Below are 56,110 nucleotides of genomic sequence, written 5' to 3'. Positions count from 1 at the left end.
TTGTCCGGATTGGTCTGAGCCTCGGGGGGCTGGGGGGCTGATGCGTACCGAGGACCAGTCCTGTCCGAACCGAACGGGGATGATGAAAATATGGGAGGTCAATTTGGCCGGTGCAGGGCCCAAATAAGGCAAAAGCAAGATTTTTGAGCGGGTGGAACGGTTTGACGGCTAGGCTTGACGAGGGTTGCCAAGGTCTTGCCAAGGTCTTGCTGGGCAGGGCATCATGACAGGCACGTGACATGCGCCTTGTGGGATCGGGAACCTACCCGCAAGGTCGTGGAGATCCCGACGGGCGACTGCGCCCGGCAGCAGGAGGCGTCATGAACGAGTGCGATACCGAAGCATCCGAACGCAGTGGCGAGCGGACCAGTGCCATCCCGCTCGCCGTGTCCCCGGCGCCTCCCGCCCGCCCGATCGTTGCCTTCGATCGACGCGAACTTGACCAGATCCTGAGACTTTACGGGCGAATGGTGGCCGATGGCGAATGGCGCGATTACGCCATCGACCTCTTGAAGGACAAGGCCGTCTTTTCCGTCTTCCGCCGCTCCAGTGAAATGCCGCTGTACCGGATCGAGAAAGATCCGAAGCTTGCCCGGCGCCAGGGAGCCTACAGCGTCATTGCCTCCGGTGGCATGATCCTCAAGCGCGGCCACGAATTGGCCTCCGTGCTCAAGGTTCTGGACAAGAAGAAGCATCTGAGACTTGTCGACGCGTGAGTTTGCCTGCCGGGCGGTTCATGGCCGCGCCTGCGGTTGTGAGTCGTGTGCGGGATGACGAAAAGGGCTTGTCTAAAGCAAGAGGCCCGTGCGTTATCTGGGCCTAAGCTTCTTGACAAACCCCGACCTCATCGAAGTCATCCCGGCCAAGCGCAGCGCCGAGCCGGGACCGGAGGGTCGAGGCGTCAATGTATCGATCAGTGAACCCTAGAGAGACCATGGCTCTCCGGTCCCGGATCTCCGCTCCGCTTCGCCCGGGATGACAAAAAAGACTTTTCAAAAGCAAAAGGCCCGGGGCATTGCCCGGGCCTTTGTTTTTCCGTTTGATCCTGCCGCTTATTCGCGGTTGCCGAAGAGCTGCAGCAGCATGAGGAAGAGGTTGATGAAGTCGAGGTACAGACGCAGGGCGCCCATGATCGACTTCTTGGCAGCCACTTCGCTGTCATCGCCAGCGTAGTACATTTCCTTGATCTGCTGGGTGTCGTAAGCGGTGAGGCCAGCGAAGACCAGCACGCCGATGACCGAGATCGCGAACTGCATGGCCGACGAGGCCAGGAAGATGTTGACGATCGAAGCCAGCACGATGCCGATCAGGCCCATGAACAGGAACGAACCCCAGGCCGACAGGTCCTTCTTGGTGGTGTAGCCGAAGAGGCTGAGCGCACCGAAGGACACGGCGGTGATGAAGAACACGCGCGCGATGGAGCCGCCGGTGTAGACTAGGAAGATTGACGACAGCGACACACCCATCAGAGCGGCATAGACCCAGAAGGTGATCTGCGCGGTGGACGCGCTCATCGACTGGATGCGGAAGCTCAGGAACATCACCATGCCGAGCGGTGCCAGCATCACGACCCACTGCAGCGGGCTGCCATAGAGGAGCACGCCAAGCTGCGTCAGGAGTGTGTCACCCATCTGTCCCGCAGCCTGGGACGGATCCTGGGTAACGGCAAAATTCGCGATGCCAAGGGCGAACAGGCCGGTGATGGCCAGGCCGATGGTCATGTAGTTGTACACGCCCAGCATGTAGGAGCGCAGGCCCTGGTCAATGCCGGCATCGGCGTAGCGGCCGGCGACCGCGTAGGGCGTCTGGTTGTTCCGGTCGAACGACGACATGTAACTTATCCCCTTTTGGCAACGTGGAGGCGGAGGCCTCCAAACTCGTTTGCCATGGAATATGGGAAAAATACGTTACTTGAACAAGACGGTCCTTACGAAAAAACCATTACAGATTGTCCATGTGCGCCGATGCTCCGGGCTCAGAGGTTCCTGAGCACCGGGGCGGGCTTCTTACCAAGGACCCGCCATGTGCCGATCAGGCCAAAACCGACCGTCAGGACGAGGGCTCCGAACACGGCGCCTGCGGCTGTGGCCGGCAGCAAGGTGAAACTGCCGCCCATGATCCCGGTGATGACATACCAGGCCGCAGCGGCCCCTGCGGCCAGCGCGAAGAGGGCGGTTGCGAGGCCGAGAATGGCGTATTCCAGCGCATAGGCGAAGATCAGCCTGGCTCGCGTTGCGCCGAGCGTCTTCAGGATCACCGCGTCATAGATGCGGCTGCGATTGCCGGCTGCCAGTGCGCCGGCAAGGACGAGCACACTGGCGATCAGCGTGATTGAAGAGGCGGAGCGGATCGCCAGTGCAAGCTGCTCTACAATCGAGTTCACCTGCGACAGGGCGTCCTTCACCCGGATCGTCGTGACGGTCGGAAAGGCGGAGGACACTGACTTCAGCAGGGACAGCTCCCGCTCGGTGCTGACATCGGGATCCCAGGTGACGGTCATGAGATGCGCATGCGGCGCGCCGGCGAAAGTGTTGGGCGAGAACACCATGACGAAATTGATTGCAAGGCTCTGCCATTCGACGGTGCGCGTGTTGGCCAGCCGCGCCGTGATTTCACGCCCGAGGACGTTGACGCTGATGGGTTGTCCGATCTTGAGCCCCAGGCCCGCTGCCAGTTCGGCGTCGAAGGAAACGAGCGGTTCACCGCTGTAGTCCGCGCTCCACCACTGTCCCTCCACGAGCTTGGAATTGGCGGGGAGGGTGGCCTCATAGGTGATGCCCCGGTCGCCGCGCAGCACCCAGGCGGCGTCAGGCGTGGCAGCGACCTGATCAGAGGGGACCCCGTTCACTTTCGTCAGGCGTCCGCGCAGCATGGGGACGCTCTGGATCTTGCCGTCCGCCGCTTCCTGCCGAAGCAGGGCTTCGAAGGCGTCCCGTTCGCCGCTCTGGATGTCGATGAAGAAGAAACTCGGGGCTTTTTCGGCAAGGGTCGCGTTGAGTTCACGGCGCAGGTTGCCATCGATCAGGGCGAGGGCGACCAGCAAAGTCAGGCCGAGACCGAGCGACAGCACCACCGAGGGGGTCAGCGCACCGGGCCGATGGATGTTGGCAATCGCCAGCCGCAGGGCGGTGGAGCGGACCATCGGGGCCCGGCGGGCCAGCATCATGATGCCGCGCGCCACCGCGATCAGCAGAAGGAACGAGGCCGCTGACGCGCCGACGTAAACCAGGGCGATGCGCTTGTCATGGGCCAGGAGGATTGCGATCGCGGCAAGGCTGAGGGCTGCACCAGCGGTGGCCAGCAGATAGCGGCGGCGCGGCTGGCTGCGCCTTGCATCGACCTGATCCCGAAATAGCGCCGTCGGAGGAATGTCATGGGCGCGGCCCAGCGGCCAGAGGGCGAATGCGAGAGCCGTCAGGAAACCGTAGAGAAGGCCGAGGCCCAGTTCCACCGGGTAGACCGACATGGCCAGCTGGATCGGCAATACGCCGGCAAGCGCGGCGCCGGCGACAAAGGGCAGGATCGCGCCGATCACAAGCCCGATGCCGATGCCGATGGCGGCGATCAGCATCACCTGGATCAGGTAGATCGAGAACACCAGGTTGCCGGTTGCCCCGAGGCACTTGAAGCTGGCGATGACCTCGCGCTTGGTCTCCAGAAAGGCTCGCACCGCATTGGCAACACCAACACCGCCGACGACAAGAGCCGTCAGGCCGACGAGGGAGAGGAACTGCGAGAAACGTTCGATGTTTCGCTGCAGGCCCGGCGCTGAATTGGCGCGGGACTGGATGCGCCAGCCGGCGTCGGGGAACTTCGCCCGCGCCTCGCTCATTTGCGCGCGGGTGGCCTCATCGGACGTGCCGGGGGCAAGCCGGACACGGTAGGACCAGTTCACCAGGCTGCCGGGCTGCACCAGTCCGGTTGCGGGCAGGGCGCTGTCCGACAGCAGGAGGCGCGGACCGAACTCGAGCCCTTCGGACAGCTTGTCGGGCTCGCTGGCGATAATGCCGGTGACACGAACCATGCTGCGGCCAAGCGACATGCTGTCGCCGACTGTTATTCCGAGCCGGGCCAGCAGCGAGGCATCGGCGAGGGCACCGGGCACCCCATCAGGTCCAGCCGCCAGCTTGTCGTCCAGGGTCCCGCCGCCTTCTACCGAGAATGTTCCGTACAGCGGATAGCTGCCGTCGACGGCCTTCAGTTCAACAAGGGCCTGATCGCTGCCGTCCGGCTTGCGGGCCATGGCGCGCAGGGTGGCGACGCGGGAGGTCGGGCCGAGGCTTTCGATATAGGCGCGCTCACTGGCATCGGCCTCGCGGTGGATCAGCCGGAACGCGATGTCGCCGCCCAGGATGGTCTGGCCTTCGCCCTCGATCCCATCGGTCATGGCGCGGGACACCGAGGTGACGCCCGAGATGGCGGCGACGCCAAGGGCAATGCAGGCGATGAAGATGTAGAAGCCCTTAAGGCCGCCCCGCAGTTCCCTGAGGGCGAAACGCAAGGCCAGCCGCAGTCCGCCGGCCGTTGCCTGAGCAGGAACGAAGGCGCTCATGCCGGTTGCCTCGCGGGCTGGGGCGACCCGGCCTGCTCGCTCTCGATCTCGCCGGAGCGCAGACGCACCACCCGGTCGCAGCGTTCGGCCAGGGCAGGGTCATGGGTGACGAGCACCAGTGTCGTGTTGTGCCGGGTTCTTGCGGCGAACATCAGGTCGATGATCTGTTCGCCGGTCGCAGCGTCCAGGTTTCCGGTCGGTTCATCGGCAATGAGGATGGCCGGCTCGACGACCAGCGCCCGGGCGACGGCAACGCGCTGTTGCTCGCCGCCGGACATCTGTGCCGGATAGTGGCTGAGGCGATGGCCAAGGCCGACCGCTTCCAGTTCGGCGCGGGCCTTGTCGAAGGCCTGCCGGTCGCCCGCCAGTTCCAGCGGCACGGCCACATTCTCCAGCGCCGTCATGTTCGGCACGAGGTGAAACGACTGGAAGATGATGCCGACGTTGCGGCCACGGAAGCGCGCGAGCTGGTCCTCGCCCATCGGTGTCAGGTCAGTTCCGGCAACCTCGACGGTGCCCCGGTCCGCACGCTCCAGCCCGGCCATGACCATCAGCAATGTTGACTTGCCGGAGCCGGACGGCCCGACGAGACCGACGGAGGTTCCGGTCTGGATGTCGAGGCTGATGCCCTTGAGGATGTGGACCCGTCCGGCGCCCTCGCCAAGGGTCAGGTGAACGTCCTTGAGAGTGATGGCTGGTCCAGACGTCATGGTCATCCCTATATAGTACGTGTGCCAAGGGCATCGTGCGCCAGCATATGGGGCCAAATCAGGGAGCGATCCAGACCGCCATGCGTTTGTTCTTGTATCTGATTGTGACAGCGGCGACGGCTTTCCTGCCGTCCGCAGCCTTTGCCCAAAGCGGCGCGCCCGCCGCCGGCGGCGGCGAAGCCGTGGAAATCGTGGTTCTCGGCGACAGTCTTTCGGCCGGCTATCTGCTGCCGCCGAATGAAGCGTTTCCAAGCCAGCTGGAGCAGGCCCTGCGCGAAAAGGGCTATAACATTTCCGTGATGAATGCCGGAGTTTCAGGTGATACGTCCTCCGGCGGGCTGTCCCGTCTCGACTGGTCCGTGCCGCCGACGGCGGATGCGGTGATCGTCGAACTGGGGGCAAATGATGCCCTGCGGGGGATCGATCCGGTCGCCACGCGGGCCAACCTCGAGGCCATTGTCGCGCGGCTGACGTCGCGCGGTGTAAAGGTTCTGGTTGCCGGCATGCTGGCACCACGCAATCTGGGCGAGGAGTATGCCAGCGGTTTTGACCCGATCTTCCCCGAGATCGCCGCAGCTCATGGTGCGCTGCTGTATCCGTTTTTCCTCGATGGGGTCGCCATGGATCCGAAACTCAATCTTGCGGACGGCATGCATCCGACCGGTGAGGGGGTTTCGGTGATCGTTGCCCGTATGCTACCGCTTGTCGAGGAGTTGATCGCGCGGACCCGGTAAGCCGCCGGTCCGCTTCCCTTCCTTCTCCCGCGCGCATGTTCCGACCGACTGGATCTGCCCGCCCTCTTTCCAGACCTGATCAGGACACACCGATGGATCTTCGCCGTCTCGGTCGCACGGATGTTGCGGTCAGCAAAATCTGCCTTGGAACCATGACCTTCGGCGAGCAGAACACCGAAGCGGAGGGTCATGCCCAGCTTGACCGTGCCTTTGCTGCCGGCGTCAATTTCCTCGATGCTGCCGAGCTTTACCCGATTCCGCCGCGCCCCGAGACGCAAGGGCGCACCGAGCGCATCATTGGCACCTGGCTTAAGGCGCGGGGCCTGCGCGACCAGGTGATCGTTGCGACCAAGGTGGTGGGTCGTTCCGAGATGACGCATTTCCGCAAGGATGGCTCGGAAGGCCGGCTGACTGCACGCCAGATCAACGAGGCGGTCGATCGCAGCCTGATCAATCTGCAGACCGATTACATCGACCTCTACCAGGTCCACTGGCCGGATCGGAACGTGTCCGGGTTCGGCTCCAATCCGACCCGCTGGGCTGATCCGGAACCGGTTGCCGATGAGACGCCGATCGAGGAGACGCTGGAGGCGCTGACGGGGCTGGTCAAGGCGGGCAAGGTCCGCCATCTCGGGCTGTCAAACGAGAGCCCCTGGGGGACGATGTCCTATCTGCGGGCGGCGGAACTGCACGGTCTGTCCCGCGTCGTGTCGATTCAGAACGCCTATAACCTCGTCAACCGTACCTTTGAAAGTGGACTGGCGGAGGTTGCCTTGCGCGAGGATGTCGGGCTTCTGGCCTATTCCGCACTGGGGCAGGGCTATCTCACCGGCAAATACCGCGATGGTGCCTTGCCGGCAGGATCACGCAAGGCCCTGTTCAACCGGCTGCAGCGGTATGAGAAGCCGGGCGGTGAAGCCGCGATCAATGCCTATGTCGATCTTGCCCGGGACGCTGGCCTCGATCCCTCCCAGATGGCAATTGCCTTTGCTCTGTCGCGCAGCTTCATGACCAGCGTCATCATCGGCGCGACCAGCATGGCACAGCTGGACGTGGCGCTTGGAGCGGCGGATTTGTCGCTGCCCGAAGATGTCTTGGCCCGGATCGACGCGTTGCACCAGTTGCACGGCAATCCCTGTCCATAAGCCATTGCGCCAGTCGGCAGCCCTCGTCCCGTCAACCGGGCTGGGCTGCCTTCCTGCCGCTTCGGGATCTGCTGCCTCACGGCAAGAGCCGAATCAATTTGACGTCGGCCTTTCGTGATTTTGGGATCCTGCAGGGACTGGGCGAAGAAAGTCGGCGTGATTTCAAACCCTTGCGATTTCTCTTGCGCACTGCGGCAAGATGCGGACTGAATGATCGTGTCAGCGACAGCGGAGGATCCGCCCGATGCCGCGCTTGTTTACGGGTCTTGAACTGCCCGCCCAGACAGGCCTACACCTGTCCATGCTCCGTGGTGGCCTCAAAGGCAGCCGCTGGATCGATCCTGAAAACTATCACATTACCCTGCGTTTCATTGGCGACATCGACGACCGCACGGCGGACGAGGTGGCTGATGCGCTGTCACGCGTGCGCCGCGATCCGGTCGAGATCCGGCTCTGCGGGCTCGGGTCTTTCGGCAACGGCAAGCCGCACGCCGTCTGGGCCAGGGTGCAGCCAACGCCGCAGCTGGCCGAGCTGCAGGCCGAACAGGAGCGTATCCTGCAACGGCTTGGCCTGGCACCGGAGCGACGCAAATACATGCCGCATGTCACCATTGCCCGCTGCAAGACGGCGAGCAACGAGGACGTGGCGCGCTGGCTGATGGAGCGGGGTGACTTTCAGGCGCCGCCGTTCAAGGCGGGCCGGTTCGTCCTGTTCTCGTCACGCGCGAGCGTCGGCGGCGGGCCCTACCTGGTCGAGGAGGCCTTTCCGCTCGCGGCCTGACGGGCTATGCATCAGCCATCAATGCGGAAGCGAACAGGGTGTGATGCGATGGTAAGCGGTTCGGGTTTTGCCCTGCAGGCAGTGCGGATCGTACTTGGGTTCATTCTCGGCCTTCTCGGCGCGGGCGTGTTTCTCGCCTGGGGCTTCTTCCAGTCCTTGACCGCAGACAGCGAGCCGGGAATGGCTTTTGCCGTTATTGCGACAGGCTTTGTTTCCTCGGCGCTGATCGGGGCGCTGGCGTTTGTTCCGGCGTGTCTGGCCATCGTGCTGGCGGAAAGTTTTCGCTGGCGCAGCGCCGTCTATCACATCGCCATCGGCGGGCTGATTGCCTTCGCGATCTGGGGGCTTGGGGAAAGCGATGCCGCGTTGGCAAGCAGCACAGAGAGCCTGCGCCCCGGGACAACCATTGCTCTGGCCGCCGGGTTCGTTGCCGGTGCGGTTTACTGGCTCGTGGCAGGACGCCTGTCCGGGACTTGGCATAGCCCCGGACAGGGTGCCTGACAGGCTGGTCAGAGCGTCTGCTTGTCCTTCAGCGCCGCTTTTGCGGCTTCCCGGTGTTCGGGCCGCATATGCGTGCCGACCATGGCCAGGGCGCCGAGCAGGATCGTTGCGTCATCGCCGAAGCCGATGCCGACGATGAAATCGGGCACCATGTCAAAAGGCAGGACGAAATAGGCAAGTGCCGCCAGCACCGTTGCACGCACCTTGACCGGTGTTGCCGGGTCCATCGCGCAGTAATAGCCGGCGATGACATCCTCGACGAACGGCACCTGCCGCGCAGCCCGCCTGGCCGTCGCCAGCAGGCGCTGACGCAGGCTGCGGATCTTCTGCTCCTCGCTGCCTAGGTCCGGACCAAGGATTTCCGGGTCGAAGCCCATATCATTCACGCCTGCGGTCATGACGGTTCCTCCTGGTTTTGCCCGGTTCGGCGATCCTGCCGTCCGGCATCTTGATGCAGCATATGGGAGACCCGTACCGGCTTCGCAACGGACCTCAGATTTTCCCGCCGAGCCTGCGCGCCTTCTCCATCCAGCTTAGCCGCTTTTCAGGCGATGAACCGCGCAAGGGCGCGAATGTATGAAAGCGGACCGGTTTGAAGCCGCAGAACCCCAGAATCTGGCTTTTCATGGCCCGGTATCCACCCGCGCGCAGCACAAGATATAGCCACCAGACCGGCGTGTCAGCCGCCACCAGTACCTCGGCACTGCGGCCTTTCAGCAGTTGGGCCGGGAAAGGGCTGTTGTCCTGGTATTTGAACGCAAAGCCTGGCAGTAGCGTGCGGTCGAAGAGACCCTTGAGCTTGGCCGGCATCATGCCCCACCATAGCGGATGGGCGATGACAAAATGATTGCACCAGGTCAGCGCGTCCTGGAAGGCAACGAGATCCGGTTCGAGCGGCTGGATGCTGTTGTAGCCTTCAGCAAGGTTGGGATCGAATTGCATGGCGCCAAGGTTCAGGACGCGGATCTCATGCCCGCTTGCCCTTGCCCCATCGGCATAGGCATCGGCAAGAGCGGCAGTGAAACTGCTGTTTCCAGGATGACCACTCAATACGAGGATCCGTTTGCTCATAATTCATCTCCAGTTTGCTCGGACGGGTCAGGTCCGGAGTGGGGGCTGTCATTTATTGACCGTGGTCAAGATTGCTAGATGATATTGTGACCGCGGTCAATAAATAGAGGCGTGGGGCGGGCCCCCACGGAGAGCGAATGGCGGGAAAGCCGCAGCAACGGACACTGGCGACACGGCGCCGGATCCTCGAGGCCGCCAGCCGCCTGATCATCGGGCAAGGGTTTGATGCTACCAGCGTTGATGTGATTGCAAGCGAGGCCGGTGTCGCCAAGGCAACGGTCTTTGCGCATTTCGCCGACAAGGCCAGCCTGTTGATCGCGTTGCACCTGGAGCAGCTTGAAAACCTGAGTGCGGCGATGGAGGCGGAGGTAGTGGCGCTGGCACAGGACCCGGCCAGGAAATCAGCCAGCATCGAAATGGCACGATTGCTGGCGCCTTGGCTCGCGCTTTACCGGGAGAACCCGGAGTTTGCGCGGTTGTTTCTGGTCCAGTCGACGTTGAAAGACGGGCCCTATACCCGGCAATTCCTCGATGCCTGTTTCGGTATGGAGGCAAAGGTGATGCGGGGGCTTTCAATTCTCTCGGACCGGAATGCTCTCAGGCCGGAAGCAGATATCGCCGTACTGACTCAAGGTGTTCTTGCCTTTTATTATCATGTAAGTGTTGGATACAATTTGTATCACGTCTCTACTGCAGCTGAGCAGTCTGCCTTGATGCAAGGTTTGCTTGAAGCTTTGCTGGAACGGGCTGCATAAGATCTGTGATGGAAGGTGGAACGCTTTTCCGCTTTTCAGTGCGACAGTATCTCTGACCGAATGGCCGATCAGCGACACCTTGACGCGCGGCGCCTTTCCTGAAAGGTTACAGGCGCAACGAATTTGCGCCTGGGAGGGAATTCACATGCGACTGAAGGCGAACACCCTGCGTGCGGGATTGATTTCCGCTGTTCTGACGATGGCGTTCGGCATGGCCACCGCGCATGCGGAAACGGAACTCGTTCTGTCGTCCTGGCTGCCGCCAAAACATCCGCTGGTCGAAAATGCAATCAAGCCGTGGGCTGCCGAGGTCGAGCAGGCGACTGAAGGCCGGGTGAAGATCCGCGTCCTTGCAAAGCCGCTCGGCGCGCCGCCGGCGCATTTCGACATGGCCAAGGATGGCGTGGCCGATATTACCTACGGTCTGCATTCTTTCACCAATGACGATCGCTTCCTGCGCTCGCGTGTCGGCCAGTTCTCGTTCCTCGGCAATGATGCCGTGACCGTCTCGCGGGCCTATTGGGAAGTTTACACCGGGGATCTGGATGCGGCCGGCGAACACAAGGGCACCAAGCTGCTCTCGGTGTTCGCGCATGGTCCGGGCATGATCCACAACAACAAGATCAAGATCGAGAAGCCCGAGGACTTCAAGGGGCTGAAGCTGCGCACGCCGGGTGGATATATTGCCGACCTGATGCAGGACGTGGGCGTGACCACCCAGTTCATGGGACCGGGCGAAGTCTATGAAAAGCTGTCGCGCGGTGTCATCGACGGCGTGACCTTCCCGATGGAAGCGCTGCAGGCCTTCAAGCTCTCCGATCACCTTTCCTACACGATGGCGGTTCCCGGCGGGATCTATAACACCTCCTGGTTCCTCGTGATCAACGAAGCCAAGTGGAACAGCCTGAGTGACGCCGACCGCGCGGCCATCGAGATCATCTCCGGTCCGGCCTTTGCCGAACGGGCCGGCAAGGTCTGGGATGAAGCGGATGCCGGCGGGGCCGATCTGCTGGCTTCCAGCAAGATCGAACTGCATTCGGCCAATGCGGCGGTCATGGATGCCATCAAGGCAAGTGCCGCCAAGTATGAGGCCGCCTGGGCGGCTCAGGTCAGCCAACAGGGCCTTGACGGTAAGGCTGCGCTTGAGAAGATGCGTCAGATCTCTGGCGTTTCCTACTAAAACGGGCGTCCAATGGTTCACCAATCTGCTGCGGTCCGGCGTTCGCGCCGGACCTTTTCCGCCATGCTCGAACTCGTGCTGACCGGGACTGCCGGCGCAATGCTGCTTGCGCTGACGCTGGTCACCTGCATCGACGTGGTGGCGCGCTACTGGTTCAACCGGCCTCTGGCCGGTGCCTATGAGCTGACGGAAGTTCTTCTATCCGCTCTGATCTTTGTCGCGCTGCCGGTAACCACCGCCCGGCGGGAGCATGTCGATGTGGACCTTGTCGAGATGTTTGCGGGCAAGCCCTTGCGTGCCTTCATGCATCGTCTTGCGGATCTCCTCTGCGGTCTTGTCCTCGGGCTGTTTGCCTGGCGTGTGTTTGTGCATGCCGTGAGCCTGCAAAACGACGGGGCGGTCACGGACTCCTTGTCCCTGCCGCTGGCGCCGCTCGGGTATCTGGCGGCAGCCGCCTGCGCCGTGAGCAGCCTGATCTGCCTGTTGCGTCTGCGCCTGCCCTATCAATCCTGACGGAATTGCCATGACAGCCTCTCTCATCGGCTTTGCCGTTCTGCTTGCTCTCATCTTCCTGCGTGTCCCCGTCGCCTTTGCCATGGCCCTGGTGGGCATGGCGGGCTTTGCGCTGATGCGCGGCTTCGACGCCTCCATGTCGATGACCGGCACCCTGGTCTTCGATGCCGGGCTTGCCTATTCGCTGTCGGTGGTGCCGCTGTTCATCTTCATGGGCAATGTGCTGGCACGATCCGGGGTGAGCCATGGGCTGTTCGCGGCAGCAAACCTTGCCACCGGACGCATGCGGGGCGGCCTGGCGATGGCCTCGATCCTGGCTTGCGGCGGCTTTTCCGCCGTCTGCGGCTCGTCGCTTGCGACGGCCGCCACCATGTCCAAGGTGGCCATGCCGTCCATGCGCCAGTATGGCTATGCCGACAGCCTTGCAGCCGGATCCATTGCCGCCGGCGGCACGCTCGGCATCCTCATCCCGCCGAGCGTGATCCTGATCATCTATGGTCTGTTGACAGAAACGGACATCGGCAAACTGTTCGTTGCCGGGGTTGTTCCCGGCGTGATGGGCCTCGTGTTCTATCTGCTCGCTGTTCAACTGGCGGTCTGGATCAAGCCGGAACTGGCGCCGTCGGGCTCCAAGCCAGTGCCCCTGACGCGCCGGGATGCGCTTGGGGTTGTGGCCTTGCTGCTGCTCTTTGCGATCATCATGGGCGGCATCTACGGCGGGTTCTTCACGCCGACCGAGGCGGCCGGCATTGGAGCCGGGGCGGCGATCCCGCTGTCAGCGCTGTTTGGAAATCTCACCGGCAAAGCGCTGCTCGAGGCCATCGGCGAAAGCATCCGGGCGACGGCGATGATCTTCGCGCTGATCATCGGAGCGGAGATTTTCACCAATTTCATCAGCTTTGCCGGCTTGCCGGATGCGCTGGCCGAGTTCGTCTCGGGCCTCGATATCAGTCCCTGGCTCGTCATCCTGGCGATTATCGCGATCTATCTCCTGCTCGGCTGCGTGCTGGAGAGCCTGTCAATGGTGCTGCTGACGGTCCCGGTGTTCTATCCGATGGTTGCCGGTCTCGACTTTGGACCCGGGCTCCTGTCCGATCCCGAACTGGTGTTGATCTGGTTTGCCATCGTGGTGGTGGTTGTCACGGAGATCAGCCTGATCACGCCGCCTGTGGGGCTGAATGTGTTTGTCCTGCGCAGTGTGCTCGAGGATGTATCGCTGCAGACGATCTTCCGGGGGGTTACTCCGTTCTGGATCATGGACATCCTGCGCCTGGCGCTGCTGACTGGCGTTCCAATGATTTCGCTCTGGCTGGTCATGGCCATGAACTGAAAAAGCCGCCGCTGGGGTCCAGCGGCGGCCTGAGTTGCGCCTTGGCGCGGGGGTAAAGCGGGCCTCAGTCGAGCGCGCGGCTCTCCAGCAGGCGGCGCGCGATGACCTGGGCCTGAATTTCCGCAGCGCCTTCGAAGATGTTGAGGATGCGGGCGTCGCACAGGACGCGGCTGATCTGGTACTCCAGCGCGAAGCCGTTGCCGCCGTGGATCTGCAGCGCATTGTCTGCGGCCGCCCAGGCGACGCGGGCCCCCAGCAGCTTGGCCATTCCGGCTTCCAGATCACAGCGTCGGCCGGAATCCTTCTCCCAGGCGGAGAAATAGGTGAGCTGGCGGGCGATCATCAGCTCGGCCGTGATCAGCGCCAGCTTGTCGGAAACGCGCGGGAAATTGATCAGCTCCTTGCCGAACTGGATACGCTCCTCGGCGTAGCGCAGCCCGAGGTCGAGGGCTGCCTGGGCGACACCCAGGGCACGGGCCGCTGTCTGGATACGGGCGCCCTCGAAGGTCTGCATCAACTGCTTGAAGCCCTGGCCGGTTTCCCCGCCGAGCAGGTTTTCAGCTTTCACCTCGAAGCCGTCGAAGGCGATCTCGTACTCCTTCATGCCGCGATAGCCCAGCACCTCGATCTCGCCACCGGACATGCCCTCGGCCGGGAACGGATCCTCGTCGGTGCCGCGCGGCTTTTCCGCGATGAACATCGACAGGCCCTTGTAGCCCGCTTCGTCCGGATTGGTCCGGGCCAGCAGCGTCATGATGTCGGCGCGTACCGGATGGGTGATCCAGGTCTTGTTACCGGAGATCTTCCAGATATCCCCTTCCTTGACCGCGCGGGTGCGCAGGGAGGCGAGGTCCGATCCGGTGTTGGGTTCGGTGAAGACCGCCGTCGGTAGGATTTCGCCCGAGGCGATCAGCGGCAGCCACTTCTGCTTCTGCTCTTCCGTGCCGCCGCACAGGATCAGCTCGCCGGCGATTTCGGAGCGGGTGCCGAGCGAGCCGACGCCGATATAGGCGCGCGACAGCTCTTCCGAGACGACACACATGCTCTCCTTGCCGAGGCCGAGGCCGCCGTATTCCTCCGGGATCGTCAGTCCGAAGACACCGAGTTCGGCCATCTGGGCGATGACATCCAGCGGGATGTAGTCATTCTTCAGATGCCAGTCATGGGCGAAGGGCGTCACCTTGTCTTCAGCGAAGCGGCGCATTTCGCCGCGGATCTGTTCCAGCGTTTCGTCGAGACCACAGTCGCCGAAGGTCGAGCGGCCGGCCTGGTGCCGGATCAGGTCGGCAAGGCGGGCGCGAAGGGCTGGCGTGTTGCCCTCAGTCATCAGTTGGTCAATGGCAGGGGTGCGGGCCAAAGCGATGTCCTGGGGCGTCAGGCCAAGGTCCGCAAGGCGAACGAACTCGCCCTGGTTCATCGGGATGCCGCCAAAGATCTGGGCGAGGTATTCGGCAAAGCCAAGACGGACGATCAGAGCCTCGATTTCACCATAGCGACCTTCGCTGGACAGGCGCGCGGCGTAGGCATCAAGTTGCCGCAAGGCTTCGCCATAGGTCGCGAACCACGCAAGCCCATGGGTGGCGCGTTGCTCGGTGTCCATCAGCTCGGACGAGATCCTGCCCTCAAGGCTCACCTTGCCCCGGACAATGCGGATAGCCTTGTCGACCAGGGCACTGATCGCGTTGACCGCATCCCCGGTCAGGTCGGTGAGGTTCTCCGTGGCGCTGGCCTTGGCCCCGGCGAGGTTCAGGGCTGTCGTCATGGGCTTTCCCTTTGCATTTGTTGTTTGCTGCGTCGCAATCCGGCAAGCATGTTGCGTTGCACCTTACGCTTTGTCGAGGGCAGTGGATGTAAGTCTTTTGGCTGACGGCCGGCTATGCTGGCGGGCGTTGCGCGAAAGGGTTGACGCGTCCAGGGCTTCGGGCGACACCGGAGGCATGATGCTGATGCCGAGTTTTCAGGGCCCCTTGCGCGAGATCCTGCGGGTCCTTGCCGATGCCTTCGGGCATTTCAACACGGATGACGGTTGGGCCATGGCAAGCCATGTTGCCCTCTCGACCCTGCTTGCGCTGTTTCCCTTTCTTATTTTCATTGCTGCACTGGCTGGCTTTCTGGGCTTCGGCGAGGCCGCGACCGAGGTGTCGAAGCTGATCTTCGATGCCTGGCCGGATGCGGTTGCCGCTCCCGTGGCGCGCGAGATCAACAAGGTTCTGACCGTTCCGCGTGGAGATCTTCTGACCTTTGGCGTGATCGCGGCCCTTTGGTTCGCCTCCAATGGCGTCAGCGCGGTGCGGGTCGCCCTCAACCGCGCCTACCGGATCGTGGAAACCCGAAACTTCCTGCTCTTGCGGTTGCAGGCGCTGGTCGTTGTGGTGCTGGGGTCGGTGGCCCTGATCGCCTTCACGGTCCTGATCGTTCTGGCGCCGCTGGTGATTGCCATGACCTTGCGGTACGCGCCGGCCCTCGCCTCCTGGTTCGATGGGCTGCATATCGCGCGCTACGTTGTGGCCGGGCTGTTGAGCGTTGTCGGGCTCTTGGTCGTGCATCTCGTCCTGCCGGCGGGACGAAGGCGGCTGGTTGATATCCTGCCCGGGGTCCTGCTGACCCTCGTCTTGTGGATCGGGTCGGGAGCAGTCTTCGGCTATTACCTTGCCAGCTACGCCAATTATGTCTCGACCTATGCCGGATTGGCGGGCGTCATGACTGCACTCGTGTTCCTTTATATCGTCGCCCTTGCCCTGCTCGCTGGCGGCGAACTCAACGCCTCGCTTCTGCGGGCACGCCGGATCAGACAGCGTCGGCTGGCGGAACGGGTGCCGGCTTCCGGCGAATGAGCAGGATTGCCGCCACCACCAGTCCCATGCCGGCAATCTGGATCAGCGCGAGCGTTTCACCAAACAGGAAGTAACTCTCGATCGTCGTTGCCACTGGCACGAGATAGAATAACGAGGCCACTTCTGCCACAGCACCGGCGCGGATCAAATACATCAGAAGCAATATCGCGCCGATCGACAGCACCAACACCAGCCAGACCATGGCGAAAATGAACTGCGGGCTCCACTCGACTTGCCAGCTCTCTCCAAGGGTCAGTGGCAGCGATACGATCAATGCACCGACATATTGCCAGACTGTCGCCGTGACATGGTCAGTTACAGGGACAAACCGCTTCTGGTAGACCGTTCCGAGACTCATGGCGAGGACGGCCGCCAAAAGGGCGGACACAGTCGCGATGGTCACACCGGAGCCGTCGAGGCCAAGTTTCGGGCCAAGGATCAGGATCAGCCCGACGGAGCCGACGGCCATGCCGGCCCAGTGACGCGGACCAATGCGTTCCTTCAGCAACCAGCCGGCGGCAAGCGCGGTCAGGACAGGCTGCAACCCGACCATCAGGGCGCTGGCACCTGCCGGCATGCCGCGGTCGATCGCCCAGAATACACCGCCGAGATAGATCCCGTGAACGAGCATGCCGGTGACGATGCAATGAGTGATGGCCAGCGGGTTGCCGGGCCAACGCGACCGGCCAGCCACCGCAATCAGAAGCAGGAAAGGCAAGACGGCAATGTATCTCAAAGATAAAAAGACAAAAGGATCAGCGTAGGGCGCGCCGAGTTTTGAACCAATGAAGCCAGTTGACCACAAGAGGACAAACAAGCCGGGGGCAATCGCTGCAAGAATTGGCTTTTTCACCGATGCATTCCGCCAGGTGCTGCCTGAATTGGCTCCAATGTGAGTAGAATTTGGGCGGTTCAGGACTTGAAATTGCCGTAGCGTGTTGAGCCGCTGTTAACCGCTCTGGCGCCATGGTCTGGGAAAGGTGTTTGCCTGCCAGAACGGACAGGCCAGTAGGGTTTCGCCCAATGAGCAAAGCTTTGCAATCCCATTCCTCGCCCGCAGGCAATGGTCTTCTCGCAGGCATGACGGTCCGGTTCCGAATTGTTGTTCTCAGCCTGATTTCGACACTTGGGCTGATCGCGGTTGCCTCCGTGTTCTGGTGGAGCCAGGCGAGTGTGGACGGTGCGTTCCGAGCTTCGGAAAGCAACGCGGAACTGTCCCGCGAGACCTATCAGTTGCTGAAGGCTGCCGATCATCTCCGGCTGCTAGAAAAGGCCTATCTGGTTGAGCCTTCGGACAGTCTGCACCAGGCATTGCTGGCCGGACATGCGGATACGGTGAAAATCCTGCAAGTCGTCCGGCAAATGCCGGCCGCTCAGTCCCTGACGGCCGAGACCGGGGACATAGCGGATACGCTCGACGGCATCGTTGGCTCTTTCAACGAGTTGCATGCCGTCCAGTCTGAGATCGGCTTCGACACTGCCTCGGGCCTGCGTGCCCAGCTCAGCGCCCTGTCGGGCAAGGCAAAAGGCCGTATCGATGACGAACTCAAGTTCGGTGGCGCTTCCGACTTCGAAAAGCTGGCGCGGACAGTCATGGATGTGCAGCTTGCCGAGAGCCGGTTCACCCAGTCCGGCGGCAGTCCGGAAACGCTTGAGGCCTTCAACAAGTCCTTCGCTGCTTTTCAGAAGCTCATTGGGCGCGTCTATATTCCGAACGAAATCAAGGCCGAGATCGAAGCCAGCATGACGGCCTACAAGGCTGCCTTTGACCAGTACGCCGCAGCGCTCGCGACGCGCGTGACCAAGATCACGCTGGCCGATGATCTTTTCAATCTGCTGCCGCCACATATTGATGCCTTGCTCGCAGCTGCAAGCGCAGGGGACATGGAGGCGCAGAAAGAGCTGGCATCTATCCGCTCCTTGTCAGCCAAGGTCGTCCTTGGGGCAATTGGTGGCCTGGTCATCATCCTTTCGGCGCTTGCGATCATGATCGGCCGGTCGATCTCCGGGCCGCTCGCAAGGTTGCAGGGGTCGATGGAAATCCTGGCGTCTGGCCAGACGGACATCGATCTTCCGCAAGCCAATGGCCGTGATGAAATCTCGGCCATGGTCCGCACAGTTCGGGTGTTCCGGGACAATGCGGCCGAGCGTAACCGTCTGGCGGCGGAACAGGCGCGCGAAAACGAAGGGCGCGACGCCCGCGTCGCCCGGCTTGAAACGATCATTTCCAACTTCGAAGCGGCCGTGCAGCGCTCGCTCGACAGTCTCGACAGGGCATCGACTGACCTCGGCAATGCGTCCAGCGCGGTGGAATCGGCGTCGGATGAAGTGGCCGAGCTGGCCGATCAGGCCGGAAACAGCGTCCGTGTTGCGGCCCAGAACGTGACTTCGGCGTCCGGGGCAACCGAGGAACTGGCAAGTTCAATCAAGGAAATCGCCTCGCAGGCTGGCCGTTCGACCCAGGTGGCGAAACGCGCGGTGGCCGGCGCCGACAGCACGTTCTCGACCATGCAGGAGCTGTCGAATGCGGCCGACCGGATCGGAGCTGTCATGAGCCTGATCCGCGACATTGCCAACCAGACCAACCTGCTGGCGCTCAACGCCACGATCGAGGCGGCCCGGGCTGGCGAGGCCGGCAAAGGCTTTGCGGTCGTGGCGGCCGAAGTCAAGCAACTGGCTGACCAGACTGCCAAGGCAACCGAAGACATCGCCAAGCAGGTTGATGCCATCCAGAGCGCATCCGCAGGGGCTGTGTCGGCCATCTCGGAAGTGCGTGACATCATTGCTGACATGGATGGGCTGGCCTCTGCCGTTGCCCAGGCCGTCGAGCAGCAGGACCGTGCGGTGTCGGGCATTTCACGCAACGTTGCCGACGCGTCGCATCGCTCCGAGGAAGGTGCGAACCGGATGGATTCGGTGGTTGCAGCAACGAGCCATGCAAGGGCATCCGGCGACGAGGTCGACCGCCTGTCGAAGGTTCTCTCCGAACAGGCCAGCCTGTTGCGCCGTGAAGTTCGTGGTTTCCTCGAAGGCGTGCGGGCTGCCTGACATCACGGTCCCTTGTCGGTCTTTCAATCGGCGCGCGGCCAAGGGTCGCGCGCCGTTTTTCATGCTGTTGAAGCGCCTTGTCCGCGCGCAGTGTGTTTCTTGACCCGCTGAATAGGCATCTGATGCCCTTTGCCTTGTTCGCAAGGCTCCGGTATCCCTTTGCCGCTTCGCCCGTCGGAGATGCTCCAATTCGTGCCCATGACAGGAGTGGCCATGCAGGACAATATCGTCATCGTTGGTGCCGGCCAGGCTGGTGCCCAGGTTGCCCAATCCCTGCGCCAGGGTGGCTATGCCGGATCGATTCGCCTGATCGGCGAGGAGGTTCACCCGCCCTACCAGCGGCCGCCACTGTCGAAGAAATTTCTCGCCGGCGAAACGGATGCCGAAGGTCTCTGGCTGCGGCCTTCGGCGTTTTACGAGACCCAGTCCGTGGAGCTTCTGACCGGCGCGCCTGTTGCGCGGATTGATCCGGCCCGGCATGAGGTGATGCTGGCGACTGGCGAGCCCATCCCCTATGGCAAGCTGGTGCTGGCGACGGGCACCCGGGCGCGGCGCATTCCTCTTCCGGGCGTGGACCTGGGCGGCGTCCTGACCTTGCGCTCCATCGCAGACGTCGACCGGATCCGGGACGGACTTGCCGCACAGGACAGCCTTGCCGTGATCGGCGCGGGCTATATCGGGCTCGAGGTTGCAGCGGTTGCCAGGGCGATGGGCAAGGCCGTCACGGTCATCGAAGCGCAGGACCGAGTCCTGAAACGTGTTGTTTCTCCCGCAGTCTCGGCGTTTTACGAGGCACTGCATGCCGCCAAGGGCGTGGACCTGCGCCTTGGCACAGGGCTGGCGGCCATTGAGGGAGAAGGCCATGTCACCGGTGTTCGCCTCGCGGACGGGTCCGTTGTACCGGCCGGTCTTGTGCTTATGGCCGTTGGCGCCGAGCCGAATGATGATCTGGCTGTCGCCGCCGGTCTGGAAACCGACAATGGCATCCTCGTCGATGGCGGCGGGCAAACCAGCGATCCGGACATCTATGCGGCCGGGGACTGCACCCGTTTCTTCCTGCCGCGCTACGACCGCTCGGTGCGGCTTGAGAGCGTGCAGAATGCCATCGACCAGGCAAAAGTCGTGGCCCAGTCGATCCTTGGGAACGAGGTGGATTACGATCCGTTGCCGTGGTTCTGGTCGGACCAGTACCATATCAAGCTGCAGATCGCCGGCCTGTCGGACGGCTATGATGAAGTGATCACCGTTGGCGAGCCGGCCGAAGACAAGTTCTATGTCGCCTATCTGCGGCAGGGTCGGCTCATCGCCGTCGACAGCATCAATTCGCCGCGCTCGCACATGATGGCCCGCAAGGCGATCGGCGAAGTCTGGCGGGCGGATCTCCTGCCAGCCGCCGCCTGAGGCGGACTACGGCGTGCCGTAGAGCGACTTGAACCGGGCCTCGACCGCCGGGGCCCGGTCATAGTGATGGATCACGGCGAAGGGCTCGCCGGCGCGGGTCAGGACCATGCCATCCTCAAAACGCGGCAGCGTCGCCGGATCGGCAAAGGCGCCGGGGCTTTTCGACGGTTCCATCAGCGTGCAGGCGTGCAGGGTCCACGGCTGCTGCCAGTCGGTCAGCAGCGTGATCCGGCCGAACGCGCCGAAGGACAGGAGTTGGTTGAAGGCGATCTGGTCGCCGATGCGCTTGCTCTGGTCGAAATAATAGTTCGCCAGCATCAGCTCCAGCATGGCCTCGAACCGGCCGGCGAAGAAGCCGCAGCAGATCACCGGCTTGCCCGCGACACGGCGCAGCGCATGCTTGCCGAAGGCCTTGATCGTCATGCGGTGGTTCCACGGGTCTGCGTGGGTGATGCCTTCCACGGAGGCAATCAGGTCCTTGTCCGCCGGCAGGTTGGCGGCGATCCAGTCGAACGGGTTGCCCTGGAACGCCACATCGCGGGCGTCGGAGAAGGCAAGGAAACGGAACGTCTCGCCCGTGCGCGCCGCATGATCGCGCAGAAGCTCGCTCGAGTGGAAGAAGCGGCGGTCGTGGATCTTGTCCCTGAACCGCAGGATGCGGCGCGTCCAGGTCCAGCGGCTGTCGACCCTGAGCTTGCGGCCGTCAAGATGATCGGCGAGTTCCTCGTCGAGCTGGCTGTAGCGGTAGCGCGTCCCGTCCTGGCGATAGGTGAAGACGACGGCGCCCTGCGCTTCCATCCAGCGCACCAGCTCGGCGTCGACGTCATAGGCGACCACGAAAACCCGCCCGGTGAACCCGGTTGCTTTCAGTGAGTTGAACCAGACCGCCATGTCGGCCGGGCGGTAGCCAGAGACCGCCGTGACGATGGCGTCGAGCGGTCCTGTTGGCCGAAGTGGCTCGACCGGTGTCGTGTGCCAGCCCGGAACGGTGGGCACGGGCAGGGCGGATCGGCTGCTCATGGTCGTTGCCCTTACCGCGCCGCACTGGCTTCGAGAATGAGCCGGATTACCGCCTGCGGGTTTTCCAGATGCGGCATGTGGCCCATGCCATCGAACAGGTGGCAGGCGACGGTGCCCGGCAGATCGCCGGCCTGATGCACCGGCAGCACGCGGTCCTGCCGGCCCCAGATCAGCTTCACCGGCATGCCGAGATCGGCAAGCGCTGCCTTTTCGATGGTCTTTTGCCCATCGCCATCAAGGATTTCCTCGACGATGGTGGTCAGGGCCTCGATGGCGCCCGGCTTCTGGCGCAGTTCCGCCGCATGACGGGCGAACAGGCGCGGCATGCGGAAGCCATAGCCGAAAAACTGCTCCAGCAAGGGTTCCAGCTCCGCCTCGTTGGCGGTCTGGGCGTAGCGGCGCAGCAGTTTGTAATTGATCTCGCGGCCAAAGCCGCCTGGTGCCAGCAGGGTCAGGCTCGCCACGCTCTCCGGCGCGCGCAGGGCAACCAGCGCGGCCACTGCGCCGCCCATGGAGTGGCCAACCAGATGCACGGGGGCGAGGTTCATTGCCTCCAGCGACTGCACCACTGCCTTGGCGGAGACGCCGGCATTGCCGATCCGTGGCCAGGCGAGCGCCTTGCCGTGACCGGGCAGATCGAAGGCGATGGTGCGCCGGCGCGGCGACAGCCCGGTCTGGATGTTCAGCCAGGTCTGGTGATCGCCGCCGAAGCCGTGCAACAGAACGATGGGTGCTCCGGACCCGTCGCCCTGCTCTTGATAGGGCAGATGGGTATTGGCTGCAGGAACGAGAGGCGTGGCAGGGCTGGACATGGCGGGGTCCTTGTCGCATTCAGGTGGTCACACTGATAGCTGCCGTGCCGAGCAAAGAAAAGCCACGCCCGCATGTGCAGACCGGACTTCCCGACCGGCAAAAGGACGGATGGACAGTGCGGCCGGACTGCACTAAATCGATTTAAATTCTGTCGTCGCGCCCTTTCGGTCGATGATGATGATCGTTTAGCCCTGCTCAGGACCTGCACATGACCGCTGCGACCGATCTCGTTTGCCTTGGCGAGCCCATGGTGGAACTCAACCAGCATATCGCCGGTGGGCCCTATCATCCCGGCTTCGGCGGCGATGTCTCCAACACCGCCGTCGCGGCGGCCCGCCAGGGGCTCAAGGTCGCCATGGCGACTGCCCTTGGTGCCGATGTGTTTGGTGACAGCCTGCGCGCCATGTGGACGGCGGAGGGCATCGACCACTCGGAAGTTGCGTCGGATCCGGAGGCGTCAACCGGGCTGTATTTTGTCAGCCACGGACCGGATGGGCACAGCTTTTCCTACCGCCGCGCCGGCTCGGCAGCCAGCCGGATGAGCCCGCGCAGCTTGCCGCTGGATCTCATCACCGGCGCGAAGGTTCTGCATTTCTCCGCGATCAGCCAGGCAATCTCGCCATCAGCCTGTGATGCTTCGTTTGCAGCAGTCGAGGCTGCCCGTGCCGCCGGCCGGCTGGTCTGTTACGACACCAATCTGCGGCTTGCCCTCTGGCCGCTGCCGCGGGCCCGAGCGGTCATCCGTGCCACCATCGGTCTCAGTGATATCGTTCTGCCTGGGCTGGACGACGCACAAAAACTGTGCGGGGCGCAGGATGCCGACGGGATCATCGACGAGTTCCTCGGACTGGGCGCCAGGATCGTTGCGCTGACCATGGGGCGCGACGGGGTTCTGGTTGCCACGGCAGAGCGGAGGGAACACATTGCCTCGCACACGGTCGATGCTGTCGATGCCACCGGAGCCGGGGACGCTTTCGATGGCGCCTTCCTGGCGGAATTCCTGCGGACCGGCGATGCCTTTGCTGCCGCACGTTATGCGAATGCGGCAGCAGCACTGTCAGTGACTGGGTATGGCGCCGTTGCACCGCTGCCGCGCCGGACCGATGTCGAGGCATTCCTGCGGGCGTGAGCCATGATTGACGAAACGTAATGCTTTGTTCACCATAAAATTGGAAAACCTTTGGACAGGTCAGGCCGTCGTAAAAATCGGCATGGTGGCCGAAAGCCTGTCTGCCGGGTCATCCGGATTTCGGGACAAATCTTTTGTGAGCGGGTTCAATGCGGCTGCGATATCGTCTTTCACTTCTTGCCCTTTGCCTGGGTCTTGCCCTGCCGCCGGTATCGCCGGCACAGGCCTTTGCGGACAACAAGTTCTATGACCCGGTGACCAAACAGTGGGTCGAACTGAAAATGACGCCGGATGTCGCCGGCAAGATCGCCCGGCGCAAGTTCAAGCGGAAGGTCGTTGACTTCAACGGCTCGGAAGCTCCCGGAACGATCATCGTCGATACCGAGGACCGCTTTCTCTATCACGTGCTTGGTGACGGCACGGCGATGCGCTACGGGATTGGCGTCGGCCGCGACGGCTTCACCTGGCGCGGAGAGCAGAAGGTGACGCGCAAGGCCGAATGGCCGGGCTGGACGCCGCCGCCGGAAATGATTGTCCGCGAACGCAAGAACGGCCGCAAGTTGCCCGCGTTCATGCCGGGCGGGCCGAAAAACCCGATGGGTGCGCGGGCGCTTTATCTGGGCAGCACCATTTACCGCATTCATGGCACCAACGAAGACTGGAGCATCGGCCAGGCAGTCTCGTCCGGCTGCTTCCGGATGTGGAACGAAGATGTCGAGCATCTTTACAGCCAGGTGCCCGTCGGCGCGAAGGTCGTGATCCGCTAACGTCCGGCCGCTGCGTTCCAGGAGACCTTGCAGCTTTTCCTGGCACTCAGCGCTCTTCCATGAAGCGCCTGCGGATCATGCAAGCCGCAGGGCGAAGAGTGGCCGGGGCTCACGGAAGCCGGCCAGAAGAAACTCGCCTACCGGGTCCGCATCAGCTTTTGCGGCCCGGGCAACGTCTTCCGTCAGCAGCACGGCCTGATGCAGCTGCTTGGTCAGCGCTTCCATGCGCGCTGCCGCGTGCACGGTCTGGCCGATGACCGAGAAGGTCAAACGGTTGGCGATGCCGATATTGCCAAACATGACACGGCCAACCGAAAGGGCAATGCCAGCCTGCATCGGCGGCATGCCGGTCGCCAGGTCGCCCAGACCCAAGAGTTGAAGCCGGGACACGCTGTTTTGTGCTGCGGCGACGGCGCGGGCAGCGGCCGCCGGCAGTCCGTCAGCAGCGATCGGGAAAATACCAAGGACGGCATCGCCGATGAAGTCGAGGATCTCGCCGCCTTCTGCTTCCACGGCGCCGGCTGTTGCCTCGAAATAGCGATTGAGCAACTTGAGATAGAGATCCGGCCCCAGGGCTTCTGCATGGGCCGTCGATTCGCGCATGTCGGAATAGAAGATCACGGCTTCGATGCTCTGCCCGTCGCCGTGGCGAATCTGGCCGTTCAGGACCTGCGTTCCTGCCCAGCGTCCAAGATAGGTCTCCGCCACTGTCCGGGTGATCTGGGCCTGGACAGTCGCGCGAACGGCCAGCGCCAGACGTTTCTGCAGATACTCGATGGCGGAAACATGGACTTCGGTGAAGCCGCCGGGCGCGCGAGTGGCCCAACTCACCAGCACGCCGGTGTTGCCGTGGTTCTCTTCGAGGGCCGGCAACTCGAACGCGGTCATGACAGCCAGGTAGTCGGTGAAGCCCATCCCTTTCAGTTCACGCAGCAGCGGGAACCTTGCATCGGTCTCGGCGCCATCCAACCGCAGCCTGAGTTGCCGTTCGCCGCTTTTCCAGAGCCACCGCATCGGGCTTTGCAGCCATTCATCGGACTCTTCCTCTTCATGGTGGAAGCTCTCATGCGCAACGGGCGCCAGATGCTGCCAGAAAATGCTCTCTGCCTCGATCAGCGGATGCAGGGTGTTCCAGGCCAGCAATGCCCGTTCAACTGGCACGTCGATGGCACGCAGCCGTTGGCAAAGCCCATCGAGGATGCCCGCAACACTCGAATTCCTGAGTGCAACGGTGATCAGCCAGTCTTCGATGGCCTCGATTTGCTCATTGGTCTGCATGTCTGGCTCTCCGCCCGGCGCGATCCTGCAGCCTTGCCACAGGCGCCTGAAAAGTCAAAGGGCGGCCCGTCAAGCCAGTCGGCGCGTCCGTCTCACAATCCAGGCACCTGGCCCGGCGGGACAATGATCCAGTTGACCCGCAGCGGCGGCCAGTTCGCCGGGGCTGCATAGGGAACATCTGCGAAGCCATCACGGATCCGGTTCGGGTAAATGTCCGCAAGCGTGCCGGTGGGGGTGTCGCTGTCGCCGGTCCAGAGCACCAGCACTCCGCGCCTCTGAACATCCTGCGTGTCGATCCAGGGCGCGATCGCTGCCGTGTGGTCCGTGAACAGAGACGGGCGATCGGGCGAGAACAGGGTGACATGCGCGGCTGGCCACATGTCACCAGCCACATAGGCCAGTGGCTGGTCCGCTACCTGCCGCCAGGCATCCGTGATGACGCGGGCCAGTGCGTCACCGGGGAAATGGATCCGCGTCGGCTTCGACTTGAACATCGGCTCCACAAGGGCCTGTCCGGCGACCCCGCCCAGAAACAGGAGCTGGATGACAACAGCAGCGCCGAGGGCCCGTCGCAGGGACCAGACGGCTGTCCTGTGTGCCACCAACTGCACCAGGACAATGCCGATGAGGGTGAACATCGATGCCCCCCACATCTGCTTGAACTCGCGTCCTGTGACGCCGGAGACAAGCAGGACCACAGCCAATGGAACCAGGGTGAACCAGAGCAGAAAGCGCAGGTCTGACTGTGTGCCGGGCACAGCGGCGAGATTTGGCATAGCTCTTAGAAGCGCCCGCAACCCGGACAGGCCAAGGCCAGCTGCCAGCACCAGAAGGACCGGGGCGAGACTGCCGATCTGGCCAGCCAGGAAGTTGACGGGATAGAGCAGGTGATCAAGCCACGTTTCAGCCGGCATGCTGCGGTTGGCCGCGTAGGTAAAGGTCAGCCACTGTGTCTCGATCAGCCAATAGATATGCGGGATGAACAGGAGGGCACCCGTGGTCATGGCGACATAGGGGCCGGGGGTTTTCAGGCAGCGGCGGGCATCGCTGAAGACGAGCGCATAGAGCCCGATGCTGCCGATCAGAAGCGCTGCGAAATATTTGGCATAGAGCCCCGCTGCCGCCAGGAGGCCGAGCATCAGCCAGTCGCGAGTTGCACCCTGTCGCAGGGCCCGGTGGAAGAACAGCAGCATGCCGGCCCAGACCGGGATCTGCAGGATGTTGGGATTGAACTCAGGCGCTGGCAGAGTGAAGTAGAACGAGCAGCTTGTGGCCACCAGGGCCCACAGGCTTTGCGGACGGGACAGTCCCACGTCCCGGGCCAGGTTCCAGATGAAGAAGTAGGCGAGGACAAAGCAGATCTGGCTGAGCCAATAGGCGCCGAAAGCATGCCCGCCGGTGAGATGGAAGCTTGCCTCCAGCAACCATGCCTGCAGCGGCGGGTGCTTCGTGTAGCCGAGGGCAAGATCGCGGCCCCAGGCAAAGCCTTCGACGACATCCAGCGGCGGGTTGGGGAACAGCAGCGTTGGCAGCAACGCCCAGAGCAGGCTGAAGATTGCAACATACAGCGCCGCCGTGCGGCTGGCGGAAGCGACCAGGCGTTCGGTCATCGTGGATCGGGATCCGTCTTTGCGGCAAATGCCCAGAACCGGGCACCGAGGAAGGTGAGCGGCGGCACCACGAAGATCGCCACGACGATACCGATTGTATCGGACCATGGGGTCAGTTGCAGCCAGGCAGCCAGGGCGCCGTTGTTGAGGACGAAACCGGAGGCGGCCAGCACGAAGAACCGACGCATGCGCGTGGCCGAACCTGTGCTCTGGTCCGACTGGAAGCTCCAGTGATGGTGGCCGAAGAAGGACACCAGAAAGGCAACGAGGAAGCCGCAGATATTTGCCGCCATGGCGGGAACTGCACCATATTCGACGAGGGCGATGGCAACGGAGGCATGTACACAGGCAGCCGCGATGCCGACCGCGCCGAAGCGGGCAATGGTGCCGATTTCCCGGACCAGCCGGTGGCTGTGAGCCGGCGGTGTCATGCGGCAGATCTGTCTGTGGGCAGTGTGGGCTCGTCTTTCGCCGCCGCGTAGTCGATGACATCCTGCACCAGAAACACCGGCCGCTGCTTGGTCTCGATGAACAGGCGCCCGACATATTCGCCGACGATCCCGATCGAAAGCAGTTGGAGACCGGAGAAGAACAGGACGCTGACCATCAACGAGGCGTAGCCTGGAACATCAATGCCGTAGATCAGCACGCGCAGGATCAGAAACACCGCATAGGCGATGGCAAGGGTTGCGATGGTTCCGCCGCCATACAGCCAGATCCGCAGCGGCACGGTGCTGAAACTCGTCAGGCCGTCGAGCGCGAAGTTCCACAGCCGCCAGTAGTTCCACTTGCCTTCGCCGGCCCGGCGCAAGGGCCGCTCATAGGCAATGTAGGTCGAGGAGTAGCCTACCCAGGCAAACAGGCCCTTCATGAAGCGACTGCGTTCCGGCAGGCGCTTGAGGGCGTCGACGACGCTCCGGTCAATCAACCGGAAGTCACCCGCGTTGGCCGGCATGCTGATCTGCGTCAGCCGGTCAAAGACCTTGTAGAACAGATGCGCCGTGCCGCGCTTGGCGAGGGTTTCCTGGGATCTGTCGACCCGCAAGCCATAGACGACGTCAAAGCCGCTGCGCCAAAGATCGACCATTTGCGGGATAAGTCCGGGAGGATCCTGCAGGTCTGCATCGAGAATGGCGACGATATCGCCATGGGCGTGTTCCAGGCCGGCGGAGAGGGCGGCCTCCTTGCCGAAGTTCCGCGACAGGCCGATCAGCCGCCCCGGCAGGCCGGCAGCCAGGTGCCGGCTGATGATCCGCGCCGTTGCATCGGTGCTGCCATCATCGATGAAGACATACTCGGCCTTGACCCGCAGCCCGGCCAGGGCCGCTTCGGTGTCCTCCAGGAAAATATCGAGAACCTCGGCCTCGTTGAAGACGGGCACGACGATGGACAACAGCGGAACGGCAGGACGGCTGGCGGCCCTGCGTTCGGTGTAGATCGACTGGCCCGGCGGTGGGCTCTGGAAGTCGATCATGCGGGCTCCCCCTGCTGTCTCTTGGCTGCTGCCGGGGCTGCTGCCGGGGCCTGAATGCGTCCGGCAGCGCCGCGTGTATTGCCGTCTTCAGACGAATGCGCCGTGGCAGTGCTTGTACTTTTTGCCGGAGCCGCAGGGGCAGGTCTCGTTGCGGCCGACCTGTCCCCAGGTCGAGGGATCGTTCGGATCGCGGGCAACGCCCGTGGCGGCAAAGCCTCCGGTTCCTGCCGAGGCTCGCGGACGAACCGGAGCTTCCTCGTCTTCGCCGGTGAGCGGATTGATGTGATGCGGGTGCATCTCGCTCGGCTCGTGCGGCATTTCCGGCATCTGCTGGGTGACGAGTTCGACGCGCATCAGCTGTGACGTCGTCACCTGACGCAACTGCGCCAGCATGGTCTCGAACAGCGAGAAAGCCTCGGTCTTGTATTCCTGCAGCGGATCGCGCTGGGCATAGCCGCGGAACCCGACGACGGAGCGCAGGTGGTCGAGGTTTGCAAGGTGCTCGCGCCAGAGATTGTCCAGCGTCTGCAGCAGGATCGCCTTCTCGACCTGGGACATGATCTCCGGCGTATAGCGGGCGATCTTGCTTTCCATGATCTCGTCGGCCGCCTTGCGCAGGCGTTCCTTCACCTCGTCCTCGGCAATTCCCTCTTCCTTGGCCCAGTCCATGACCGGCAGGTCGAGGGCAAGGATGGTGCGGACCTCTTCCTGGAGGCCGGCCGTATCCCACTGTTCGGGATAGGCGCGCTCAGGGATATGACGCGAGACAAGATCCTCGATCACGTCGTGCCGCATGTCGGTGACGGTCTGGTTGAGATCGCTGCCGTCCATCAGTTCGACGCGCTGCTCGAACACCACCTTGCGCTGGTCGTTCATCACGTTGTCGAACTTGAGGAGGTTCTTGCGGATGTCGAAGTTGCGCGCCTCGACCTTTTGCTGTGCCTTGGCGAGCGCCTTGTTGATCCACGGATGGATGATCGCCTCGCCGTCCTTCAGCCCAAGCTTCTGCAGCATCGAATCCATGCGGTCGGAGCCGAAGATGCGCATCAGGTCGTCCTGCAGCGACAGGAAGAACTTGGAATGGCCCGGGTCGCCCTGACGGCCGGAACGGCCGCGCAGCTGGTTGTCGATGCGCCGGCTTTCGTGGCGCTCGGTGCCGATCACGTAGAGGCCGCCGGCCGCCAGCGACTTCTGCTTCAGCATTTCCACATCGGCGCGGATCGCCGCTTCGCGGCTGGTCCGCTCTTCGCCTTCCGGCATGTCGGCCAGCTCGCGCTCGATGCGCATTTCGGCATTGCCGCCAAGCTGGATGTCGGTGCCGCGGCCGGCCATGTTGGTGGCGATGGTCACGGCGCCCGGCAGACCGGCCTGCGAAATGATGAAAGCCTCCTGCTCGTGGTAGCGCGCGTTCAGCACGGCGAAGATCTTGTCCTTCGCGGTGCCGTCCACGGCATCGAACAGCGGCACGAAGGCGTTCGGGTCGTTCACATCGACCTGGCGATAGCCATGCTTCTTCAGCCGTTCGGCCAGGAACTCCGACTTTTCGATGGAGGTGGTGCCGACAAGGATCGGCTGTCCGCGTGACTTGCAATCGTCAATCAGTTCGACGATGGCGCCGAATTTTTCGTCGACGGTGCGATAGACCTCGTCGTCGTCGTCGATGCGCTTGACCGGGTTGTTGGTCGGGATCTCGACGACGGCGAGGCCATAGATATCGAGGAATTCATCCGCCTCGGTCGAGGCCGTTCCGGTCATGCCGGCCAGCTTTTCGTACATGCGGAAGTAATTCTGGAAGGTGATGGAGGCGAGGGTCTGGTTTTCCGGCTGGATGCGGGCCTTTTCCTTGGCCTCGAGCGCCTGGTGCAGGCCTTCCGAGTAACGCCGGCCAGGCATCATGCGGCCGGTGAATTCATCGATGATCACCACTTCACCGCCGCGGACGATGTAGTCGCGGTCGCGCTGGAACAGTTTGTGCGCCTTCAGCGCCTGCTGCAGGTGATGCACGACCGAGACGTTCTCGACGTCGTAGAGCGAATCCGAGCGAAGCAGTCCTGCCTCGCTCAGCAGGGCCTCCAGCTTGACGTTACCTGCCTCGGTAAAGGAGGTGCTGCGCTGCTTTTCATCCAGCTCGTAGTCGCCCTCGTCGAGCATCGGGATGAAGGCATCGATGGTGTTGTAGAACTCCGAACGGTCCTCGAGCGGGCCCGAGATGATCAGCGGCGTGCGTGCCTCGTCGATGAGGATGGAGTCCACTTCATCGACAATCGCATAGTGATGGCCACGCTGGACCATCGACGCGCGCTCATACTTCATGTTGTCGCGAAGGTAGTCGAAGCCGAACTCGTTGTTGGTGCCGTAGGTGATGTCGGCAGCATAGGCCGCGCGGCGTTCCTCGTCCGACAGGCCATGCACGATCACGCCGACGGTCAGGCCGAGGAAGCGATAGACCTTGCCCATCCACATGGCGTCACGCTGGGCGAGATAGTCGTTCACCGTGATGACATGCACGCCCTTGCCGGACAGCGCATTGAGATAGACCGGCGCGGTGGCGACGAGAGTCTTGCCTTCACCGGTGCGCATTTCAGCGATTTCGCCGGCATTCAGAACCATTCCGCCGATCAGCTGGACGTCGTAATGGCGCTGTCCCAGGGCGCGGCGCGCGCCTTCGCGCACCGTCGCAAAGGCCGGAACAAGCAGATCCTCAAGCGGGGTGCCTGTCGCGAGCTGTTCGCGGAACATCTGGGTACGGGCGCGCAGCGCCTCGTCGGAAAGCGCCATCATCTCGCTTTCGAGAGCGTTGATGGCGGCTACTTTGGACTTCATGGACTTGATCTTGCGATCGTTTGAAGAACCAAAAATCTTACGTGCCAGTGCACCGAGGCCTGCCATGTGGCGGTCCTTCCAGATGGCGGGCGGCGGGCGAACGGATCAGTCCGGCGCGGCCCTCAAAAAAATCTCAATTGCGATCCAGGTTTGCCCGGCTTGCCTGCTTGAGAGCAACGGCAGGTCAGGATCGCAGGCTTCGCGCCAGGGGACTGACGCGCCGTCCGACAGATAAGAGGGGGTCGAATGCTTGTCAACGCCGCCGGTTTGCGCAAGTTTGCACCGCCGTCCGCTTCTCTTCACGGGGAGGCAGGCATAAGAGTTCATACACAAGGACACCTCATGTTCCGTTCCATCCTGCGCCGGCCGTTGCGCACTGCCCTGATCGCAGCAACCGCGCTGACGCTTTCCGCAGCGTCCCTTACTGCCCAGGAGCCGGGCGATGTTGTCGCCAAGGTGGGTGACACTGTCATCACCGAAGCTGATATCGCTTTTGCTGCCCGAGACCTCGGTCAGGAACTGCAGCGATTCCCGCCGGCCCAGTGGCGTGCGATCCTGACTGACGTTCTCGTCGACATGACGCTTCTGGCCAAGGAAGCTGAAAAGGAAGGCCTGCAAAAGGACGAGGACTTCCAGCGCCAGGTCAGGTTCCTGACCACCCAGGCGCTGCGCAACGCCTATGTCTCGCAGAAGCTGGAAGCTGGCATTACCGAAGCTGAACTGAAAGCTGCCTACGATGCTGAACTCGCCAACTTCAAGGGCGAGGAAGAAGTTCGCGCGCGTCACATCCTGGTGGCGAGCAAGGAAGACGCCGAGAAACTGATCAAGGAGCTCGATGGCGGGGCGGACTTTGCCGAACTGGCCAAGGCCAATTCCAGCGACGGATCGGCTGCGGCTGGTGGCGATCTCGGTTTCTTCGGCAAGGGCCGCATGGTGCCGGAGTTCGAAGCGGCTGCTTTTGCCCTCGAGCCGGGCGCCTACACCAAGGAGCCGGTGCAGTCGCAGTTCGGCTGGCATGTGCTGAAGCTGGACGAGAAGCGGATCCAGCCGGCCCCGGCCTTCGAGGACGTGCAGGACGGCCTGCGCAACAAGCTGATGCGGGACCGCTACACGGCCCTCATGACGGAGCTGAAAGCCACCCACAAGGTGGAGATCATTCAGCCTGAGGTGCCTGCTGCCGATCCGGCAAAGCCGGCGCAGCAGTAAGATTGCCTGGCCCCGGCCCCGGCATCTGGCTTCGGGGCCGGGGTGGGTGCGGGGGGCTGGGGCCGAACCGCCATGTCTGGCTGGTTCGGCCCTGCCACTATCCACGCCGGGGCCGGCAGCCAATGCCTGTGCGCAGCCGCGTCCGGGCTTGCAAATCCGGTTGCGCGGGGCGCAGCTGTCAGGCAAGTCTGCGGCACTTTCCTCCCTGTTGACGAGGCCTTCATGTCCACCGAGATTTCCCCGCTTGCGCCCAAGTCCTATCCTGACATGCCGGTGATCGAGGGCGTCCGCTTTGCGACGGCTGCCGCCGGGATCAAGTACAAGGGGCGCACGGATGTGCTGCTCGTGCTCATGGACGAGGGCACCGAAGTCGCCGGCGTGTTCACCCGGTCCCTGTGCCCGTCTGCCCCGGTCGACTGGTGCCGGGCGAACCTTGCACATGGCAAGGCACGTGCGCTGCTGGTGAACTCCGGCAATGCCAATGCCTTCACAGGCAAGAAGGGCAAGGCGGCGGTCGAGCTGTCGGCAGAAATCGTCAGCAAGGCGGTCGGTTGTGCTGCCCCGGAGATTTACCTCGCCTCGACCGGCGTGATCGGCGAGCCGCTGCCGGCGGAGAAATTTGCTGGCGTGATTGATGGTCTTGTCTCGCAGGCCGCAACCGGCTCCTGGCTGGAGACGGCCAAGGCGATCATGACCACGGACACGTTCCCGAAGGTTTCTACCCGCACCGTGGACCTTGGCGGTGTGGCCGTGACGCTCAATGGCATTGCCAAGGGCGCGGGCATGATCGCACCGGACATGGCGACCATGCTGTCTTTCCTCTTCACGGATGCGCCGATTGCCGCTTCCGTGCTGCAGGCGCTGGTTTCCGAAGCGGTCGGGGGCAGCTTCAACGCCATTACGGTTGACAGTGATACGTCGACCTCCGACACCGCGCTGCTGTTTGCAACTGGCAAGGCAGCGTCGCGGGGGGCTCCGATGATCAGCGACATCGAAGATCCGCGCCTGGCCGGTTTCCGTGTGGCGCTTGGTGACGTCATGCTCGAACTGGCGCAGCATATCGTCCGGGACGGAGAAGGTGCGCGCAAGTTCGTCGAAGTCCGCGTCGAGGGTGCCACCAGCGATGTCTCCGCCAAGCGCATTGCGCTGTCGATTGCGAACTCGCCGCTGGTGAAGACGGCGATCGCCGGCGAAGACGCCAACTGGGGTCGTGTGGTGATGGCTGTCGGCAAGGCGGGCGAGCCGGCAGATCGTGACCGTCTTGCGATCTGGTTCGGTGATGTGCGAGTGGCGGTCGAGGGCGAACGGGATCCGGGCTACTCGGAAGCGGCTGCATCTGCGGTGATGAAGCAGCAGGACATCGTCATCCGGGTCAATCTTGGTCTTGGTGAAGGCACGTCCCGCGTGTGGACTTGTGATCTGACCAAGGCCTATGTCGAGATCAATGGCGACTACCGGAGCTGATCCTGGTCACTGTCAAAATTAATCCGGACGTCTGGCAATAAAGACGTCCGGGATTGTCCAGAATTGGAACACCCCGCCATGCGTATTGTTCTGGTCGTTGCCTGTGCTCTTGTTGATGTTGATGGACGGATCCTGATCGCGCAACGGCCGGAGGGTAAAAATCTCGCTGGTTTGTGGGAATTTCCGGGTGGCAAGCTCGATCCGGGTGAGCGTCCGGAGGAGAGTTTGATCCGTGAACTGTCCGAAGAACTGGGGATCAGCGTTAAGGAAGCGTGCCTCGCCCCTTTGACCTTCGCCAGCCACGCTTACGAAGATTTTCATCTCCTGATGCCACTCTATGTCTGTCGTCGCTGGGAAGGCACGCCGCAGCCTCTGGAAGGCCAGGCGCTGAAATGGGTCCGCGCTGGAAAGCTGCGGGACTATCCAATGCCCCCAGCCGACGAACCGCTGATCCCCCATCTGATCGGGCTGGTCGGCGCCTGAAACTCGCGACTGAACGGCCAAGGACTGGCCGGGGGAGCTTGGCATGAACCCGACCGTTTCTCATCGGTCCTTTCTGGCGGGTGCCGGATCCCTATTGCGTCGTTTTGCGGCCGATGACCGCGGGGCAACCGTGGTCGAATATGGCCTGCTTGTCGCCTTGATTTCGGCTGCAATCGCTGGAACCTTGCTGGCAATCGGCGACGAAATGAACGCGGATTTCACCATCATTTCCGGTGCTCTGCGCAAAAGCGAGTAGTCTGCATTTCGCCTCGCCCGGCCTCGCGGCTCAGACGTCTGGCTCAGGGCGCCCCGGATCCAGGGCGTCTGCCAGGCGCATTTTTGCCGATCCCGGCTTCAGCGGTTTCTGCTGGCTTTCATGCGGTGCCCATCCCGACAGATAGATCACCTGGAACGTGGCGCGGATCCGACCGTCCGCGTCAGCGTGGTTTGTCGCATAAAGCTCCGCCGCCTTCAGGAACACCGCCTTTGACAGGGGTTTGCGGCTGCGTTCGGTGAGGACAGAGGTTGCTCCCATCGCCTTGAGGTCGCGCATCAGGCCAAACAGGCTGTCGTAGCGCACGGTCAGCTTGTCCGTGTCGGTTACTGGCAAGGCAAAGCCGGCCCGTTGCAGCAGGGCGCCGAGATCACGGGTGTCGGCAAAGGGGGCTACGCGTGGGCCGGCCCCACCCGTCAGTTCAAGTTCCGCCCGCATCAGGCAGTCGCGCAACTCGCTCAAGGTGTCTCCGCCCAAAACGGCAGCCACGAACAAGCCGTCGGGCTGCAGCGCCCGGCGGATCTGGATCAGCGCACCGGGCAGGTCATTGACGAGATGCAGCGACAAGGCCGACGCAATCAGGCCGACAGATGCGTCTTTCAGCGGCAGCAGGGCGTCATCACAGACAAAATCCGGCGGGGACAGGTCCGGGTCAGCGAAAAACAAATCTCCGCGCAGGACCGAAGTCGCGCGCCCGCCTGCAGCGAGGGCAGCGCAGAGGCGCCCGGTGTGTCCGCCCAGATCCACGGCAATGTCAAACTGCCGCGTCACGGCCTGCAGCCTGTCCGCCAGTTCTTCCACGACGGCCGCGAGCAGGAAATCCGCGCCGGTTGTCCGCTCGATCAACGCCCGCTTGCGGCGGCGGGCGAACAGCTGGCGGTCGAACAAATCCATCTGGGCCATGATCCGGCTGACTTTCCTGACGAACGGGGTTTCGTCCCTCGCCTCCCTATATGCCGTCTGCCCTTCGAAGGTCAAAACATCTGCTCAGTCGATCCTCAAACCTGGTGGGCCTTCGCGGCGTCGGTGACTTGCGCTACTGTTGCCGGGCGCTGTTGCGGTGGAGCAGTCAGATGGGTGTGGTGGTTTCGTCCTGCCTCAAGGTCGCACGTGGCCTGGGCAGTCTCGCCCGGGCTGCCTTTGACGGTCTCCTGCCGCCGCGATGCCCGGTCTGTGATGCGGTCATCGCTGCCGATCACAGTCTTTGTCCGGCATGCTGGACTGCGATGCCTTTCATTGAAGCTCCGTGGTGTGACCGGCTCGGAACACCGTTCTCACATGACCTGGGCGAAGGGGCGCTGAGTGCCCGGGCCATCGCCGATCCGCCGGTCTATGACCGGGCGCGGGCGGCGACACTTTACAAGGGCGCGGCGCGGGATCTGGTGCTTAGATTGAAGTTCGGTGCCCGCCGGGATGTCGCCGGCTTGATGGGGCAGTTGATGGCGCGAAATGGTCGGGATTTGTTGGAACAAGGTAGCCTGCTTGTCCCTGTTCCGTTGCATCGCCTGCGCCTTTGGCAGCGGCGGTTCAACCAGGCGGCGCTGCTGGCGGAAGCTGTCAGCCGCGTGAGCGGGGTGGCGGTCGAGCCTTGTGCCCTGGAGCGCACCCGGCGCACGCGCCAGCAGGTAGGGCTCACAGCCAAGCAGCGGCAGGTGAATGTCCGCGGCGCGTTTCGCGTATCGCCAGCCGGCCGTGACAAGATCCATGGCCGCAACGTCATACTTGTCGATGATGTCCTGACAACCGGATCGACCCTTGCAGCCTGTACCCGAGTGCTGCGGGCAGCGGGGGCCAAGCGGGTCGATGTGCTGACCTTTGCCATTGCCGATCCGGTAACCAATGATCTCTAGGCTTTACAGCACTGGGAAAGGCCAGGCGTTGGTCTGGCTCTTGTGCCAGACTGTGCAGGGACAATATAAGCGGGTCGCTTATGGGTGATGATCGGCCAGGGACTGGGCGGGAACACCAGCAGGAGTTTCGACGTGGTTGACGTGATCATCTACATTCGGCAGGGCTGCGGCTATTGTGTTGCGGCCAAACGGCTACTCGACAGCAAGGGCGTCCGTTACACCGAGCATGACGCAACGTTCAGCCCGACCTTGCGCGCCGAAATGATCGGCAAGGCGCATGGACGCACGACATTCCCGCAGATTTTCATCGGCGGCCAGCATGTTGGCGGCTGCGACGATCTGCATGAGCTGGAGCGGTCCGGCAAGCTTGACCCGTTGCTCGCTGCCTGAGGATGACCATGACCAGCTTTACCGCCGCCTGCGTGCAGATGCGCTCTTCCCGATCCGTTGCTGACAACATCGCGCAGGCGGAGGACCTGATCCGTCAGGCCGCTTCTGCTGGCGCGCAATATGTGCAGACGCCGGAAATGTCCAACATCCTGGAACGCAGCCGCGCGGATCTGATGCAAAAGATCACGCTGGAAGCGGATGACCCGATGCTGGCGCGGTTTCGGCAGTTGGCAGCCGAACTTGGCATTCATCTTCATGCCGGTTCCCTGGCGATCCACCTGGCCGACGGTCAGGTCGCGAACCGGGCGTTCCTGATCGGGCCTGATGGTGCGATCCTGGCGCGCTATGACAAGATCCATATGTTTGATGTCGACCTGCCGAATGGTGAGAGCTGGCGCGAGTCCGCGACCTATCGCCCCGGCGAGGAAAGCATTGTTGCGGCGCTTCCCTGGCTGAAGATGGGCATGGCCGTGTGCTATGATGTCCGCTTCCCGGCGATCTTCCGCAGCCAGGCGCGATCCGGGGCGGCGATGCTTACGATGCCGGCTGCGTTCACGCGGCAGACCGGCGCGGCGCACTGGCATGTGCTGCAGCGCGCGCGGGCAATCGAGAACGGTGCCTATGTCGTCTCGGCGGCGCAGGGCGGCACGCATGAAGACGGCCGCGAGACCTATGGCCACAGTCTGATCATTGGACCCTGGGGCGATGTGATCGCCGAACTGGATCATGATGAGCCAGGTATTGTTCTTGCGACTGTCGATCCGGCGGAATCGCTCAAAGCCCGCCAGCGTATTCCTGCAATTGCCAATGAGCGCGACTTTGCGCTTGTTGGCGCCTGAGGGGGTCTGTTCGTGATCCGATATTCGCTCGTTTGTGACAATGCCCACGGGTTTGAGGCCTGGTTCCGCAATTCCGGTGATTATGACTTGCAGAGTTCGAAAGGACTGGTGTCCTGTCCGGTTTGCGGTTCGCCCCTCGTTAGCAAGGCATTGATGGCACCTGCCGTGGCGACGGCGGAAAAGCGGGCCGAGCGGCAAGAGGCCGCGCGTCTGGCTGCTGCTGCCGGAGAGACGGAGGCGAAGTCGACCAGCCAGGCGGCTGTCCCGTCCGCCGCACCGGCCCCGGCGCTGACGCCAACTTCGGATGCATCGAATGCGGCATTGATCCCCTCTGATGCGCGACATGCCGAATTGGTCGGCAAGCTGCGTGAACTCAGGGAACTGATGACGGCAAACGCGGATTACGTCGGTGCGTCCTTTGCCGAAGAGGCCCGCAAGATGCATTATGGCGAGGCTGATCATCGCAACATCTATGGCGAGACCAATCCTGATGATGCGCAGGCCCTGATTGAAGAGGGCATCAATATCCTGGCCTTGCCGGTGCTTCCGGATGAACGGAACTGATACGCAGGCCGCTATTGCTCCTTGAAACATGAAACGCCGCAGCCTTGGCTGCGGCGTTTCATGTATTCGGCCAGTCTCTGGTTCAGGCTCAAGATCAGGCTTCTGGCGTCGCCGGCCGGGTTGGCTTGCGCGTGGTCTTTGACGCGGCGGGTTTGCGTGGCCGGGCCGCAGAGCTTTCGGCTTTGACCGCTGCGCTTGTCGCGGCTGCCTTGGCCGGAGTAACGTCCGGAGCCACGTCCGGAACTGCAGCCTGTTCGGGCGCCGGCCGGGTATAGGTTTCTTCGGCCTCGGTCGCGATTGTTGCTGGTACCACGTCGTCAGCTTTGGCCATGGAGACTTCTTCCTCAACGGCGCTTTCCAGCGCAACCACCGTCTCGATGGCGGTTTCTGTCAGTTCCTCAGCGCTGGCGACGGTCTCGGTCAGGGTCTCCTGCAGCAGGGCGAAGGACCGCTGTGCCTGGCTTTCGTAGTCCTGCCACATGGAGCGCAGAAAGCCCTGGAGCGTTTTCATCGTTTCATCCGGCAGACGGCAAGCTGTCAGCTGGCGGAAGCACTCCATGTCTGCGTTGAGCCGATGGGCGACAAAATCGACATGGCTCGCCACCGCCTTCTCGGCGTTGGCGGTCAGCCGGCGACGGGCGTCTTCCATGCTGCGGAAAGCCTGAGCTTCGATCTTGTCGCTGCGTTCTGCCCAGCTCCAGTTGCTCGGGGTCTGGGTCAGCCATGCCGGCGACAGCACCTGGTCCATCACCGACACACCTGCCGGCGCTTCCGGTTGGCTGCTGTCGTGCAGCTTGCCGTCTGACTGCTTGTCCTGATGCTGCGTGCTGTCATGCTGCGACATGTCTTCCTCCCATCACAGGATGCCGGCGCGAGGATGGCCGGCTGGCCGGTACCCCAGGCAAATCCGCTGTCAAAACCCGCGCAGCCATACACGCGCAACGCGTCATTTTGATGATAAGCCATTCTGCAGCGCAGTATAGCGCTACGGCAGGCTGTCGTGATTGATCTGGCTCATTGCGGTGTCTGATGCGCTGCAAAATACTGGCGCTACAGGCCGCATGTTGCAATCAGAAATTGCGATTCCCCCAAGGAGCGATCTATGCCGGATCAGAAATCACACACCGCTCAACTCCTCCACCCGTCATTGCTGCCTTCAGCCTTCGCTCCTGCCTTCGGCCCCTCCGTAAGCTTCAGCAAGGCGCTGATGGCCGGGTTGCCGCTGGATGACGACGACACGCAGTCGGGTACGGCAGAACTGATGGACCGGGCAAGCCGGGCCTTCCTTGCACGGCTGACGGGAGGTGTGTCGCCCGGAGCGCTGGTGGAAGCTTATGCCGATTGGCTGATGCATCTGGCGGTGCTGCCCGGCAAGCAGGCAAGCCTGATGCAGAATGCGGTTCGCAAGGCCTCACGTCTGTCCCGCTTTGCGATGACCTGTGCCGTGGCCGGCGGCAGCCCGGATGGCTGCATCGAGCCGATGCCGCAGGATCACCGCTTCCACCATGAGGGCTGGCAAACCTGGCCGTTCAATCTCTATGCCCAGTCCTTTCTGCTGACGCAGCAATGGTGGAGCCAGGCGATGACCGGGGTGCGGGGGGTGTCGCCGCATCATGAGCGCATTGTCGATTTCGTGACGCGGCAGTTGCTCGATCTGGCGGCCCCGTCCAACTTCCCGCTGACCAACCCCGAGGTCTTGCGCAAGACGCTCGATGAGGGCGGCATGAACCTTGCCCGTGGTTGGAGCCATCTGCTTGAAGATCTGGAACGGCTTGGCAGCAAACAGATGCCGGCCGGGCGGGAGAGTTTTCTGCCAGGGGAAGCGGTGGCGGTCACGCCGGGAAAGGTCGTCTACCGTAACCGGTTGATCGAGCTTATCCAGTATGCTCCGACCACGCCGAATGTTCATCCCGAGCCGGTGCTGATCGTCCCGGCCTGGATCATGAAATACTATATCCTGGACCTGTCACCGGAAAACTCCCTTGTCCGCTATCTTGTCGGACAGGGCTTTACCGTCTTCATGATTTCCTGGCGCAATCCTTCCGCCGAGGACCGGGACCTCGGTATGGATGATTACCGCAAGCTCGGCATCGAGGCCGCGCTTGCGGCCGCAAAGGAGATCACCGGTTCTCCGAAGGTCCATGCCGCCGGCTATTGTCTCGGCGGAACGCTTCTGTCGATCACGGCGGCCGGGCTTTTCCATCATGGGGACGACAGCATCGCCAGCCTGTCGCTGTTCGCGGCGCAGACCGACTTCACCGAAGCCGGGGAACTGACGCTGTTCATCGACGAGAGCGAGGTCTCGTTCCTCGAGGACCTGATGTGGGAACAGGGCTATCTCGACACGGCGCAGATGTCCGGGGCCTTCCAGCTTCTACGGTCCAAGGACCTGATCTGGTCCCGTATCGTGCGGGAGTATATGCTCGGCGAGCGGGCGCCGATGTTTGACCTGATGGCCTGGAATGCGGATGGCACCCGGATGCCCTACCGGATGCATTCGGAGTATCTGCGCCAGCTGTTCTTGCGCAATGACTTTGCCGAGGGCCGATACCGGGTCGAGGGCAGGGCTGTTTCCATCGAGGATATCACGGCACCGGTGTTTGCTGTCGGGACCGAACAGGACCACGTTGCGCCCTGGCGCTCCGTCTTCAAGATCCGGCACCTGGCTGACAGTCCCGTTACGTTCGTCCTGACCACGGGCGGACACAACGCGGGGATTGTCAGCGAGCCTGGCCACAAAAACCGGCACTATCGCATCCTGACGAGCCCGGCACATAACGGGCACCTCGATCCGGAAGGCTGGGTCGCTGCGGCTGACTTGCGCGACGGGTCCTGGTGGGAGGCCTGGAGCGCGTGGCTTGCCGAGCGGTCAGGGGCGCCTGGAGCATGGCCGCCCATGGGCAAACCGGAGGCCGGGCTTGAGCCACTGTGTCCGGCACCAGGAACCTATGTCCTGATGCCTTAGGTTACTCAGGCCTGCAGCCAGGCCTGCAGTTCAGCTGTGACCGCGCCAGGGGCCTCAAGCGTTGAGAGATGGCCGCAGCCGGGCAGCACCGCAAGGCGGCTGCCGGCGATGGCGTCATGCATCTCACGCGCGACCGCCGGCGGGGTCAGCGTGTCTCCCTCGCCGACAAGGACCAGTGTCGGAGCCGCGATGGCGGCAAGGAAAGGCCGTGAATCGACCCGGCCCATGATGGCGGTCTGTTGCCGCACGAAAGCATCGGGTCCCGTATCTGTTGCCATCTCGACAACAACAGATTTCAGCCCCTCGTCTTCCAGTCGGCTGGCGTCGACCAGTCCGGGGTACAGCAGATGCGGGACCTTCGAGAACTTCCCGCTCTCGGCAAGACCGATCAGCACGCGCCGCCGTTCGCCCTGTTCCGGCGCATCGGGCTTGGGGCTGGTGTCGAGGAGGGCAAGCCGGCTGACCCGCTCCGGCGCCTGTCGCATGATTTCCATTGCCACATAGCCGCCCATAGACAGGCCGGCCAGTGCAAACCGTTCGGGGGCCGCCGCAAGGATGCTTGCCGCGATTGCCGGGATGTTGTCATAGTCGCGGTGGTTGGCCACCATTACCGGCCGGTCAGCCAGCGCGACAATCTGCGGCGCAAACAGCGTTTCGGTGCACAGCAGCCCCGGGATGAGAACGATCGGTTCCATGATGATGCCCCGATCAAACCGCTGCATCGCCTGGCCGGCCAGCCAGCAGCATGTAGTTCACGTCCATGTCGCGCGACCGGTTCCAGGTGTCGGCAAGCGGGTTGTAGCTGACGCCGCTGCGGTCAAGGATCTCCAGACCGGCAGCGCCCAGCGGGCCTTCGATCTCGGATGGGCGCACCAGCTTCTCATACGAATGCGTGCCCTTGGGCAGCCAGCGCAGCACATACTCGGCACCGACAATGGCCAGTGCATAGGCTTTCAATGTTCGGTTGATGGTGGCGACGAACATCAGTCCGCCGGGGCGGACCATGCGCGACACTTCGCCGAGGAACAGCGGCACGTCGGCAACATGCTCGACGACTTCCATGTTCAGCACCACGTCAAAGCTCTCGCCGGCAGCAGCCAGGTCTTCGGCCGTGGCCGCGCGATAATCGATGTCGAGGCCGGACTGCGCGGCGTGCAGGCGGGCGATCTCGATGTTGGTCGTCGACGGGTCAGCGCCCGTTACCGTCGCGCCAAGGCGGGCCATGGGTTCGCTCAGGAGGCCGCCGCCGCAGCCGATGTCGAGAATGCGCAGGCCCTTGAAGGCATCGCTGGCCTTCGGGTCCCGGCCGAAGCGTTCGCACACCTTGTCCTTGATATAGGCAAGGCGGACGGGGTTGAACTTGTGCAGCGGGCGGAACTTGCCGGTCGGGCTCCACCATTCGGCCGCCATGGCGGAGAACCGCGCCACTTCGCGCTCGTCGACCGTGCCGGCGATGTGGGGGCTGCTGTTCGGGCTCATGGCTTGTCCTTTTCACGGGGTCATGTGTTGCAGGTTGATCCCCGGCATGTGTCTTACGCGGGGCTGGTGCATTGCGGATGACCTTCTCGCTTGGGCCGACTTTGTCAAGGCGCGGTGTTGCAGCAAGGTCCATGTCGCTGTATGCATTTCGCCCGATCCGCCGGGCGTAGTTGTCGCGCCCATTGGCCCTCGAGAGTGAAGACCAGGACCACGATGGCCCGACTGGTTATGAAGTTCGGCGGCACGTCCGTCGCCAATATCGAACGTATTCGCAATGTCGCCCGGCATGTGAAACGGGAAGTCGATGCCGGCCATGAAGTGGCTGTCGTCGTGTCCGCGATGTCGGGTGCGACCAACCAGCTGGTTGCGTGGTGCCGCGAGGCCGCTCCGATGCATGATGCGCGTGAATATGACGCAGTCGTTGCCTCGGGCGAACAGGTCACTTCGGGCCTTCTCGCCATTGTGCTGCAGGAGATGGGCGTCAATGCCCGGTCCTGGCAGGGCTGGCAGATCCCGATCCGCACCGACGGCTCGCATGGCGCCGCCCGGATTGCCGGAATTGACGGCGCTTTCATGGTCGAACGGCTGAAACAGGGCCAGGTGGCCGTGGTCGCGGGTTTCCAGGGCATTGCCCCGGACAACCGGATCTCGACACTTGGCCGTGGCGGCTCGGACACCAGCGCCGTGGCTATTGCCGCTGCGATCCAGGCCGATCGCTGCGACATCTATACCGACGTGGACGGCGTCTACACCACGGACCCGCGCATTGTCCCGAAGGCCCGCCGGCTCGACCGCGTCGCTTTCGAGGAGATGCTCGAAATGGCCTCGCTCGGCGCCAAGGTGCTGCAGGTGCGGTCGGTCGAGATGGCCATGGTGCATGGCGTGCGGACGTTTGTGCGCTCCAGTTTTGATGATCCCGATGCCCCGCAGACGGGCAAGGATGGTCTTCCCCCCGGAACCCTTATCTGCGACGAGGATGAGCTCGTGGAACAGCAAGTTGTGACCGGCATCGCCTTTGCCAAGGACGAAGCCCAGATCTCCATCCGCAATGTGCCGGACCAGCCTGGCGTCGCCGGGGCGGTATTCGGTCCGCTTGCCGATGCCAATATCAACGTGGACATGATCGTCCAGAACATCACGCCGGACGGCAAGACGACGGACATCACCTTCACGGTGCCCGAATCGGATTACGACCGGGCGATGAAGGTGCTTGAGGACAACCGCACGACACTCGGCTACGCGGCTGTCGAAGGTGCACGCGATGTGGTGAAGGTTTCGGTCATCGGTATCGGCATGCGCTCCCACGCAGGCGTTGCAGCCCAGTGTTTCCGCGGCCTTGCGGAAAAGGGCATCAACATCCGGGCGATCACGACATCGGAGATCAAGATCTCCGTGCTGATCGATTCCGCCTACACGGAACTTGCGGTCCGGACTCTCCATTCGCTATACGGATTGGACGGATAAGCTTTACCGTGGAGCATGCGCTGGCGGGGCCCTCCCGCCAGTGGCTTTCACGCCGACGGGAACGGAGCTGACAATGCGCAGCAATCTGGCCGGTCCGCGCCTGTTGCTCCGCCGGCTTCGCGAAGTCATGGCGGAGCCGATCAATGCGCAGGAACGGCTCGACAAGATCGTAGTTCTGATCGCGGCCAACGTGGTCGCGGAAGTCTGTTCCGTCTATATTTTGCGTGCTGACGGCGTGCTCGAGCTTTACGCCACCGAAGGCCTGAAGCGCGAAGCCGTGCACCAGGCCTCGCTCCGCGTCGGTCAAGGCCTCGTCGGTCTCATCGCTGCCGAGGCGCGGCCGCTCAATCTTCCCAATGCCAGGGCGCATCCCGCCTTCGCGTATCTTCCGGAGACGGGTGAAGAAGCCTACAACTCGTTCCTTGGCGTTCCCGTGCTGCGCGCGGGCCGGACGCTCGGCGTTCTGGTGGTGCAGAACAAATCGCACCGTACCTACTACGAGGACGAGGTCGAAGCGCTGCAAACAACCGCGATGGTCATCGCGGAGATGGTTGCCGCTGGCGAACTGGAGGCGATTGCCAAGCCGGGCACGGGCCTTGATCTCTCCCGGCCGATCCGCTTTGCAGCCGTCGGCCTTGCCGATGGCGTCGGCCTTGGCCATGTCGTGCTGCATGAGCCGCGCGTCGTCGTCACCAATCTGATCGCCGAGGATACGGATCACGAGCGCACCCGGCTGGAAGGCGCGGTCAACCGGCTGCGGCTGTCCATCGATAGCCTCTTGTCCAGTGGCGACATGGCCCAGTCCGGCGAGCACCGCGACGTGCTCGAAGCCTACCGGATGTTTGCCTACGACCAGGGCTGGATCCGCAAGATCGAGGAAGCGATCAACAACGGCCTGACCGCAGAGGCGGCCGTCGAAAAGGTCCAGAGCGACATGCGTGCCCGCATGCTGCGCCAGACCGATCCCTATCTGCGAGAGCGTTTACATGATCTCGATGATCTGGCGCATCGGCTGATCCGCGAATTGATGGGCCGTCAGCATGGCTCGTCTTCGGGCGCGCTGCCGAAGGATGCCATCATCATCGCCCGCAACATGGGTGCGGCGGAGCTGCTTGACTATGGCCGTGACCGCATCCGCGCGGTCGTGCTTGAAGAAGGTGGACCGACCAGCCACGTCACCATTGTCGCGCGTGCGCTGGGCATTGCGGCCGTGGGGCAGGTCGAGGATATCGTCAGTCTGGCCGATGCCGGCGATGCGATCATCGTTGATGGCGGAACGGGCGAAGTCTACCTGCGCCCGGCAACGGACGTGCAGGACGCTTACGCCGAGAAGGTGCGTTTCCGTGCCAGGCGCCAGGCCGAGTACCGCCGCCTGCGGTCCAAGCCGTCGGTGACCAAGGATGGGGTCGATGTGGCGCTGCAGATGAATGCAGGGCTGCTGGTCGACCTGCCACATCTGGCTGAGTCTGGCGCGGTTGGCGTCGGTCTGTTCCGCACCGAGCTACAGTTCATGGTCGCCTCGTCGTTCCCGCGCCTGTCTGACCAGCAGAATCAGTACACGCAGGTTCTCGATGCGGCTGCCGGCAAGCCGGTGACCTTCCGCTCGCTCGATATCGGCGGCGACAAGGTGCTGCCGTATCTCAGGGCGATCCACGAGGAAAACCCGGCGATGGGCTGGCGCGCGCTGCGCCTGGGTCTCGACCGTCCGGGTCTTTTGCGCACACAGGTTCGGGCGTTGCTGCGGGCAGCGGCCGGGCGCGAACTCAAGCTGATGTTCCCGATGGTCTCGGAAGTGGATGAATTCCACCGGGCGAAGGATCTGGTGGAGCGCGAGTTGCGTCACTCGCGCCGACATGGTCATTCGGTGCCCGATGCCATCCGGCTTGGCACCATGATCGAGGTGCCGTCGCTGCTGTATCAGCTTGAAGAACTGATGCAGGCTGTGGACTTTGTCTCGGTCGGCTCGAATGACCTGTTCCAGTTCTTCAATGCGGTCGACCGTGGCAACACAAGGGTGGCTGATCGCTATGACACGATGGGCGCCGGCTTCCTCCGGGCCTTGAAGTCGATCACCGATGCGGCCAGTCGTCATCATGTGCCGGTCACCCTATGCGGGGAACTGGCCGGAAAGCCGCTGGAGGCCATGGCCCTTGTGGGCATTGGCTTCCGCTCGCTGTCCATGTCCCCGGCGGCGCTCGGGCCAGTGAAGGCGATGGTGCGCAGCCTTGACCTTGGCCGCTTGCAGGCCCGGCTTTTGCCGCGCCTGGAGCCGGGGCACCCGGACAAGGACCTGCGCCAGTTCCTGCGCCAGTTCGCGGCTGAGCAGGACGTCGCCCTCTAGACACCTATTGACCCTGTGCCTGCGCCGGATGTGTCGCGGGGCCGAGGAGATTCGCGCATGCTTGCGCAAGGAAAACTCGATACCCTTCTCAATCGCTTTGCCGATATCGAGCATCGCCTGTCGTCCAACCCGGATGCGGCGACCTATGTGCGCCTGTCGCGCGAGTATGCTGAAATCGAGCCGCTGGTCCGAGCGGTCCAGGCCCTGCGCAAGGCGGAGGAGGAACTGGCCGGGGCTGAGGCGATGATCGTTGAAGCCAGCTCAGACCGGGAGATGCGGGAACTGGCGGAAGCAGAGCGCGATGACCTGACGGAAAAGGTCGCGGCGTTGACGCAGGCGGTCCGTGTCGGTTTGCTGCCCAAGGATTCTGCTGACAAGAACGATGCGATCCTAGAAGTGCGCGCCGGAACAGGCGGAGACGAGGCGGCGCTTTTCGCCGGTGACCTGTTCCGCATGTACCAGCGCTTTGCCGACCTGCGCGGCTGGAAGGTCGAGGTCCTGTCGGCAAGCGAGGGCGAGGTTGGCGGCTTCAAGGAAGTGATTGCCTCCGTCACCGGAGAAAATGTGTTTGCCCGGCTCAAGTTCGAATCCGGTGTGCACCGGGTCCAGCGCGTGCCGGAGACTGAGTCCGGTGGCCGGATCCATACGTCGGCAGCCACGGTTGCGGTGTTGCCGCAGGCCGAAGAAGTGGATGTCGAGATCGTCGAGGCGGATCTCCGGATCGACACTTACCGGGCATCCGGTGCCGGCGGCCAGCACGTCAACACCACCGATTCGGCTGTCCGCATCACGCATATGCCGACCGGTATCGTCGTCGCGGTGCAGGACGAGCGGTCGCAGCACAAGAACAAGGCACGGGCGCTGCAGCTCTTGCGCGCGCGCATCTATGATGCGCAGCGCGAAAAGCTTGCCGGCGAGCGCACCGAGGCCCGCCGCCTGCAGGTCGGCTCTGGCGATCGCTCCGAACGCATCCGGACCTATAATTTTCCGCAAGGGCGGGTTACCGATCATCGGATTGGCCTGACACTCTACAAACTTGAGCAGATCCTGTCCGGCGAGGCTCTGGACGAGATCATTGAGCCGCTGACGGTCGATCATCAGGCGACGCTAATGGCTGCCGAGGAGATGTGATGCAGACGCGCGGCACTCTTTACCGTCTGCTGCGCGATCAATTCCGGGCGGCGGATGTCCCGACCCCGGAGCTGGATGCGCGCATCCTCGTTGCTGCCGCGCTCGGGATCGAACCCGGTGCACTGCTGCTGGACCAGGATCTCGCCGTCAGCGCAGATGCTGTGGCGCTCGCGGCCCGGTACGGTGAATGCCGGTTGTCCGGCGCCCCGGTCGGACGCATCCTCGGCCAGCGCGAGTTCTTTGGTCTTGGCCTCGAATTGTCCATCGGCACGCTTGAGCCTCGACCAGATACGGAAATCCTTGTCGAAGCGGTGTTGGCCAGGTTTGCGGACAGGGCGCTGCGTCTTGCAGACCTTGGCACCGGAACAGGCGCCATCCTGCTTGCGCTTCTTGCGCATCTGCCGCAGGCGCAAGGGCTGGCCGTCGACCTGTCGATGGATGCTCTTGCAACAGCGCGCAGGAACGCTGTTCGCCATGGGCTGTCGGATCGCGTGCTGTTTCTGTGCGGGGATTATGCGGCGGCTCTTGCTGGCGGGCTTGATGTCATCGTGTCCAACCCCCCTTACATCAGCCATCCGGAACTGGCGGATCTGGCCCCTGAAGTCATCCTGCACGATCCGGTTCTGGCCCTCGACGGTGGTGCCGACGGGCTCGATGCCTATCGCCGGATTGTTCCTGAAGCGGCGGGCCTTCTTGCGCGAGGCGGGCTTCTGGCTCTGGAGATCGGTGCCGCACAAGGTGCGCCTGTTGCCAGCCTGCTGCGCGACCATCACTTTCAAGAGGTTGAAATACTTCAGGATCTTTCTGGTCTGGACCGTGTCGTCCTTGGCTGGAAACAGTGTGACAATCAGGTCTGAGATCCTTGAAAAAGGGCTTGGAAATCCTGAAGGAACCGGATAGTTTCTCCTCGCTGAAGCCGGAATGACGCAATCGGGGCAGGACTATACTGCCTGCTCAGCGATCTAGCCTGGACGGGGATATCGGGCCGAACGATCGCGACGCGTTTTGGGACCCGATACATTTCATAAAGTTCCGGCAAGTCGGTCTGTCGCAGATGATGGCGATTGCTTTCTCCCTTCCGGGATGGACCAATTGCGTCGGGCTTTACTAACAGGCGGTCGTGTGCCCGCTGGTAACTGTCTTTCCTTGCGTGGAGAGCGGTCACCGGCGCATCGCAAGCGGCGTCACGTGTTTGACTGGCAAGGCGCCGGTCGCCGTTCCTCAAGAGTTAACGGCAGGATGAGACCAGGAAATCAAAACAAGCAGCGTATGCGGGGCAGGGGCCGTAGCAAAGGACCCAGCCCGCTTAACCGGACGTTTGAATCAAACGGACCGGACGTGAAGATCCGCGGTACGGCTCTGCATGTTGCGGAGAAGTATCAGCAATTGGCCCGTGATGCGCATGCAGCCGGTGACCGGGTAATGTCGGAAAACTACTACCAGCACGCCGAACATTACCTGCGCATCGTTGCCGCTGCCCAACCCAACATGCTCTCCGCCAATGGCTTGCGTTACGACGGCAGCCAGGACGATGAGGATGACGAGGATCAGGGCGGCGAGCGCTATGATCAGCCGGAGCGTTACGAACGTCCCGAGCGTCAGGAGCGGACCGAACGCTCAGATCGGCAGGAGCGCCCAGACCGTTCGGACCGTCCTGAGCGGCAGGAGCGTTACGAGCGTCCCGAACGGAGTGAACGCCCTGATCGGGGTGATCGCTATGAGCGCGGCGACCGTCCGGAACGATCGGATCGTGGCGACCGCGTCGAGCGCACCGACCGCCCGGATCGTGGTGACCGGCCGGACCGTGCCGAGCGCCCTGAGCGGATGGATCGCCCCGAGCGGATGGAGCGCCCGGAGAGGGTCGATCGTCCGGAGCGGCGTGATCGGCCAGAGCGGACTGATCGGCCCGAACGGAACGATCGTCCAGACCGAGCCGAACGCGGCAACCGTGTCGATCGTCGTGACCGCGGCGATCAGTATGAACGTGCTGCGCGTCCCGTCGACATCGTGACCACGGATACTCCCCAGCCCTTCATCGAGCACATGCCGGTTGTAGAGCTGAATGGTCATGGCAATCGCGCCGAGCCGGTCCAGGACCAGATCGTAGATCAGATCCATGAGGCCGGTCCCGAGGGTGCTGAGGACGACAAGCCGCGTCGTCGCCTCCGTGGAACGCGTGGCCGTGGTGTTCGCCGTCCGAATGAAGACGGTGGCGATGTCAACGATCCGGTTGCCGACGTCGATGTGGCAGCAGTTGCCGCTGCACCGGAAGCGCCGGTCGAAGCCACTGCCGTAACCGAAGAAGCGGAAGCCAAGCCACGCGCTCGCCGGACCGTTCGGCCGCGCCGGACCAAGGAAACAGAAGCTGCAGCTGGCGGCGACGCCTGACAGTCCGACGATCTGGCAAGATTTAAAACGGCGCGCGGATCATCTGCGCGCCGTTTCTGTTTATGAAGCAGGTTCTGGCGATGCAAGGCGACATCAGCGTCGGTCCAGCCTCGGCTGTTAGGAAAGTTCCGGAGTTGCCGCCCGCCCCCTTTTGTTGTCGATTTGCAACACTATATCCGGAGGGCCATCATGTGGATGGTGCGGCCGCCCGCCTCGCGAGGGCCGCATTTCCGATACGCCGGCCATGCTTCGGGTGGTCCGGCGGCAAGGAGGGTTATGATGAACGTTGAAAAATACACCGAACGTGCGCGTGGCTTCATGCAGTCTGCCCAGACCTATGCGCTGGGGCAGGGCCATCAGCAATTCACGCCTGAGCATATCCTCAAGGTGCTGCTCGACGATCCGGAAGGCATGGCCTCCGGGCTGATCGACCGTGCCGGTGGCCGTTCGCGTGAGGCGAAGGCCGAGCTTGAGCGCGCGCTCGAGAAGATGCCCAAGGTTTCCGGCGGCTCCGGCCAGCTCTATATGGCAGCGGCGACTGCGCGTTTCTTTGATCAGGCGGAAAAGCTGGCCGACAAGGCGGGCGACAGCTTCGTCACCGTCGAGCGGATGCTGCTCGCGCTGGCCATGGACAGCGACACTGAAACCGGCAAGATCCTCGCCCGGGCCGGGGTGACGCCGGCAAATCTCAATCAGGCGATCAACGCATTGCGCAAGGGGCGGACCGCCACCAGCGCCAGCGCCGAGAACCAGTATGATGCCTTGAAGAAATACACCCGCGACCTGACCCAGGCCGCCCGCGATGGCAAGCTCGATCCGGTGATCGGCCGTGACGAGGAAATTCGCCGCACGATCCAGGTCCTGTCCCGCCGGACCAAGAACAATCCGGTGCTGATCGGCGAGCCCGGTGTTGGCAAGACGGCCATCGCCGAGGGTCTGGCCTTGCGCATCATCAATGGCGATGTCCCTGAATCCCTCAAGGACAAGCAGCTCCTCGCCCTCGACATGGGCGCCCTCATCGCCGGTGCCAAATATCGCGGCGAGTTCGAGGAGCGCCTGAAGGGCATCCTGTCCGAGGTCGAGACGGCCGCCGGTGGCATCGTGCTGTTCATTGACGAAATGCATACGCTGGTCGGGGCCGGCAAGGCGGACGGGGCGATGGACGCTTCCAACCTGCTGAAGCCTGCGCTGGCGCGGGGCGAATTGCACTGCGTCGGGGCGACCACACTCGATGAGTACCGCAAGCACGTGGAAAAGGACGCGGCGCTGGCCCGGCGCTTCCAGCCCGTCTTCGTCAGCGAGCCAACTGTCGAGGACTCGATCTCCATCCTGCGCGGGATCAAGGAGAAATACGAGCTGCATCACGGCGTGCGCATCACGGACGCGGCCATCGTCGCTGCGGCCACCTTCTCCAACCGCTACATCACCGACCGCTTCCTGCCGGACAAGGCCATCGATCTGATGGACGAGGCGGCGAGCCGCCTCAGAATGCAGGTAGATTCCAAGCCGGAAGAGCTGGATGAGCTTGATCGCCGGATCATCCAGCTGAAGATCGAGCGTGAGGCTCTGAAGAAGGAAAGCGACGCGGCAACGCTGGATCGTCTCGGCAAGCTGGAAAAGGAACTGGCCGAGTTGGAGCAGGAGTCTGCCGAACTGACCGGTCGCTGGCAGGCGGAAAAGGCCAAGCTGACCTCCGAGCAGAAGCTGAAGGAACAACTCGACCAGGCCCGGGGCGAACTGGAAAAAGCTCAGCGCCAGGGCAATCTCGCCCGCGCCGGTGAACTGGCCTACGGCGTCATCCCTGAGCTGGAGCGCAAGATTGCAGCCGGCGTGGCGATCTCTTCCAAGGGCGCGATGGTCGATGAGGCGGTGACGCCGAGCCATATCGCCCAGGTGGTGTCGAAGTGGACCGGCATTCCGGTCGACAAGATGCTGGAGGGGGAGCGCGAGAAGTTGCTTCGAATGGAAGATGAACTCGCCCGGCGTGTTGTGGGGCAGGCCGAAGCTATCCATGCGGTGTCGACTGCCGTTCGCCGTGCCCGCGCGGGCCTGCAGGACCCGAACCGGCCGATTGGTTCCTTCATGTTCCTCGGGCCGACGGGTGTCGGCAAGACCGAACTGACCAAGGCGCTGGCGTCGTTCCTCTTTGACGATGACACGGCCATGGTGCGCATCGACATGTCCGAATTCATGGAGAAACACTCTGTGGCCCGGCTGATCGGCGCGCCTCCTGGCTATGTTGGCTATGAGGAGGGCGGCAGCCTGACCGAAGCCGTGCGGCGCCGGCCCTATCAGGTGGTGCTGTTCGACGAGATCGAAAAGGCACATACGGATGTCTTTAATGTGCTGCTGCAGGTGCTGGACGATGGCCGCCTGACCGATGGTCAGGGCCGGACTGTCGACTTCCGCAACACGCTGATCATCATGACCTCGAACCTCGGGGCGGAGTATCTCGTCAACCAGCCCGATGGCGAGGATTCCGATCAGGTGCGCGACGAAGTCATGGGTGTGGTGCGCGGACATTTCCGGCCGGAGTTTCTCAACCGGCTCGACGAGATCGTCCTCTTCCACCGGCTGCAGCGCAACCAGATGGCGGCCATCGTCGAGATCCAGCTGGGCCGTTTGCGCCAGCTTCTCGCCGACCGCAAGATTACGCTCGAGCTGGACCCGGCTGCAGTCACCTGGCTGTCGCAGAAGGGCTATGATCCGGCTTATGGTGCCCGGCCGCTGAAGCGGGTGATCCAGAAGGATGTGCAGGATCCCCTGGCCGAGCGGATACTATCCGGCGAGATCCTCGACGGCGACCATCTGGCGGTCTCAGCGGGGACGGACCGGCTGATCTTCAGCCGCGAAAGGGGCCATTCGGCTGCTGCCTAAAGCCTGGCCTCCGGCCCGCTTGTCGGATGAATGAAAGCACAACGGCCCGCAAAAGCGGGCCGTTGTTTTTTTGACGGGGGTAGGCAGTAAGTCCTAACGCGTGATTGCAGCGGCCGACGCAAGGCGAGAGGGGCGCTGGCCCCGGTCGAGCAGGGCGTCGATGCGGTTGCGTTCAGCTTCGAAGGCGGCCAGCATCTCGCCCTCCAGCACCCGGCCCCGCGGCAGGCGGATGCGCATCGGGTCGACGAAATTGGCGTTGACGAGGACTTCATAGTGAAGGTGCGGCCCGGTCGACAGACCGGTCGATCCGACATAGCCGATGATCTGGCCCTGATTGACCCGGGCGCCTTCCGTGATGCCGCCGGCGAAATCGTTCATGTGGCTGTAGGTGGTGACATAGCCGTTGGCATGGCGAATCTCGACCCGCTTGCCGTAGCCCGAGACCCACTGCGACTTGATCACGGTGCCGTTGCCGGCGGCCATGATTGGCACGCCGCGGCTGGCTGACCAGTCGACGCCGGTATGCATTTTGGCAAAGCCATGGATCGGATGGCGACGCATGCCAAACCCGGAGCGGAAGGTGCCACCGGAGAGGGGCTTGCGCATCAGGAACTTCTTCGCGCTGCGGCCTGCTTCGTCATAATAGTCGACAGATCCATCGTCCGGCGTGCGGAAGCGGTAAAGACGGCGCAGGGTCGAGCCTGTGTTGAGCGAGGCGAACAGGATTTCCGCCGGGTCGTCGCTGCTCTCTTCGCTCATGCCGTAGAACACTTCAATGGCGTCACCGGGCTGGACCCGGGCATTGAAGTCGACGTCATAAGAGAACGCCCGCACCAGTTCGCCGATCATCGGCTCCGGGATTTCCTGTTCTAGCGCGGTCTGGTAGACACCTTCATAAAGTGAGGGAACGCTGCCGCTCGGGGTGCTCTCCTGTGGTCCGGTTTCGGCGAAGGCGTCGGCAAGGTCGTCAACCGGGGCGTCCGTGACGACAAAGGTGCCGGTATCGGCCCGGGCCACGGTCGCCTTGTGGTCGGTCTCAGTATAGATGCTGATCCGTTCGGGCCGCATGCGGCCCTCTTCATTGGGGTCTGGTGCCATGGCGATGCGCAAGCGATCGCCCTCCTTGACCTCGACGACCCCTGCGCCGTGACGGAAGGCAGCCAGGATCGACTCCGCTTCAACGTCATTGGCCTCGTTGTCGACCAGCAGATCCTTGAAATCCATGTCGGCAAAGACCGGAACGATCTTCTCGTCCAAGCCGGACGGCAGCGTGTCATCATCCTGCTTGGAGACGAAGGAGACATTCTCCTGGGTGATGCGCACCTGCAGGCGAGAGAACTCGGACAGCCTGGCCAGGTTGAAGTCGAACCGGGTCGGGTCAACGATTGCCCTGGCGGCCATATCGACGCTGTCGCTCCCGAGCGCGGCCGCACTGATCCGTACGAGGCGTTCCACTTCGGCTTCACTGGGGGTCAAGTCCAGGTCGATCATCGGACTGTTCACCGGGAACTCCGACTGGCTCAGGCTGAGTTCTCCTTCGGCGCGGGCCGAATAGATGCCGTCGCTGATGCCGCGATCCTGGATCTGTTGCCCGTCGGTGAACATCTGCAAGGGATTGAAGGGCGGAATGCGACCCTCCATGTCAGGCGATTTCTGCCTGGACAGGCTGGCATTGACCGCGACATAGGGACGGGCCTTGATAAAGTCGCGGTCGCCAACGCGGGTGATGACATTGACCGGGATGATCTGCCGGTTGGTGAATTGGGCAGACCGCTTGGCAACCCGGTCGCCTTTTGTCCCCGAGGTCAAGCTGCCGGACAAACCCGCCGGATCGGGATTGGTGGCGGCGGCGACCCGATACTGGCCATCGAGCGCTGCAACCAGCGCGCCGCCCATCAGCATCACGGAAGTCAGTCCGGTCAGCACCGTTCCGGTCAGCCAGCGCAGGCTGACCTTGCGGCGGTCCGGCAGGCCGTTGCCTTCATCATAGACCACCAGAGGCGGGGTCTCGCCGAGATCGACCGTTGACTGTGCGTGGGACTGGAAGGGGCCCAGATGCATGGAGTGCCTTGTTGTTAGGGACACAGGCCACAACGGCTGTTTCGCCGAAGATGCGGCCTGGTGGCCATGGTGCCTACCCGTGTACCGTCTGTTTCACAGTGGCCGCAAAAATGCAGGCTCACCGGCGAAAGGTCAACGGTTGAACGCCAACCGGATGGTTCCGCCGCATGTCGTTGCCAATCGCGCCAGTGTCTGCTCACGCCGGCAAGCCGTGCATCGGCTTTCTTATATAGGGGGCTACGTGGGCTTTCCGGCATCAATATGGCCGCTGGAGTTACCGGCGGCTGCCTCAAGCGGCCAGAGGCGCAAAATTATTTTGCAGGCAAAGGACATGAAACAGGCTTTCCCACAGGCGGGGAGGGGGCTTTGACCAAGGGAATCGCTGGGGTTTTGCCCGTGTGAATCTTTTTTGACAAACTGTGTTGACTCGAAAAGGGGCTCCCCGTATAACCCACACATCGACGGCGGCGCCGCCACTTGGTGAGGCGCCAGACGCTGTCGGTTCTGCCTGACAGACAGAGCAGTCAAAACCTCCTCGGAGGTCACGCTGGTTTGTCGACTGATGGTTGAGGGCTTTGCCCGGTTCTTTGACAATTTATGTTTTGAAGGAAGGGAAGCGTGGTCGGCGTTGTTCTTGCGCGGTCGGGTCTTGAGAGAGATCTGGCATGAAGCAAGGGTTACGCAGGTACGCAGACTTCTGTAAGAAGCAAGGAAGACGTTTTGGGCTCAGTGATGGGCTTGGAACGATCTCTGTCAAGTTCACGAGCGCTGCGAAGCGATTGTGGGACTTTGAGTGCTTTATTGCAGCGATTGAGGTGCCTGTGATTAAACTTTTGTTAAACCTGAGAGTTTGATCCTGGCTCAG

At 62.9% G+C, this 56,110-nt stretch carries 48 protein-coding genes; 29 read left to right on the top strand and 19 right to left on the bottom strand.

Annotated features, from left to right (window positions below):
* Positions 1-320 precede the first annotated feature (320 nt).
* On the top strand, positions 321-716 hold the full coding sequence (locus ACTIFE_RS16535; protein ID WP_439530269.1) for a DUF2794 domain-containing protein: 396 nt from the start codon (positions 321-323) through the stop codon (positions 714-716).
* Positions 717-1,052: 336 nt separating this feature from the next.
* On the opposite strand, the gene ACTIFE_RS16530 is transcribed toward ACTIFE_RS16535, so the two are convergent.
* The 3 genes from ACTIFE_RS16530 to ACTIFE_RS16520 all read right to left on the bottom strand — a co-directional run bounded on the left by ACTIFE_RS16530 (position 1,053) and on the right by ACTIFE_RS16520 (position 5,262).
* Entirely contained in the window at positions 1,053-1,832 is a 780-nt protein-coding gene (locus tag ACTIFE_RS16530; protein ID WP_439530268.1) for a Bax inhibitor-1/YccA family protein, read from the bottom strand.
* Positions 1,833-1,975: 143 nt separating this feature from the next.
* Complete coding sequence (locus ACTIFE_RS16525; RefSeq protein ID WP_439530267.1) at positions 1,976-4,552, bottom strand: ABC transporter permease; 2,577 nt, start codon at positions 4,550-4,552, stop codon at positions 1,976-1,978.
* The gene (locus tag ACTIFE_RS16520; protein ID WP_439530266.1) at positions 4,549-5,262 is read right to left on the bottom strand and encodes an ABC transporter ATP-binding protein; all 714 of its coding nucleotides are present in this window, start codon (positions 5,260-5,262) and stop codon (positions 4,549-4,551) included. The genes ACTIFE_RS16525 and ACTIFE_RS16520 overlap by 4 nt, the downstream gene beginning before the upstream one ends.
* 80 nt (positions 5,263-5,342) lie before the next feature.
* Here ACTIFE_RS16520 and ACTIFE_RS16515 point away from each other — a divergent pair, with 80 nt between their 5' ends.
* From ACTIFE_RS16515 to ACTIFE_RS16500, 4 genes are all read left to right on the top strand, one after another.
* Positions 5,343-5,996, top strand: coding sequence for an arylesterase (locus tag ACTIFE_RS16515; RefSeq protein WP_439530265.1), 654 nt, complete (start codon positions 5,343-5,345; stop codon positions 5,994-5,996).
* Between the two features lie 92 nt (positions 5,997-6,088).
* The gene (locus ACTIFE_RS16510; protein ID WP_439530264.1) at positions 6,089-7,141 is read left to right on the top strand and encodes an aldo/keto reductase; all 1,053 of its coding nucleotides are present in this window, start codon (positions 6,089-6,091) and stop codon (positions 7,139-7,141) included.
* A gap of 244 nt (positions 7,142-7,385) precedes the next feature.
* Positions 7,386-7,922 carry an RNA 2',3'-cyclic phosphodiesterase gene (thpR, locus tag ACTIFE_RS16505; RefSeq protein ID WP_439530263.1) on the top strand — a complete coding sequence of 179 codons (537 nt, stop codon included), beginning with the start codon at positions 7,386-7,388 and terminating at the stop codon, positions 7,920-7,922.
* A 48-nt stretch (positions 7,923-7,970) separates the two neighbouring features.
* Complete coding sequence (locus ACTIFE_RS16500) at positions 7,971-8,423, top strand: translation initiation factor IF-3 (RefSeq protein ID WP_439530262.1); 453 nt, start codon at positions 7,971-7,973, stop codon at positions 8,421-8,423.
* Between the two features lie 8 nt (positions 8,424-8,431).
* Here the strand turns inward: ACTIFE_RS16500 and ACTIFE_RS16495 are convergent, their stop codons facing one another.
* Together ACTIFE_RS16495 and ACTIFE_RS16490 are read right to left on the bottom strand one after the other, a co-directional pair.
* The gene (locus ACTIFE_RS16495) at positions 8,432-8,821 is read right to left on the bottom strand and encodes a YkvA family protein (RefSeq protein WP_439530261.1); all 390 of its coding nucleotides are present in this window, start codon (positions 8,819-8,821) and stop codon (positions 8,432-8,434) included.
* Between the two features lie 94 nt (positions 8,822-8,915).
* On the bottom strand, positions 8,916-9,494 hold the full coding sequence (locus tag ACTIFE_RS16490; protein WP_439530260.1) for an NAD(P)H-dependent oxidoreductase: 579 nt from the start codon (positions 9,492-9,494) through the stop codon (positions 8,916-8,918).
* A gap of 137 nt (positions 9,495-9,631) precedes the next feature.
* On the opposite strand from ACTIFE_RS16490, the gene ACTIFE_RS16485 reads away from it, so the two are divergent.
* From ACTIFE_RS16485 to ACTIFE_RS16470, 4 genes are all read left to right on the top strand, one after another.
* Positions 9,632-10,249, top strand: a complete 618-nt coding sequence (locus tag ACTIFE_RS16485; protein ID WP_439530259.1) for a TetR/AcrR family transcriptional regulator — start codon at positions 9,632-9,634, stop codon at positions 10,247-10,249.
* 145 nt (positions 10,250-10,394) lie between these two features.
* The gene (locus ACTIFE_RS16480) at positions 10,395-11,429 is read left to right on the top strand and encodes a TRAP transporter substrate-binding protein (protein WP_439530258.1); all 1,035 of its coding nucleotides are present in this window, start codon (positions 10,395-10,397) and stop codon (positions 11,427-11,429) included.
* Between the two features lie 63 nt (positions 11,430-11,492).
* Complete coding sequence (locus tag ACTIFE_RS16475; RefSeq protein WP_439530257.1) at positions 11,493-11,942, top strand: TRAP transporter small permease; 450 nt, start codon at positions 11,493-11,495, stop codon at positions 11,940-11,942.
* A 10-nt stretch (positions 11,943-11,952) separates the two neighbouring features.
* A complete protein-coding gene (locus tag ACTIFE_RS16470; protein WP_439530256.1) occupies positions 11,953-13,272 on the top strand; it encodes a TRAP transporter large permease in 1,320 nt (439 codons plus the stop codon).
* A gap of 64 nt (positions 13,273-13,336) precedes the next feature.
* On the opposite strand, the gene ACTIFE_RS16465 is transcribed toward ACTIFE_RS16470, so the two are convergent.
* Positions 13,337-15,034, bottom strand: coding sequence for an acyl-CoA dehydrogenase family protein (locus tag ACTIFE_RS16465; protein WP_439530255.1), 1,698 nt, complete (start codon positions 15,032-15,034; stop codon positions 13,337-13,339).
* Positions 15,035-15,218: 184 nt separating this feature from the next.
* On the opposite strand from ACTIFE_RS16465, the gene ACTIFE_RS16460 reads away from it, so the two are divergent.
* Positions 15,219-16,106 (top strand): YihY/virulence factor BrkB family protein, encoded by an 888-nt coding sequence (locus ACTIFE_RS16460; protein WP_439530254.1) that lies wholly within the window; start codon positions 15,219-15,221, stop codon positions 16,104-16,106.
* On the opposite strand, the gene ACTIFE_RS16455 is transcribed toward ACTIFE_RS16460, so the two are convergent.
* Complete coding sequence (locus ACTIFE_RS16455) at positions 16,060-16,959, bottom strand: DMT family transporter (RefSeq protein ID WP_439530253.1); 900 nt, start codon at positions 16,957-16,959, stop codon at positions 16,060-16,062. The genes ACTIFE_RS16460 and ACTIFE_RS16455 overlap by 47 nt on opposite strands.
* A 170-nt stretch (positions 16,960-17,129) precedes the next feature.
* On the opposite strand from ACTIFE_RS16455, the gene ACTIFE_RS16450 reads away from it, so the two are divergent.
* A complete protein-coding gene (locus ACTIFE_RS16450; protein ID WP_439530252.1) occupies positions 17,130-19,154 on the top strand; it encodes a methyl-accepting chemotaxis protein in 2,025 nt (674 codons plus the stop codon).
* 213 nt (positions 19,155-19,367) lie between these two features.
* Positions 19,368-20,555 (top strand): NAD(P)/FAD-dependent oxidoreductase, encoded by a 1,188-nt coding sequence (locus ACTIFE_RS16445; protein WP_439530251.1) that lies wholly within the window; start codon positions 19,368-19,370, stop codon positions 20,553-20,555.
* A 6-nt stretch (positions 20,556-20,561) separates the two neighbouring features.
* Here ACTIFE_RS16445 and ACTIFE_RS16440 read toward each other — a convergent pair whose 3' ends face one another.
* On the bottom strand, positions 20,562-21,575 hold the full coding sequence (locus ACTIFE_RS16440; protein ID WP_439530250.1) for a hypothetical protein: 1,014 nt from the start codon (positions 21,573-21,575) through the stop codon (positions 20,562-20,564).
* 11 nt (positions 21,576-21,586) lie between these two features.
* Entirely contained in the window at positions 21,587-22,387 is an 801-nt protein-coding gene (locus ACTIFE_RS16435; RefSeq protein ID WP_439530249.1) for an alpha/beta fold hydrolase, read from the bottom strand.
* A 209-nt stretch (positions 22,388-22,596) separates the two neighbouring features.
* Between ACTIFE_RS16435 and ACTIFE_RS16430 the strand changes: the two genes are divergently transcribed.
* Both ACTIFE_RS16430 and ACTIFE_RS16425 read left to right on the top strand, forming a co-directional pair.
* Complete coding sequence (locus ACTIFE_RS16430; protein ID WP_439530248.1) at positions 22,597-23,517, top strand: sugar kinase; 921 nt, start codon at positions 22,597-22,599, stop codon at positions 23,515-23,517.
* Between the two features lie 149 nt (positions 23,518-23,666).
* A complete protein-coding gene (locus ACTIFE_RS16425) occupies positions 23,667-24,284 on the top strand; it encodes a L,D-transpeptidase (protein WP_439530247.1) in 618 nt (205 codons plus the stop codon).
* A gap of 75 nt (positions 24,285-24,359) precedes the next feature.
* Here the strand turns inward: ACTIFE_RS16425 and ACTIFE_RS16420 are convergent, their stop codons facing one another.
* The 5 genes from ACTIFE_RS16420 to secA form a co-directional block, all read right to left on the bottom strand.
* On the bottom strand, positions 24,360-25,562 hold the full coding sequence (locus tag ACTIFE_RS16420) for an adenylate/guanylate cyclase domain-containing protein (RefSeq protein ID WP_439530246.1): 1,203 nt from the start codon (positions 25,560-25,562) through the stop codon (positions 24,360-24,362).
* A 92-nt stretch (positions 25,563-25,654) separates the two neighbouring features.
* Positions 25,655-27,172: a glycosyltransferase family 39 protein gene (locus ACTIFE_RS16415; RefSeq protein ID WP_439530245.1), complete on the bottom strand. Its 1,518-nt coding sequence runs from the start codon at positions 27,170-27,172 to the stop codon at positions 25,655-25,657.
* Positions 27,169-27,603: a GtrA family protein gene (locus tag ACTIFE_RS16410; protein WP_439530244.1), complete on the bottom strand. Its 435-nt coding sequence runs from the start codon at positions 27,601-27,603 to the stop codon at positions 27,169-27,171. Before ACTIFE_RS16410 ends, ACTIFE_RS16415 begins: the two co-directional genes overlap by 4 nt.
* Entirely contained in the window at positions 27,600-28,646 is a 1,047-nt protein-coding gene (locus tag ACTIFE_RS16405) for a glycosyltransferase family 2 protein (protein ID WP_439530243.1), read from the bottom strand. The genes ACTIFE_RS16410 and ACTIFE_RS16405 overlap by 4 nt, the downstream gene beginning before the upstream one ends.
* Before the next feature lie 87 nt (positions 28,647-28,733).
* Entirely contained in the window at positions 28,734-31,535 is a 2,802-nt protein-coding gene (gene secA / locus ACTIFE_RS16400; RefSeq protein ID WP_439530242.1) for a preprotein translocase subunit SecA, read from the bottom strand.
* Between the two features lie 276 nt (positions 31,536-31,811).
* Here secA and ACTIFE_RS16395 point away from each other — a divergent pair, with 276 nt between their 5' ends.
* The 4 genes from ACTIFE_RS16395 to ACTIFE_RS16380 all read left to right on the top strand — a co-directional run bounded on the left by ACTIFE_RS16395 (position 31,812) and on the right by ACTIFE_RS16380 (position 34,878).
* Complete coding sequence (locus ACTIFE_RS16395; RefSeq protein ID WP_439530241.1) at positions 31,812-32,675, top strand: peptidylprolyl isomerase; 864 nt, start codon at positions 31,812-31,814, stop codon at positions 32,673-32,675.
* A gap of 222 nt (positions 32,676-32,897) precedes the next feature.
* Positions 32,898-34,139, top strand: a complete 1,242-nt coding sequence (gene argJ / locus ACTIFE_RS16390) for a bifunctional glutamate N-acetyltransferase/amino-acid acetyltransferase ArgJ (RefSeq protein ID WP_439530240.1) — start codon at positions 32,898-32,900, stop codon at positions 34,137-34,139.
* A gap of 78 nt (positions 34,140-34,217) precedes the next feature.
* The gene (locus ACTIFE_RS16385; RefSeq protein ID WP_439530239.1) at positions 34,218-34,622 is read left to right on the top strand and encodes a (deoxy)nucleoside triphosphate pyrophosphohydrolase; all 405 of its coding nucleotides are present in this window, start codon (positions 34,218-34,220) and stop codon (positions 34,620-34,622) included.
* Positions 34,623-34,665: 43 nt separating this feature from the next.
* On the top strand, positions 34,666-34,878 hold the full coding sequence (locus tag ACTIFE_RS16380) for a Flp family type IVb pilin (protein WP_439530238.1): 213 nt from the start codon (positions 34,666-34,668) through the stop codon (positions 34,876-34,878).
* Positions 34,879-34,908: 30 nt separating this feature from the next.
* Here the strand turns inward: ACTIFE_RS16380 and ACTIFE_RS16375 are convergent, their stop codons facing one another.
* On the bottom strand, positions 34,909-35,799 hold the full coding sequence (locus ACTIFE_RS16375; RefSeq protein WP_439530237.1) for a methyltransferase domain-containing protein: 891 nt from the start codon (positions 35,797-35,799) through the stop codon (positions 34,909-34,911).
* A gap of 170 nt (positions 35,800-35,969) precedes the next feature.
* On the opposite strand from ACTIFE_RS16375, the gene ACTIFE_RS16370 reads away from it, so the two are divergent.
* The 4 genes from ACTIFE_RS16370 to ACTIFE_RS16355 all read left to right on the top strand — a co-directional run bounded on the left by ACTIFE_RS16370 (position 35,970) and on the right by ACTIFE_RS16355 (position 38,539).
* Positions 35,970-36,746: a ComF family protein gene (locus tag ACTIFE_RS16370; RefSeq protein WP_439530236.1), complete on the top strand. Its 777-nt coding sequence runs from the start codon at positions 35,970-35,972 to the stop codon at positions 36,744-36,746.
* Positions 36,747-36,878: 132 nt separating this feature from the next.
* Complete coding sequence (grxC, locus tag ACTIFE_RS16365) at positions 36,879-37,136, top strand: glutaredoxin 3 (protein WP_439530235.1); 258 nt, start codon at positions 36,879-36,881, stop codon at positions 37,134-37,136.
* A gap of 8 nt (positions 37,137-37,144) precedes the next feature.
* The gene (locus ACTIFE_RS16360) at positions 37,145-37,975 is read left to right on the top strand and encodes a carbon-nitrogen hydrolase family protein (RefSeq protein ID WP_439530234.1); all 831 of its coding nucleotides are present in this window, start codon (positions 37,145-37,147) and stop codon (positions 37,973-37,975) included.
* 12 nt (positions 37,976-37,987) lie between these two features.
* Positions 37,988-38,539 (top strand): DUF1178 family protein, encoded by a 552-nt coding sequence (locus ACTIFE_RS16355; RefSeq protein WP_439530233.1) that lies wholly within the window; start codon positions 37,988-37,990, stop codon positions 38,537-38,539.
* Positions 38,540-38,633: 94 nt separating this feature from the next.
* Here the strand turns inward: ACTIFE_RS16355 and ACTIFE_RS16350 are convergent, their stop codons facing one another.
* Entirely contained in the window at positions 38,634-39,383 is a 750-nt protein-coding gene (locus tag ACTIFE_RS16350) for a phasin family protein (RefSeq protein ID WP_439530232.1), read from the bottom strand.
* A gap of 363 nt (positions 39,384-39,746) precedes the next feature.
* Here ACTIFE_RS16350 and ACTIFE_RS16345 point away from each other — a divergent pair, with 363 nt between their 5' ends.
* Entirely contained in the window at positions 39,747-41,504 is a 1,758-nt protein-coding gene (locus ACTIFE_RS16345; protein ID WP_439530231.1) for a PHA/PHB synthase family protein, read from the top strand.
* A 5-nt stretch (positions 41,505-41,509) separates the two neighbouring features.
* Here the strand turns inward: ACTIFE_RS16345 and ACTIFE_RS16340 are convergent, their stop codons facing one another.
* A complete protein-coding gene (locus tag ACTIFE_RS16340) occupies positions 41,510-42,199 on the bottom strand; it encodes an alpha/beta fold hydrolase (RefSeq protein ID WP_439530230.1) in 690 nt (229 codons plus the stop codon).
* 13 nt (positions 42,200-42,212) lie between these two features.
* Positions 42,213-42,983, bottom strand: a complete 771-nt coding sequence (ubiG, locus tag ACTIFE_RS16335; RefSeq protein ID WP_439530229.1) for a bifunctional 2-polyprenyl-6-hydroxyphenol methylase/3-demethylubiquinol 3-O-methyltransferase UbiG — start codon at positions 42,981-42,983, stop codon at positions 42,213-42,215.
* Between the two features lie 213 nt (positions 42,984-43,196).
* On the opposite strand from ubiG, the gene ACTIFE_RS16330 reads away from it, so the two are divergent.
* From ACTIFE_RS16330 to clpB, 6 genes are all read left to right on the top strand, one after another.
* Positions 43,197-44,447, top strand: a complete 1,251-nt coding sequence (locus ACTIFE_RS16330; RefSeq protein WP_439530228.1) for an aspartate kinase — start codon at positions 43,197-43,199, stop codon at positions 44,445-44,447.
* Positions 44,448-44,520: 73 nt separating this feature from the next.
* Positions 44,521-46,788, top strand: coding sequence for a phosphoenolpyruvate--protein phosphotransferase (gene ptsP, locus ACTIFE_RS16325; RefSeq protein ID WP_439530227.1), 2,268 nt, complete (start codon positions 44,521-44,523; stop codon positions 46,786-46,788).
* Between the two features lie 57 nt (positions 46,789-46,845).
* On the top strand, positions 46,846-47,919 hold the full coding sequence (prfA, locus tag ACTIFE_RS16320; protein WP_439530226.1) for a peptide chain release factor 1: 1,074 nt from the start codon (positions 46,846-46,848) through the stop codon (positions 47,917-47,919).
* Positions 47,919-48,776: a peptide chain release factor N(5)-glutamine methyltransferase gene (gene prmC / locus ACTIFE_RS16315; RefSeq protein ID WP_439530225.1), complete on the top strand. Its 858-nt coding sequence runs from the start codon at positions 47,919-47,921 to the stop codon at positions 48,774-48,776. Before prfA ends, prmC begins: the two co-directional genes overlap by 1 nt.
* Positions 48,777-49,158: 382 nt before the next feature.
* Positions 49,159-50,307 carry a DUF4167 domain-containing protein gene (locus ACTIFE_RS16310; RefSeq protein ID WP_439530224.1) on the top strand — a complete coding sequence of 383 codons (1,149 nt, stop codon included), beginning with the start codon at positions 49,159-49,161 and terminating at the stop codon, positions 50,305-50,307.
* Positions 50,308-50,586: 279 nt separating this feature from the next.
* Entirely contained in the window at positions 50,587-53,184 is a 2,598-nt protein-coding gene (clpB, locus tag ACTIFE_RS16305; protein ID WP_439530223.1) for an ATP-dependent chaperone ClpB, read from the top strand.
* A gap of 93 nt (positions 53,185-53,277) precedes the next feature.
* On the opposite strand, the gene ACTIFE_RS16300 is transcribed toward clpB, so the two are convergent.
* Entirely contained in the window at positions 53,278-55,245 is a 1,968-nt protein-coding gene (locus tag ACTIFE_RS16300) for a M23 family metallopeptidase (RefSeq protein WP_439530222.1), read from the bottom strand.
* Positions 55,246-56,110 lie beyond the last annotated feature (865 nt).

Source organism: Pannonibacter sp., from assembly GCF_051860505.1.
Classification (GTDB): domain Bacteria; phylum Pseudomonadota; class Alphaproteobacteria; order Rhizobiales; family Stappiaceae; genus Pannonibacter.
Note: the sequence above shows the minus strand (reverse complement) of the source record. Positions and strands in the feature narration are given on the sequence as shown.

Excerpts from the sequence above, each read along its gene's own strand:
- ACTIFE_RS16535 (WP_439530269.1), top strand. The coding sequence starts at position 321 with ATGAACGAGTGCGATACCGAAGCATCCGAACGCAGTGGCGAGCGGACC.
- ACTIFE_RS16530 (WP_439530268.1), bottom strand. The coding sequence starts at position 1,832 with ATGTCGTCGTTCGACCGGAACAACCAGACGCCCTACGCGGTCGCCGGC.
- ACTIFE_RS16525 (WP_439530267.1), bottom strand. The coding sequence starts at position 4,552 with ATGAGCGCCTTCGTTCCTGCTCAGGCAACGGCCGGCGGACTGCGGCTG.
- ACTIFE_RS16520 (WP_439530266.1), bottom strand. The coding sequence starts at position 5,262 with ATGACGTCTGGACCAGCCATCACTCTCAAGGACGTTCACCTGACCCTT.
- ACTIFE_RS16515 (WP_439530265.1), top strand. The coding sequence starts at position 5,343 with ATGCGTTTGTTCTTGTATCTGATTGTGACAGCGGCGACGGCTTTCCTG.
- ACTIFE_RS16510 (WP_439530264.1), top strand. The coding sequence starts at position 6,089 with ATGGATCTTCGCCGTCTCGGTCGCACGGATGTTGCGGTCAGCAAAATC.
- thpR (WP_439530263.1), top strand. The coding sequence starts at position 7,386 with ATGCCGCGCTTGTTTACGGGTCTTGAACTGCCCGCCCAGACAGGCCTA.
- ACTIFE_RS16500 (WP_439530262.1), top strand. The coding sequence starts at position 7,971 with ATGGTAAGCGGTTCGGGTTTTGCCCTGCAGGCAGTGCGGATCGTACTT.
- ACTIFE_RS16495 (WP_439530261.1), bottom strand. The coding sequence starts at position 8,821 with ATGACCGCAGGCGTGAATGATATGGGCTTCGACCCGGAAATCCTTGGT.
- ACTIFE_RS16490 (WP_439530260.1), bottom strand. The coding sequence starts at position 9,494 with ATGAGCAAACGGATCCTCGTATTGAGTGGTCATCCTGGAAACAGCAGT.
- ACTIFE_RS16485 (WP_439530259.1), top strand. The coding sequence starts at position 9,632 with ATGGCGGGAAAGCCGCAGCAACGGACACTGGCGACACGGCGCCGGATC.
- ACTIFE_RS16480 (WP_439530258.1), top strand. The coding sequence starts at position 10,395 with ATGCGACTGAAGGCGAACACCCTGCGTGCGGGATTGATTTCCGCTGTT.
- ACTIFE_RS16475 (WP_439530257.1), top strand. The coding sequence starts at position 11,493 with ATGCTCGAACTCGTGCTGACCGGGACTGCCGGCGCAATGCTGCTTGCG.
- ACTIFE_RS16470 (WP_439530256.1), top strand. The coding sequence starts at position 11,953 with ATGACAGCCTCTCTCATCGGCTTTGCCGTTCTGCTTGCTCTCATCTTC.
- ACTIFE_RS16465 (WP_439530255.1), bottom strand. The coding sequence starts at position 15,034 with ATGACGACAGCCCTGAACCTCGCCGGGGCCAAGGCCAGCGCCACGGAG.
- ACTIFE_RS16460 (WP_439530254.1), top strand. The coding sequence starts at position 15,219 with ATGCCGAGTTTTCAGGGCCCCTTGCGCGAGATCCTGCGGGTCCTTGCC.
- ACTIFE_RS16450 (WP_439530252.1), top strand. The coding sequence starts at position 17,130 with ATGAGCAAAGCTTTGCAATCCCATTCCTCGCCCGCAGGCAATGGTCTT.
- ACTIFE_RS16445 (WP_439530251.1), top strand. The coding sequence starts at position 19,368 with ATGCAGGACAATATCGTCATCGTTGGTGCCGGCCAGGCTGGTGCCCAG.
- ACTIFE_RS16440 (WP_439530250.1), bottom strand. The coding sequence starts at position 21,575 with ATGAGCAGCCGATCCGCCCTGCCCGTGCCCACCGTTCCGGGCTGGCAC.
- ACTIFE_RS16435 (WP_439530249.1), bottom strand. The coding sequence starts at position 22,387 with ATGTCCAGCCCTGCCACGCCTCTCGTTCCTGCAGCCAATACCCATCTG.
- ACTIFE_RS16430 (WP_439530248.1), top strand. The coding sequence starts at position 22,597 with ATGACCGCTGCGACCGATCTCGTTTGCCTTGGCGAGCCCATGGTGGAA.
- ACTIFE_RS16425 (WP_439530247.1), top strand. The coding sequence starts at position 23,667 with ATGCGGCTGCGATATCGTCTTTCACTTCTTGCCCTTTGCCTGGGTCTT.
- ACTIFE_RS16420 (WP_439530246.1), bottom strand. The coding sequence starts at position 25,562 with ATGCAGACCAATGAGCAAATCGAGGCCATCGAAGACTGGCTGATCACC.
- ACTIFE_RS16415 (WP_439530245.1), bottom strand. The coding sequence starts at position 27,172 with ATGACCGAACGCCTGGTCGCTTCCGCCAGCCGCACGGCGGCGCTGTAT.
- ACTIFE_RS16410 (WP_439530244.1), bottom strand. The coding sequence starts at position 27,603 with ATGACACCGCCGGCTCACAGCCACCGGCTGGTCCGGGAAATCGGCACC.
- ACTIFE_RS16405 (WP_439530243.1), bottom strand. The coding sequence starts at position 28,646 with ATGATCGACTTCCAGAGCCCACCGCCGGGCCAGTCGATCTACACCGAA.
- secA (WP_439530242.1), bottom strand. The coding sequence starts at position 31,535 with ATGGCAGGCCTCGGTGCACTGGCACGTAAGATTTTTGGTTCTTCAAAC.
- ACTIFE_RS16395 (WP_439530241.1), top strand. The coding sequence starts at position 31,812 with ATGTTCCGTTCCATCCTGCGCCGGCCGTTGCGCACTGCCCTGATCGCA.
- argJ (WP_439530240.1), top strand. The coding sequence starts at position 32,898 with ATGTCCACCGAGATTTCCCCGCTTGCGCCCAAGTCCTATCCTGACATG.
- ACTIFE_RS16385 (WP_439530239.1), top strand. The coding sequence starts at position 34,218 with ATGCGTATTGTTCTGGTCGTTGCCTGTGCTCTTGTTGATGTTGATGGA.
- ACTIFE_RS16380 (WP_439530238.1), top strand. The coding sequence starts at position 34,666 with ATGAACCCGACCGTTTCTCATCGGTCCTTTCTGGCGGGTGCCGGATCC.
- ACTIFE_RS16375 (WP_439530237.1), bottom strand. The coding sequence starts at position 35,799 with ATGGCCCAGATGGATTTGTTCGACCGCCAGCTGTTCGCCCGCCGCCGC.
- ACTIFE_RS16370 (WP_439530236.1), top strand. The coding sequence starts at position 35,970 with ATGGGTGTGGTGGTTTCGTCCTGCCTCAAGGTCGCACGTGGCCTGGGC.
- ACTIFE_RS16360 (WP_439530234.1), top strand. The coding sequence starts at position 37,145 with ATGACCAGCTTTACCGCCGCCTGCGTGCAGATGCGCTCTTCCCGATCC.
- ACTIFE_RS16350 (WP_439530232.1), bottom strand. The coding sequence starts at position 39,383 with ATGTCGCAGCATGACAGCACGCAGCATCAGGACAAGCAGTCAGACGGC.
- ACTIFE_RS16345 (WP_439530231.1), top strand. The coding sequence starts at position 39,747 with ATGGCCGGGTTGCCGCTGGATGACGACGACACGCAGTCGGGTACGGCA.
- ACTIFE_RS16340 (WP_439530230.1), bottom strand. The coding sequence starts at position 42,199 with ATGGAACCGATCGTTCTCATCCCGGGGCTGCTGTGCACCGAAACGCTG.
- ubiG (WP_439530229.1), bottom strand. The coding sequence starts at position 42,983 with ATGAGCCCGAACAGCAGCCCCCACATCGCCGGCACGGTCGACGAGCGC.
- ACTIFE_RS16330 (WP_439530228.1), top strand. The coding sequence starts at position 43,197 with ATGGCCCGACTGGTTATGAAGTTCGGCGGCACGTCCGTCGCCAATATC.
- ptsP (WP_439530227.1), top strand. The coding sequence starts at position 44,521 with ATGCGCAGCAATCTGGCCGGTCCGCGCCTGTTGCTCCGCCGGCTTCGC.
- prfA (WP_439530226.1), top strand. The coding sequence starts at position 46,846 with ATGCTTGCGCAAGGAAAACTCGATACCCTTCTCAATCGCTTTGCCGAT.
- prmC (WP_439530225.1), top strand. The coding sequence starts at position 47,919 with ATGCAGACGCGCGGCACTCTTTACCGTCTGCTGCGCGATCAATTCCGG.
- ACTIFE_RS16310 (WP_439530224.1), top strand. The coding sequence starts at position 49,159 with ATGAGACCAGGAAATCAAAACAAGCAGCGTATGCGGGGCAGGGGCCGT.
- clpB (WP_439530223.1), top strand. The coding sequence starts at position 50,587 with ATGAACGTTGAAAAATACACCGAACGTGCGCGTGGCTTCATGCAGTCT.
- ACTIFE_RS16300 (WP_439530222.1), bottom strand. The coding sequence starts at position 55,245 with ATGCATCTGGGCCCCTTCCAGTCCCACGCACAGTCAACGGTCGATCTC.